Origin of the sequence: Burkholderia sp. Ax-1724, from assembly GCF_011752995.1 — a bacterium.
Lineage (GTDB): Bacteria > Pseudomonadota > Gammaproteobacteria > Burkholderiales > Burkholderiaceae > Paraburkholderia.
The window spans coordinates 288,358-328,794 of sequence record NZ_VWWL01000006.1; the positions used below are offsets into that span (position 1 = coordinate 288,358).

Genomic DNA, 40,437 nt, shown 5'->3' on the forward strand with positions numbered 1-40,437 from the left:
AGCGGACTTGCTCCGGCAAGACGACGAAGTTTCAATCATCTGGATGGAGGGTATCGACTGTGGCTACCGAGAATGGCGGTTCGCTGTATGTCCTGCAGGCACGTCCACCGGCGATCATCGCCCTGTGGCCCGACGGTTCGCACGAAGTGGTCGTCGCGAACCTGACGCGCACGCCCGACGGCATCAAGGTCGACGTCGAGAACCAGATCGTCTATTGGACCAACATGGGCAGCGGCATCCATCTGATCGACGGCGATCCGGTGCCCGGCGCGGTGCCGCCAAACGACGGCACGATCGAAAGCGCGAAGCTCGACGGCAGCGAACATCGCGTGCTGGTGCCCGCCGGCGTCGCGGGCACGCCGAAGGAACTCGTGCTCGACAAGGAAGGCGGCTTTCTGTACTGGTGCGATCGCGAAGGCATGCGCGTGATGCGCGCGCGCACGGACGGCAGCGAAGTCACCGAACTCGTGCGCACCGGCAACTTCCCCGCCGATACAGGCGACGCCACGCGCCATTGCGTGGGCATCGCCCTCGACAAGCCGAACGGCCATCTCTACTGGACGCAGAAGGGGCCGCCCGATGCGGGCGAAGGCCGCATCTTCCGCGCCGGCCTCGATCTGCCGGCCGGCGCGCAGCCCGATGCGCGCCCCGACCTCGAATGCCTGCTCGATCAGTTGCCCGAACCGATCGATCTCGACATCGACCATCGCGACAGCATGCTCTACTGGACCGATCGCGGCGACGACACGCACGACGGCAATACGCTGAATCGCGCGAAGATCACCGCGGCGGGGCTCGCCGATCGCGAGGTGCTCGCACGCGATCTGCAGGAAGGCATCGGCGTGTCGCTCGACCCGCGCGGGCGCCGTGCCTTCGTGACCGATCTCGGCGGCAACGTGCGGGAGCTGAACATCGACACGAAGCACGAATCGCATTTCACGACGATCGCGCACCTCGGCGCGCTGACCGGAATCGATTACGCGGATCTCTAAGCGCGACCGGCCGGGACGACCCACGGTATCCGGGCCGTCGTCCCGGCTTGCCGGGACACGCGGGCGCGGCACCACGCGCCCGCTATGTCGCGCCCGCCATGTGCAACGCATCCCTCTAAGCCCTAATCGCTGCCGTCGCGCCGCAGCCTCAGCACGGTCGTCATGTACTCCGTCGCGAAGTCGATAAACGCTTTCACGCGCAGCGGCATTCTGCGCTGCACGGGGTAAATGATCTGCGCGGGCAGCGACTTCGCGCGCCATTGCGGCAGCACCCGCACGAGGCGCCCCGAGACCAGGTCTTCCTCGACGAGCCATTCCGGCAGCACCGCGATGCCGAGTCCCATGCGCACCGCCTCGCGCATGCTCGTCACGCCCTCGGTGATGAACACGGGCTCGACCTGCAGAATCTGCGTCGAATTCCGCGAATACAGCGTGACCTCGCGCGCGCCGCCGAACTGATCGCTGGCGAGCGCGATCCACGGCAGCGCGTCGAGCCCTTCGGGCCGGGTGGGAATCGGGTGGTCTTTCAGAAACGGCGGAGACGCGACGAGGTAGCGCCGGATCTCGCCGAGCGAGCGCGCCACGACGCGCTCGTCGATCAGTGCGCCCGCGAGAATGCCGGCGTCACATCCCTCTTCGATCATGTGCAGCGGCCGGTTCGAATACCCCAGCTCCATGCGCACGGCCGGATGTGCCTGAATAAAGCTGCTGATAAGCCGGCTGATGACGGACTGGCCGAAATCGATCGTCGAAAACACCCGGATATTGCCGCTCAGCTCGGTCTGGTCGTTGCTGAGCCGCTGCGCCGACTCTTCGGCCAGAGACAGCAAGGCCCGCGCGTCGGCCAGCAACTGATGCCCGACTTCGGTGAGGCTCATGCGATGCGTATCGCGACGCAGCAGCACGGCGCCGCATTGATCTTCGAGCGAGCGCAACTGGCGGCTCAAGGTGGGCTGGCTCAGGCGCAGCTTGCGCGCCGCAGCGGAGATGCTGCCGCTGTCCACGATGGCGACGAAGGCGCGCAACAGGTTGAGGTCGTCGAATATGCTCATACGCTGGAAGCATAACCCATATACTGGTCATACGGCTACCGTGGGGGTCCGGACGGCGCGATGATTCACCCATCGCATCGATCACCGATCAATCACCCCGTCAGAAGGAGCCTCACCATGACCACCCAAGCCAAAGTCGCCATCGTTACCGGAGCATCGCGCGGCATCGGCGCCTCGATCGCGAAGCGCCTCGCTGCGGACGGCTTCGCCGTCGTCGTCAACTACGCGGGCCGCGCGGCCGACGCGCAGGACGTCGTGGCATCGATCGAAGCCGCGGGCGGCCGCGCCACCGCGATTCAGGCCGACGTCTCGGTGCCCGCGCAGGTCGCCGCGATGTTCGACCAGGCCGTCACGCTGTTCGGCGGCGTCGACGTCGTCGTGAACAACGCGGGCATCATGCAGCCGGGGCTCGTGCCGCTCGTCGATACCGACGACGCCCTGTTCGACCGCCTCATCGCGATCAACCTCAAGGGTACGTTCAACACGCTGCGCGTGGCCGCGAAAAAACTGCGCAGCGGCGGGCGCATCGTCAACTTCTCGAGCAGCGCGACGGCACTCGCGATGCCGGGCTATTCCGTCTACGCCGCCACGAAGTCGGCCGTCGAAACGATGACGAACATCTTCGCGAAGGAACTGCGCGGCCGCAACATCACCGTGAATGCGGTCGCTCCCGGACCGACCGCCACCGAGCTGTTCCTCAAGGACAAGACGCCCGAGCAGATCGAGCGCCTCGCGAAGATGCCGCCGCTCGAACGCCTCGGCCAGCCCGACGACATCTCGGCCGTGGTCGCGTTCCTCGCCAGCGACGCGGCCAGCTGGGTCGACGGTCAGACGCTGCGCGTGAACGGCGGCATTATCTAAGCCGTCCTTCGCGTCGCCTCGACTCATCACCCTGAACTCATTGCAAGCAAGGAGCCCGACATGAAAAACATCATCGTCGTGACCGGTGCATCGAGCGGCTTTGGGCGCCTGAGCGCCGAAGCGCTCGCGAAGGCCGGCCATATCGTCTACGCGTCGATGCGCGCCACCACGGGACGCAACGCGCCGACCGTCGCGCAGATGGCGGCATTCTCGCAACAGCATGGTGTCGATCTGCGCACCGTCGAACTCGACGTGCTCTCGCAGGAATCGGTCGACGCCGGCATTGCGCAGATCATCGCCGAACACGGCCGCATCGACGTCATCGTCCACAACGCGGGCCATATGGCCTTCGGTCCCGCCGAGGCGTTCACGCCGGAGCAATTCGCGCAGCTCTACGACGTCAACGTGCTCGGCACGCAGCGTGTGAATCGCGCGGTGCTGCCGCAGATGCGCAAGCAGAAGCGTGGTCTCGTCGCCTGGGTGTCGAGCAGCAGCTCGGCGGGCGGCACGCCGCCCTATCTCGCACCGTATTTCGCGGCGAAGGCGGCGATGGATTCGATCGCGGTTCAATATGCGCGCGAACTGTCGGGCTGGGGCATCGAGACGTCGATCATCGTGCCGGGCGCCTTTACTTCCGGCACCAACCACTTCGCGCATGCGGGCCGTCCCGCCGATGAAAGCGTGCTCGAAGCGTACGAAAGCGGACCGAACGCCGGGCTCGGCGAGCGCATCCAGCAGGCCTTCGCCGCGATCGTGCCGGCCGATGCCGATGTCGGACTCGTGGCGCAGGCGCTCGTCGACGTGGTCGATGCGCCGGCGGGACAGCGGCCGTTCCGCGTGCACGTGGACCCGGCGCAGGACGGCGCGGACGTCGGCTTTGCCGTGCTCGATCGCCTCAGGGCGGAGATGCTGCAGCGAGTCGGGATGGCGGAGTTGTTGAAGCCGCGGGTGTATTGAGCCTGTGTTTTAGACCGCTCGCAAAGAGGCAACGGCATGCGCCGTTGCCTCTTTGTTTTTTTGGGTGATCCGCACCGAAGCGGACGGCATTCCGGTCACGCAATCGACCGGCCCATCACGCGCCGCCGGTTCCAGCCGAGCCACACCGCCAGCAAAGCGATGAAGACGAAAACGCCGGACACGTTCGCGAAGAGGCTCGCAACCGGCAGGTTCATCGCCAGCAGCACGCCGCCAAGCACGGACCCGATGACCGACCCCAGCTTGCCGACGCCGATCGCCGAGCCGACCCCGGCCGAGCGCAGCAAGGTCGGATAAAGCATGCCCGCGACCGCATAGAGCGCGAACTGGCTGCCGATCACGCAGACACCACTCGCGAACGACGCGGCATACAGCCAGACAGCCGGCATCGGCATGCCCAGCGATACGCACACCGGCAAACCGAGCAGCGCGAGCAGCAGGATCACGGCAACGCCGTAGCGGTCCACGTAGCGGCTCAGCGCGAGCGCGCCAACCGTGCCGCCGACCGGAAACATCATCGCGGCCTTCGCCGCGTGAGCCGCCGGCAGCGCGCTCATGCTGAACAGGATCGGCAGCCAGTTCTGCAAAAACTGCAACGCTAGCGAATTCAGAATGAAAAGCGCCCACAGCAAAGGCGTCACGGAAACGAGGCCGTTGCCGAACAGCGCAAGCGGCGTCGCCCGGATACGCTGTTCGTCGTGGACGAGGTAGCGCGCGTACGGGCCAGGGTCGGCGGCGTCCGAACCGAGACGGCGCACGATGCGGGCGATCTCCCGTGGGGCGCGTCCGTTGAGAATCAGAAAGCGGATGGACTCCGGCAACACGGCGAACGACACGACGGCCACTGCGACGGCCGCCACTCCGCCAAGCTCGAAAAGAACCGGCCAGCCGAAGCGCGGCAACAGCCAAGACGCGATCGCGCCGCCACCGCCGGCGCCAATCGAGAAGCCTGAAAACATCAGCGTGATCCATGTCGCGCGGCGCGCCTTGGGCGCGTATTCGGAAACCAGCGCAACGGTATTCGGCACCACGCCGCCCATGCCGATGCCGGCCAGAAAGCGCAGTACGGTCAATTGATCGAGCGAGGTCGCGAAGCTGCACGCAAAGGTCAGGATGCCAAACCACAGCGCGCCGTAGATGATCGTCAAACGTCGTCCTATGCGATCGCCCATGAAGCCGAGCAGTAACGAGCCCACCAGCACGCCGGCGAGACCGTAGCCGAAGACATGGCCGAATTCCGCGGGCTTGACGTGCCACGCGTGAATCAGCGTCGGCGCCGCATACGCTGCGGCAACCTGATCGTAGCCGTCGATCAGCACGATCAGAAAACACCATGCGATCAGGCGCAGCGCAAAGCCGCGCAATCTTTGCTGCTCGATGAGGGCCGAAACGTCGATAGCGCGCCCGGTCTGCGGGACCGTTCGTGAGAGGCCGTTCATCGCGAATCGCCGAGTGCCGAACGCATCTCCTTGACGCGCGCGTCCTCTTGCTTGTGCTCGTCGCCGAATCGCGCGCGATACAGCACTGCGAGCACGGCCGAGAAAATCGCCGCGACGAGGAACAGCCCGGACGCGGCGTAGAACATCCGCGCAATCGGCAGATGCATCGACAGCAGAATTCCGCCGATTACGGGCCCCGATACCGAGCCGATCTTGCCGACCGAAATCGCACTGCCGACGCCCGCCGAGCGGAACGACGTCGGGTAGATCATGCCGGCCACCGCATACAGGCCATATTGCGCGCCGACCACGCAGAAGCCGGTCGCAAACACGGCGAACATCAGCCACGCCTCGGACATGCCATGACCGAGGAAGGCGACGACAGGACAGCCGATCGCCGGCAGGGAGATGATCGCGAGCACGCCGTGACGGTCGACGAAACGGCACAGGATCAAGCCGCCGAGCACGCCGCCCACCGAGAACATCGTCGTGATGAGACCGGCGCTCTGCGGATTGATGCCGACGCCTTCCATCAGGATCGGCAGCCAGTTCTGCAGAAAATACAGCGCCATCGAATTGACGATGAAGACGATCCACAGGAGCGGCGTGATCGCACGCAGGCCGTCGGAGAAAATCAGCTTGAGCACGAAGCGCTTCTTTTCCTGCACTTCGCCGGGCACGAACAGCGCGTCGGCCGGCAGCGCAAGCTCGGGACGCAGGCGCGCAACGAGCTGGCGCACCGTTTCGATGCTGCGCCGGCGCACCACCAGCAGCTTGGCCGACTCCGGCAACATCACCGCCAGCAGCAGCGCGACCGCGAGCGAGCCGATACCGCCCACCACGAACATCACGGGCCAGCCATAGCGATGAATCAGCGCGGACGAAACGATGCCGCCCGACCCCGCGCCGATCGAAAAACCGGAGAACATCAAGGTCACCCAGGTGGCGCGCAATCTTTTGGGCGCGTATTCGGCGACCAGCGCGACCGAATTCGGCACCACCCCGCCCATGCCGAGCCCGGCAATGAAACGCAGCAGCATCAGGTCCTGCAACGAAGTCGCCCAGACGGACAGGAGCGTCAGCGCGCCGAAGAACAGGCTGCCCGACACGATGGCGCGCTTGCGGCCGAAGCGGTCGCCGAAATAGCCGAAGATGAACGAGCCGATCAGCGTGCCGAACAGCCCCGCGCCGAAGACCGCCCCGAAGCCGCCGCGCGCGACATGCCACTCCTTGACGATGGCCGGCGCGGCGAACGAGACCGCGGTCTGATCGTAGCCGTCCATCAGCATGATGAGGAAGCACCAGAACAGCAAGCCGATGGCGAAACGTCCTGTCTTCTGCTCTTCGATGAGTGTCGAGATGTTAAATGTACGGTCTGCTTGCATGTGCGTTCCAAAATGCCGGTCAGACGGCGGCGCTGCCGCGCGCCGCCCCTCTGTTCTTACTTCCCGTCGACGCCATCGCCGGGAGCCTCAATATACGGCCCGCGAGCGGGCGGCAGAATCAAAAAATCCCGATGATCCCATCGAAATAGCTGAAGAACGTTGCACCGCGCGGCCTGCCCGCCAGATGGCCGGCGCGCGCGACGCGTCAAAACATCTGATTGATACCGATGCGCCCCACCGTCTGCGCACTCGAACTCGACGTCTGGTAACCGAACTGCTGCGCGTGGGCATTCGGGCCCGACGCGCGCTGCACGCCGACGCCCGCGTAAATCTGCGTGCGCTTGGACAGGTAGTGCGTGAGAAACAGGTTGTACTGGTTGTACGTGAGCCCGTCGAACATCGAGCGGTTATACGAAATGCCGAGGATGTAGAAGCGCTTGCCGCCGCTCAGGTCGATGTTGACGCCGGCCTGGTAGTTGCGCTCCGAGATCGAGCCCTGCGAGTTTTCGAGCTTCACGTCGGTGAAAGTAAGGTGCGGCACGAAGTAGCCCACCGCAACGGAGCCGCCGAGCGCAATCGTGCTGTAACGATCGGCGTTGAACAGCGTGCCCGGCTTGAGCGTCTGCCCGAGCACCGAGGTCACGCCGAAGATACCGTTCAGATCGGCGGTGCGGTCGTGCGACATCGAATACGCCGCGCCCAGTTTCACCGCGCCGTTTTCGTAATGCGCGCCGATGCTGTACTGGCGCCCGTCGCTGAAATTCGGCTGATTGCCGAAGCTGTTCATCACGCCGGCCTGGAAGCCGCGGTAATTGATCGTTTCGTAGCTGACGGAATTGTCGAGCGCCCGCGTGTTCGCGAGCCCGTCCAGATTGCCGACCGTATAGAACGACGAGATGCCCGGCACTGAGTTGTTCAGCGCGCCCACGTACTGGTACACGTAGTCGGGAATGTGCCCGAGGCTCAGCGAGCCGAAGCGGTCGTTGCTGATGCCGACGTACGCGTCGCGGTTGAAGAAGCTCGTCGGATTGATCTGCGCGCCGGTGTTGGTCAGAAAACCCGATTCGAGCCGCGCAAACACCGTGTTGCCGCCGCCGATGTCTTCCTTGATCAGGAACCCGAAGCGGTCCGGCGTGCGCTTGCCCGCCGACTGCTGATACAGATGCGACCCGTGCGAATTCGAAACGAAATCGACACCCACATCGACGCTGCCGTACAGCGTCACCGATGATTGCGCGAACGCCGGACACCCCAGCACGAACGCACAGCTACCCAACAACAAGCTCGTCGTTTTCAAAAAATGTCTCCAATGTCTTTCTTGTCGCCGACCGCCTGTTTGCGGACCGATCCCCACCTGGCCTGCGCGCGGGCCCGTTCGCCGCGCGCCTGGCTGTCTTTAAGCTGCCTTGAGTTACCTTTACGCCAGAGGTTGCCGAGAGTGTAGCCAATGGATTCTGGCTTTTGAATCGTGAATTCTTTATCAATCCATCGAACAAAACGAATAAAGTCTTTAACGATCGGTAAAAACACCAGGAGAGCGCGATTAATCAATGCGCGCGCTTCTATTAGATGAAACCCGGTGCTAACATCCGCCGCGTCGAGATTATGGATTGGCGTTCGGGAGACTCCTATGAATGGCAAAGGCATGCCGCCGCGGCGCATGGTGGTCGGAATCAGCGGCGCCTCGGGCGTCATCTACGGCGTGCGGCTGCTGCAGCTTCTGCGCAAGCTCGAGATCGAAACCCACCTCGTGATGAGCCGCTCGGCGCAAGTCACGCTGGCCCACGAATCGGACTACAACGTCGCCGACATCCGCGCGATGGCAAGCGTTTGCCACTCGAACACCGACATCGGCGCGTCGATTTCGAGCGGCTCGTTTCCGGTGTTGGGCATGATCGTCGCGCCCTGCTCCATCAAGACCCTCGCGGAAATCAGCACCGGCATGACGAGCGGCCTGCTCGCGCGCGCCGCCGACGTCACGCTGAAGGAGCGCCGCCGTCTCGTGCTGATGGTGCGCGAAACGCCACTGCATCTGGGCCATCTGCGCAGCATGACGGCCGTCACGGAAGCGGGCGCGATCGTCTATCCCCCCGTGCCCGCGTTCTACGCGAACCCCGAGTCGCTGACCGACATGGTCGACCACACGCTCGGCCGCGTGCTCGACCTGTTCGGGCTCGACAGCGCGACGGTGCATCGCTGGGGCATGTAAGCGCGCGGCCGGCTTATCGCCGGCTGTGCGCGAATTATCAAAATTCAGTGATGATTCATTCGGATTAATTTGCTTCTTTCGCGCGATTCGCTGGATTAAAGTAATTCCCGATTTCAGCGGATTTACCACTGACAAATATTATCGATTGCCTGATAGGCAATTTCGATAAGAATCGCCCATTACGAAAAGGTCGAATCGTCGAATGAAGATAGTTATTGCAGGCGCCGGTATCGGCGGATTGACGGCCGCCGCCGCGTTATTGAAAAAGGGTTTCGACGTCACGGTGTTCGAGCAGGCCCAGGAACTCAAGGAGATCGGCGCCGGCGTGCAGCTGAGTCCGAATGCCACGCGCGTGCTGTATCAGCTCGGCGTGGGCGATGCGCTCGACGGGCTCGCGTGCGAACCGCTCGGCAAGCGCGTGCGTCTGTGGAACACCGGCCAGAGCTGGCGTCTGTTCGATCTCGGTACGCAATCGCGGGCACTCTACGGCTATCCGTACTTCACGCTGCATCGCGCCGACCTGCACCAGAAGCTCGCCGATGCGGTCCGCGCGCTCAAGCCCGACGCGATCCGCCTCAATCACAAGGTGGAAAGCTTCTCGCAACAGGACGGCAAGGTGCGCGTGCAGGCCGTCGGCGGCGAAACCTGCGAAGGCGATCTGCTGGTCGGCGCGGACGGCGTGCATTCGCGCGTGCGGCGCGCGCTGTTCGGTCCCGACGAACCGGTCTTCTCCGGCGTGATGGCATGGCGCGGCGTGATCGACGCGAGCAAGCTGCCCGAGCATCTGCGCGAGCCGTACGGCGCGAACTGGGTCGGCCCGGGCGCGCACGTCATCCACTATCCGCTGCGCGGCAACAACCTGATCAATTTCGTCGGCGCCGTCGAGAAGTCGGGCTGGCAGGTCGAATCGTGGTCGGAGCGCGGCACGCTCGAAGAATGTCTCGGCGACTTCGCGGGCTGGCACGACGACGTGCGCACGCTGATCTCCGCGATCGACATTCCGTACAAGTGGGCACTGATGGTGCGCGAGCCGATGCCGCGCTGGAGCCTCGGCCACGCGACGCTGCTCGGCGATGCCTGCCACCCTACGCTGCCGTTTCTCGCGCAGGGCGCCTGCATGGCGATCGAGGACGGTTATCTGCTCGCGCGCTGCCTCGAACGCCATGCGCGCGACGTGCCCGCGGCGCTGCAACGCTACGAGGCGCTGCGGCTCGAACGCACCGCGAAAGTCGTGCGCGGGTCGGCGGCCAATGCGACGCGCTTTCACAATCCGCAGCTCGCGCACGCGGAAGGCGCGGCCGCGTATGTGGACCGCGAATGGAGCGAGGAGCGCGTGAAGGAGCGCTACAACTGGCTGTTCGAATACAACGTCGACACGCTCGAAGTTTGATCCGCACGGGCGCCGCCTCCGACGCGGCCCCGTACGACCCCGCCCAACAAGGAGACACCGTGTCCATCGCCCCTACTCGCCCGGCGCCCGTGCTCGGCCTGCATCACTTCGCCTGGCGCTGCCGCGACGCCGAGGAAACGCGTCACTTCTACGAAGACCTCCTCGGCCTGCCGCTCGTCCATGTGATCCGGCTCGACCACGTGCCGAGCACGGGCGAATACTGCCCTTACGTGCACCTGTTCTTCGAAATGGCCGACGGCTCGAACATCGCCTTCTTCGATCTCGGCGACGCCACGGCCGCGCTGCCGTCGCCGAACACGCCCGCGTGGGTCAATCACATCGCCCTGCGGCTCGGCGCGCCCGAACAGCTCGAAGCGATGAAGGCGCGCCTGCTCGAGCACGGCATCGACGTGCTCGGCGTGACCGACCATCACTTCGTTCGCTCGATCTACTTTTTCGATCCGAACGGCTTGCGTGTCGAACTGACGGTGCCCGTCGCGCCCGCCGAGGAACTGGCAGGCTATAGAATGCGGGCCCGGCCGGCGCTCGACGCCTGGACCGCTGAAAAGAACCAGGCCGTTCCGGAGACACGCGGCGCATGAGCACGCTCAATTTCACGCATGATCCGGCGCGGCGCAGCTGGATCGAATCGGCGAATGCCGCCGACACCGATTTCCCGATCCAGAATCTGCCGTTCGGCACGTTCGAGCGCGACGGCGAACAGCGCACCGGCGTCGCGATCGGCGATCGTGTCGTCGATCTGCGCGCACTGCAGCGTATGGCGCTGCTCGACGGCGACGCGGCGCTTGCCTGCGCATCCGCCAGCGAGGCGACGCTCAACGCATTGATGGCGCTCGACGCCCGCCATGCGAGCGCCCTGCGCGGCGCATTGTCGAACCTGCTGAAACACGACGCACTCGCGCGTGCGCGGCTCGAAGCGTCGCTCGATGCGGTGCTGCCGCGCATGAGCGAGGTGACGCCGGCGCTGCCTTGCACGATCGGCGACTACACGGACTTTCTGACCTCGTTGCATCACACCGAGCGCCACGGCCGCTACAAGGGCCTCGCCGTGCCGCTGCCGCCCGCCTTCAAGTCGCTGCCGATCGCCTATCACGGCCGCGCGTCGTCGCTGCGCGCGAGCGGCGGCGAGGTACGGCGGCCGCACGGCCAGTATCGCGACGCGCACGGCAACGTGTGCTTCGGGCCCGCGCCGATGCTCGACTTCGAACTCGAACTGGCCGCCGTGATCGGACGCGGCAACGCACTGACGCAACCCATTCCGGTCGACGAGGCACGCGCGCATATTTTCGGCTACTGCCTGCTCAACGACTGGTCGGCCAAGAGCATTCAATGGTTCGAGCAGGTGCTCGGACCGTTCCTCGGCAAGAGTTTTCATTCGAGCGTGTCGCCGTGGATCGTCACCGAGGAAGCGCTCGCGCCGTTTCGCAAGGCCCCGCCTCGGCGCGCGGCCGACGACCCCGCGATCCTGCCGCATCTTCACGGCGCACAGGACCAGCAGCACGGCGGCCTGCATCTCGAACTGTTCGCGCATCTGTCGACGGCGGCCATGCGCCGCGAGCGCATCACGGCGGCGCGCATCACGCAGACTCACCTCGACAATCTGTACTGGACGTTCGCGCAGATGGTCGCGCATCACACGAGCAACGGCTGCAATCTGCGCACGGGCGACCTGCTCGGCAGCGGCACGATTTCAGGCGCGAGCGATGCCGCGCGCGCCTGCCTGACCGAACTGAGCGAAGCGGGCAAGCAGCCCATCGCGCTGCCGGGCGGCGAATCGCGCATCGAACTCGAAGACGGCGACGAGATCGTGCTGAGCGCGCGCGCGAGCGCACCGGGCGCCGTATCGATCGGCTTCGGCGAATGCCGCGGACGCATCGCGCCGGCCTTGCCCTACCCTCAACCGGCAGACGCCGCCGCGCACGGAGCGCACTGAATCATGACGACGCTCAACGGTTTCACGCAATTCGGCGACGGTCCGCATAAAGTCATCGTGCTGAACGGCTGGTTCGGCAGCTCGGTCGACTGGCACGCGCTCACGCCGGCACTCGATCCCGAGCGCTTCGGCTACGCGTTCTTCGACTATCGCGGCTACGGGCTGTCGCGCGAGATCGACGGTGCCTTTAGCTTCGACGAAGTCGCCGGCGACGTGCTCGCGCTCGCCGATCATCTCGGCTGGCCGCGCTTCAGCCTGATCGGCCATTCGATGGGCGGCATGGCGATGCAGCGCGTCCTGCTCGCCGCGCCGGAACGCATCGTGAAGATGGCCGGCGTATCGGCGGTACCCGCGTGCGGCTCGCGCATGGACGACACGCGTCTCGCGATGTTTTCCGCCGCCGTTGACGACGTCGCGAAGCGCGCGGGCATCATCCACTTTTCGACGGGCAGCCGGCACGCGGCGCGCTGGAGCGCCAATCTCGCCCAGCAATCGCAACGCGAGTCGCGGCGCGAAGCGTTCGCCGCCTATCTGCCGCACTGGGCCACCGGCGACTTCGCCGCGCAGATCGAGGGCAACCCGACGCCCGTGAAGCTGTTCGTCGGCGAACACGATCCGGCCATCACCGTGGACCTGATGACGCGCACGTGGCTGAAGTGGTATCCCAACGCCACGTTGGAAAGCTTGCCCAATGCGGGACACTATGCGATGTACGAAGTGCCGGTGGCACTCGCCACCGCACTGGAGAACTGGCTCGCCGAGCCCTAACGAACGAACCAACGAACCAACGGACCGCCCATGCGGCAGTCAGGCATGCCCGTACGGACGCAGCGACGAACTGACGGACCAACGAACGACGGGCATGCCGCAGGAGACACTATGTACGACACCACCTATCTGCGCGCGACCTCGCTGGCCGAGGCGGTCGGCTGGCTGCGCGAGCATGACGAAGCGCGGCCGCTATCGGGCGGCATGACCCTGATTCCCACGCTCAAGCAGCGCCTCGCGGCACCGTCGCATCTGATCGATCTCACGCGGATCGACGCGCTGCGCGGCATCGAGGTGCGCGGCGACGTCCTGCGCATCGGCGCGCTGACGAAGCACGCCGAAGTGGCGGGTTCGAACGTCGTGCGCGAGGCGATTCCAGCGCTCGCTCATCTGGCGAGCCTGATCGCCGATCCGCAGGTGCGCAACCGCGGCACGATGGGCGGCTCGGTCGCCAACAACGATCCCGCCGCTGACTACCCCGCCGCCGTACTCGGACTGAACGCACACGTCGTCACCTCGTCGCAGCGGCGCATTCCCGCCGACGCGTTTTTCATCGACACGTTCGAGACCGCGCTCGCCGCCGACGAACTGATCGTCGCGATCGAGCTGGCGATTCCACGCCGGGCCGCCTATGCGAAGTACCGGCATCCGGCGTCCGGCTACGCGGTGGCCGGCGTGTTCATCGCGCAGTACGACGACGCGATGCGCGTCGCCGTGACCGGCGCGGGCGCCTCGGTGTTCCGCTGGTTCGACGCCGAGACCGCGTTGCAGCAGAACCTGGCGCCCGCGGCACTCGAACCACTGTCCGTCGAGCGCGACACGCTGCCCGACGACGACAACGCGTCCGCGCCGTATCGCGCGCATCTGATCGAAACTTATACCCGCCGCGCATTGCAGGCGCTGCTCGCGTCGTAACGGCGCGCGCTCATCGAGGAGACAAGGATGGAATTCACCGGATCGCAAACCATCGCGGCATCGCGCGAACAGGTATGGCAAGGACTCAACGACGCAGCCGTGTTGCAGGAATGCGTGCCTGGATGCGAGTCGTTCGAGGCCGATAGCGAAGACCAGTACAAGGCGGTCGTGGTGGCATCGGTCGGGCCCGTGAAGGCGCGCTTCAAGGGCACACTCGAACTGTCGGAACGCGACGCGCCGAACGGCTACCGGATCGTCGGCCAGGGCGAAGGCGGCATCGCGGGCTTCGGCAAGATGACCGCCACCGTGACGCTCGCCGATGCCGAGGACGGCACGCTTCTGACCTACGTGGCCGAAGCGCAGGTCGGCGGCAAGCTGGCCCAGATCGGCTCGCGCCTCGTCACCTCGGTGGCGAACAAGCTCGCCGCCGAATTCTTCAAGCGTTTCAACGCGACGATGAGCGCGGCCAGCCAGAACGCCGGCCAATGAGCGCTCCTCAAGCACAGGAAACACAGGTGAACCATGGTTGAAGTCCAATTGCAGGTCAACGGCGCGGACGTCCGGCACGAGGTGCCCGACAACACGCTGCTGGTCGAATTCCTGCGCGAGCACTTGCGCCTGACCGGCACGCACGTCGGTTGCGATACGAGCCAGTGCGGCGCGTGCACGGTCCATCTCGACGGTCATGCGGTCAAGTCCTGCACCGTGCTCGCCGCACAGGCGAGCGGCGGGCAGGTCGTTACGGTGGAAGGTCTCAACGCGCAGTGCGGCGGCAAGCTGCACCCGGTGCAGAACGCCTTCGTTCAATGCCACGGCCTGCAATGCGGCTTCTGCACGCCGGGCATGATCATGGCGAGCGCGTTCTATCTGCGCGAGGAACCGGCTCTCGACCAGGCGAGCATCAGCCACGCGCTGGAAGGCAATATCTGCCGTTGCACCGGTTACGTGAACATCATCGAGGCGGTTCGTCACGCGGCGCGCGAGATGTACCCCGATGCGCCGTTCGCGCGTACGGAGGCACACCCGTCATGATCGGCAAACCGATACCTCGCGTCGAAGACCAGCGCTTCGTCACCGGCAACGGCCAGTACACCGACGATATCCACGTCGACGGACAGCTGCACGCGGCGTTTCTGCGCTCGCCGCACGCGCACGCGGTGCTGCGTTCGATCGACACCAGCGCGGCGAGCGAAGCGCCCGGCGTGATCGCGGTGCTGGTCGGCCAGCAGTATCTCGACGACGGCTTCCAGGGCATCGACCATGTACCGAATCCCGTCGATGCGGTCGACGCGACGAAGAAGGCCTTCCTCACCTCGCTGACGGGCTCCATCTTCAACCAGCTTCATCTGCCGCTGCCAGTCGATCGCGTGCGCTACGTCGGCGAGGCGATCGCCATGGTGATCGCGCAAACGCCGCAGCAGGCGCGCAACGCATCGGAGCTGATCGAGGTCGATTACGACCCGCTCGACGCCGTCATCAACGGCCACGACGCGCTGCGGCCCGAGGCGCCGCAACTGTGGGACGGGGCCCCCGGCAACCTCTGCTTCCAGACGCAGATCGGCGAGCGCAACGCGGCCCGCGAGATCATCGCGCGGGCCGATCACGTGGTACAGCGCGAGTTCCATCACAGCCGGCTCGTCAATTGCCAGATGGAGCCGCGCAGCGCAATCGGCGCTTACGACGCGGCCACGGATGCCTACACGCTGATCTCCGGCAGCCAGGGCGCCGTGCGCCAGCAACTGTGCCTCGCCGCCGCGCTGAAGGTGCCCACCGCGCGCCTGCGCGTGGTGTGTCCGGATACGGGCGGCGGCTTCGGGCCGCGTTCGTTCGTCTACGTCGAGCAGTTGGCCGTGCTATGGGCCGCGCGCCGCATCGGGCGGCCGGTCAAATGGACCAGCGATCGCAGCGAAGCCTTCCTCGCCGATTACCAGGGACGCGATGCGATCATTCGCTCGACGATCGGCTTTTCGAAAGACGGCCGCATACTCGCCATCGACAACGAATGGATCGGCAACGTCGGCGCGCACACGGTCTCCTATGTGCCGATGTCGAACGGCACGCGCATCATGACGACCGTCTACGATGTGCCGGTCGCCGCCGTGCACGTGAGCGCGGTGCTGAGCAACACGGTGCCGACGGCGCCGTATCGCGGCGCGGGCCGTCCCGAGGCGACGCATGTGATCGAGCGCATGCTCGATCTCGCCGCGGCCGAACTGCGCATCGACCGCGCGGAAATCCGCCGCCGCAATCTCGTGCCGCACGACAAGCTGCCCTATCGCAGTCCGATGGGCCTCACGTACGACAGCGGCGACTTCGCGCGCAACATGGCGCGCGCATTGACGCTCGCGCAATGGGACAGCTTCGAGGCACGCCGCGCGCAGTCGCGCGCGAACGGACGGCTGCGCGGCATCGGGCTTGCCAACTACATCGAGTCGCCGGTCGGCGCGCCGCGCGAGCGCATCGAGCTGACCGTGCGCACGGACGGCAGCGTCGATATCGTGTCGGGCACGCAATCGACGGGCCAGGGCCACGAGACCACCTTTGCGCAGGTGATCGCGCATCATCTCGGCGTACCGATGGAAGCCGTCAAGCTGCGCACCGGCGACACCGCGTTCGTGAGCGTCGGCGGCGGCAGCCACTCCGACCGCACGATGCGGCTGGGCGGCATGCTGCTCGTCGATACCGCGCAGCAGATCATCGCCATCGGCAAGCAGGTGGCCGCAACGCTGCTCGACGCGGACGCCGCCGGCATTGCCTTCGCCGACGCCCACTTCACGGCGCCGGCCGGCGGCAAACGGGCGAGTCTCGCCGACATCGCCCGGCACGTCGCGCAGCACGGACTGCCCGGCGACCCGTCGCTCAGAAAGCTGTACGCCTGCGCGGAGGTCAACACGCGCGTGCCCGCGCATCCGACCGGCGCGGCCGTCTGCGAACTCGAGGTGGACCCCGACACCGGCATCGTGCAACTCGTCAACTACACCTCGGTCGACGACGTCGGCCAGCCGATCAACCCGCTGATCGTCGAGGGCCAGGTGCACGGCGGTCTCGCGCAGGGAATCGGCCAGGCGCTGTCCGAAGGCTTCTACGTGGACCGCGAGACGGGACAGGTGCTGACCGGCTCGTATATGGACTACGGCATGCCGCGCGCCGGCGTGATCCCGCCGCTCAACGTCGAGCTGACGGAAGACCCGACCCACGGCAATCCGCTGCGCGTCAAAGGCGGCGGAGAAAGCGGCATCACGCCGGCCACGGCGACGATCTTCAACGCGCTGGCCGACGCGCTCCAGGAACACGGCAGCGACGAACTCGCGATGCCGGCCACGCCGAAGGTCATCTGGGAATACATTCATCGCGCACAAGGAGGCGCTCATGTCGACTGAATCCATCGCTATTCGCCGTGAAGGGGCGCTGCTCGAAGTGGTGCTCGACAGGCCCGGGAACGGCAACCTGATCGACCAGGCGATGAGCGAGGCGATCATCGCCGCCGTCACCACGCTCGACGACGAGACCAGGCTCGTGCGCATCGTCAGCAGCGGCAAGGACTTCTGCAAGGGACGCCAGTCGCCGATGCCGCCCGCCGGCGCGAAGCCGTCGGCGGAAACCTTGCGCCGCGTGGTCGCGGCTCCGCCGCTCGCGCTCTACGACGCGCTGAAGGCCGTGCGCGTGCCGGTCGTGGCCGTCGTGCGCGGCGAGGCGATCGGCGTGGGCTGCGCGCTCGCGGGGGTCTGCGACGTCGCGCTCGCCGCCGACGACGCGGTCTTCCAGATTCCCGAAATGGAACGCGACATTCCGCCGACGCTCGTGATGTCGGCGCTGATCGGCCGCGTGCCCGTCAAGACGGTGGCGCATATGGTGTTGAGCCGCGCGCGGCTCTCCGCGCAGGAAGCGCTGACGGCGGGGCTCGTGAGCCGCGTCGTCGCGGCCGCCGCGCTCGACGCCGAAGCCACCGCGCTGACCGAAACGCTGCTCGGCTGCAGCGCGGTCACGCTGCGCGCCGTCAAGCAGTTCCTGCAGCTCGCGCCGGACATGTCCGACGCGGGTTCGAGCGGCTTTGCCGCCCACCTGGCGGCCACCGCGCTGTCGGCACGCTTCTGAGCGCTGCCGATCTCCACGCGCCCTCTCGCGCACAAGGACACGACATTGAGACCCAAGACCCTCATCGCTTCAACCGCGCAAGGCGCGGAGCTGCCCGACCTCGAACGCTTCCGGCTGCGGCGTTTTCTCGAATCGCTCGACGCGACGGAACTCGAACGCCATGACGAACCGGTCGATCTCGCCGACGTCGCCGGCATCATGGAAGGCAATCCGCGCGCGGTCTGGTTCGCGCAACCGTCGGGCGGCGCTGTCTCGCTGGCGGGCAGCGTGGCCGCGAGCCGCTCGCGCCTCGCCCAGGCATTCGACACGACGCCCGGAGGGCTGCTCGAAACCGTGCGCGACCGTCTGCGCACCAAAGGCAAGCTCGTCGAGGTGAGCCGCGCACAGGCGCCCGTGCAGCAGGTCGTGCTGACCGGCGACGACTGCGATTTCACGGCGCTGCCCGTGCATCTGCAACACGATCTGGACGGCGCGCCGTATATTTCGGCGTCGATCGATTTCGCCGTCGATCCCGACACGGGCTGGACCAATGTCGGCATTCGCCGGCTGATGCTGCGCGGGCGCCGTACCGCGGGCATCGACCTCGTGGCGCCGTCCGATCTGCGCGCGATCTCGATGGCCCATTCGAAGCGCGGCGAGCGTCTGCCGATCGCCTTCGCGGTCGGCACACACCCGATCGACCACGTCGGCGCGACCATGCGCATTCCCGCCGACGAACTGGAACTCGTCGCGGCATTGCGCGGCGCGCCGCTCGGCGTCGTCAAATGCGTGACCAACGATCTGCTCGTGCCGGCCGACGCGGAATTCATTCTCGAAGGCTATCTCGACGAGCGCGGCCACGCGGAACCCGAAGGACCGTATGGCGAGTTTCTCGGCTACTACGGCGGCATCAAGACGAACCCGGTCTTTCATCTGACGGCCATCACGCATCGCCAGGACGCCGTGTTCCAGACCTGCACGATCGGCGGGCGCACGATGGCGCGTACCGATACGGCGCAACTGGCCGCGCTGCGCACCGAAGTGACGGTATGGCGCGCGCTCGAAACGGCCGTGCGCGAAATCCGGGCGGTGTATGCGAGCCCGGCCACGGGCGGCATGTTCAACGTGCGCGTCGCGATGCAGCAGCGCGTGCCCGGCGAAGCGCACAACGCGATCGCCGCCGTGTTCGCGTCGCTCGCCAACGTCAAGCACGTCTTCGTGGTCGATCCCGACATCGATATCTTTTCCGACGAACAGATGGATTGGGCGCTCGCCACGCGCTTCCAGGCCGATCGCGATCTCGTGATGCACAGCGGCATGCGCGCGATGCCGCTCGATCCGTCGCTGGCCGGTGCCGCTGTGACGGCCAAAGTCGGCTTCGATCTGACGCTGCCGCTGCTGCGCCCGGGCGAACAGCGCAATCTCGAACATCGCGTGCCGACGCCGCCCGCGCTCACGGGCACGCGCTTCGATTCGCTCGAAGCCGCGCTGGAACACGGCCCCAAGCGCTTCACCGAACTGATGTCGGCAACGGGAACCCGCGACGGCCGCGAAGTCGTGCGCTGGCTCGAAGATACCGGCGCGAGGCGCGCGATCGTCCGCGACGAGGAAGGGCGGTATGCGTTTGCGTGAGCGGGGGTGAGTCTGCGGGAGCCGGGTCATGTCCCTCGGGTCATGACTCCCGGCTCATGACCCGGCTCGCCCGGCACCGCGACGCGGCGGCGGTTGCGCCACGCCCGAGCGCCGCGTCGCGGCACACGCCTGCCGCGAGTCGGGTGTTGTCCCGGTCGCGGATAACCCTGCGCGGCGATAAAATCCAGGCAGCCCTATCGTGCCCTGCTTCAAGGATCGCCGCAGATGAATCTCTCCCTCAAACAACTCAAGGTCTTTCTCGGCGTGGCGAACGCATCGAGCTTCACGAAGACCGCGCAAAGCATGCACCTGAGTCAGGCAGCGCTGAGCGCGATCATCCGCGAGCTCGAAACGCAGCTCAATTGCCGGTTGTTCGAGCGCACCACGCGCACTGTCGCATTGACGGAAGCGGGCCGGCTGTTCTATCCGACGGCGATGAAAATCGTCGAGACGCTCGAGAAGTCCGTGGTCGAACTCAACGAGCTGGGCCGGCAAAAGAAGGCATCGCTGCTGCTCGGCTGCACGCCGATGATCGGCGCGAGCCTGATGCCGCAAGTGCTGGCGCGTTTCGCCGAGATCGAGCCGCACGCGCAGATCGAACTCGTCGACCGGCCACCCAGCGAGTTGCTGAAGATGGTCGAGGAAGGCGATCTCGACGCGGCGTTCGGGATCTTCTTCTCGCAACTGTCCGGCATCGATCGCGTGCCGATTTTTCCGACCCGGCTCGTCGTCGTGTCGTCGGCGCTTCATGGTGCGAACGGCATCGGCAACGTGCCGCGCGATGGCGTGCCGTGGCGCGCGCTCGAAGGGTTGCCGCTCATCACGCTGCCGAAGGACAACCCGCTGCAACGGCTGATCGAAGCATCGCTGTCGAAAGAGGACGTGACGACAGGACGGCGCACGGTCGTCGGCCATTTGCAGACCGCTATCGCCATGGCGCACGAAGGACTCGGCGTGGCGATCATGCCTTCGTTCTGCGAACATATCTGCCGTCACTATCAGGTGCGTATCGACGCGATCCGGCCGGAAGTGGAATTTTCGTTCTATCGGATCACGCGCAGCGGCCGCGATACGCTCCCCGCTCTCGATCAATTCACGCAGATGTTCGCGGCGGCGGCCCAGTTGAGTCCGCTAGCCCAGTTCACCGATCCGGTTCATTGACGCGGAGCGCCGACCCGGTTCTTCGACCCGATTCTCCGGCTCGGTGTTCCGGCTCGGCGCTCCGGACAATGCGGCTCACGCCCGGCGAGCCGCGCATGACTCAGACGCTTCGCGTCCCTATGCGAAACACGCGGGCCCCGTTTCGGCAGGCGATGCCATGCCTCGCGCCGCTTTCGCCACCGCGACCTGCGACGAGGGCGACATGGCGACGCCGTTCTTCACCGCCGTCACTTCCGCCAGAATCGATACGGCGATCTCGGGTGGTGTCCTGCTGCCGATATAAATCCCAACCGGCCCGCGCAGCCGCGCCAGTTCCGTCGCGTCGAGATCGAACTCCCCGAGCCTTTCGCGCCGTGCCGCGTTGTTGCGTCGCGAGCCCAATGCGCCGACGTAGAAAGCACGCGTTTTCAACGCTTCCATCAGCGCGAGATCGTCGAGCTTCGGATCATGCGTGAGCGCGATCACCGCACAACGTTCGTCGAGCTTCATGTCGAGCACGGCATCGTCGGGCATCGAACGGATCAGCGTGGTGCCGGGCAGATTCCATGCTTCCGTGTACTCTTCACGCGGATCGCACACCGTCACCTGATAATCGAGTCCGACCGCGATGTTGCACAGGTAGCGCGACAGTTGCCCCGCGCCGATCACGAGCATCCGGTAGCGCGGTCCGTGTATCGTCACGAGACGCTGGTCGTTGCAGTCCACGCCGTCGGTCATCCGCGCGGGGCCGAGACGCGCGGCGCCCGTTGCCATGTCGAGCGTGCGCGCCACGAGACGCCCCGACTCGACGGCATAGCACAGCTCGGCGATACCGCTCGCCTCCGTCAGCGGTTCGAGCACCAGTTGAATCGTCCCGCCGCACGGCAGGCCGAAACGATGCGCTTCGTCGGCCGTGATGCCATATTTGACGACCTCGGGCTTCGTCTGCTCGATGCCGCGCCGGCGCACGCGATCGATCAGATCGTCCTCGATGCAGCCGCCGGACACGGAGCCCACCACGGTGCCGTCGTCGCGCACCACGAGCATCGCCCCCTCGGGCCGCGGTGACGACCCCCACGTCCTGACCACCGTCACGAGCAACGCGCGATGCCCCTGTTCGAGCCATCGCGCGCTCGATTTCAATACTTCGAGATTGACACTGTCCACTAGCGATACCTGAATCGTCGTGAATCGACGACAGGTAGTTTAATGGTCGGTTTCAGCAAGGAGAAACGGGGAATATCGATCAGGCGATCGAAAATGCTGAAGAGTGGCGCCGGCTATTTGCCGATCGCGGCCAGGCAAGCCGGCACTCACCCCAGACGCAGCCGCCCTGCCCTTGACACCGGGCAGCATCGGCTGCGAATGGGGCACACTGCCTGCACCTGCACGCGCCGATCAGTTGTCCGGATGATTCGCCGTGAAGCTCGTAAATGCACTGTAGGCCGGATTCAGCGGAGAACCGTTGAGCATGATGCCGTACGTCTCGTCGCCGCTATCGAGCACGTAGTACATCACGGCCTGGATATTGTGCGTCTTGCGGTTCTGATAGAACTCGCCGAGCTGCGTCGTGATGTAGTTCGCACGATAAGTCTCGGTTTGCTCCGGCCCCGTGTTCCATTCGCTGATGATGAACGGCACGCCATAGCGGGCCTTGCAGTAGATCGGCAGATCGAAGCCCGGACCCGCGCCGTCCGTGCCGATGGAAAACGCATCGCCATACACCTCGTAGTTGTGCCACGTGGTGATGTCCCAGCGCACGGTCGGATAGCCGCCGCTGCCATCGGGCTGCATGCCGTCCCACAACGCATCCGCGGCGCCGACATCGGCCACGCAAAAGTTGATGGCGCATTGCGCGGACGGCTGCACCGACTTCACGCCGTCGATCATGCCGCGCATCACGCCGCGCATCACCGGCCAGTTCGCGTTGTTGAAGTCGGATGCTTTCGTCCCGGCATAGGTGAAGCTGACCACGGTCGCGTTCTGTCTCGTCAGCTCGTTGCCGCATTCGTAGAGGGTCACGCCATACGGCTTCAGTGCGCTGGCGATCGTCCGGGCCACCGTGTAGCCCTGGCTATAAGCCGCCGACTCGCCATTCAGCAGATTGTTGTTGGCGTCGTACACCCCCTGATTGATCATCACGAGCAACGTGATGCCGGCCGACTGAAAAGCCTGCGCGAGATTGACCACCGCATTCAACTGGGTCGGATCGCTGCTGCAGCCGACGCGATAGCTGGTGCAGCCCATGCCCTTCAGAATCGACACCAGTTGTTGCGGCGTGTAGGCGTAGTCGGGGTGACCGTTCATGCCATAGAACATGCCGGGGGACTGCGTGACCGCGAGGCGCGGATCGCTGCAAGCCAGCCATTGGGCGGCGACGTCCGCATTGACGTAGTACTGGCCGCCGGTTCCGCAATGCCAAACCTTGCCGCCGTACCACAGGACGAGCGACACGTTGTACGTGTTGCCGACCGGCGAGCCGTTCCGGTAGATAGAGCCGTTGACGAGCGTCCAGATCGCGCCCGCCTTGTCGATGATGTACGGCGACGCGGGCAGCGTGGTGCCGTCGGCCGAGGTGCCGCCAAGGCGCGGATCGTTGCAGGCCACCCAGTTCGAGCCAGTCCATTGGTAGAACTGACCACCGGTTCCCTCGTGATAGATACTGCTGCCATACCACAGGACGAGCGTGACGTTATAGGTGTCCTGAGCTTTCTCGCCGTTGCGATAGACCGATCCCTGCGACAGCGTCCAGACGGCGCCGGTGTTGTCCGTGATCGACGTGGCGGGCGGAATGGATATGCTGCTCGCGGCGTCCGCGTTCGCGCGTGTCGCCGGATTAGCCGCGGTGCCGGGAGAGTTGGCAGAACCCGATGAGCCAGGAGAAGCCGAGGCATCCGAAGTCTTGCCGCTACCGTCTCCGGATGCGCCGCCACCGCCACATGCGCTCAAAAGATAGCTTGCACTGAGTGCCGTCAGGCCGCCGATAAATTGACGTCGTTTTACCATGTGGAGTAATGTCCAAGGTCGGGAAAAATCCCGATAAAAAGGCTGAAATGTATTTGCTGAGATTCGGACCGACAGTGCAAAAAGGCTTGAGGAAATAACTCGTCAACCCTTGAAAGCGCGCTGTCCTGAAGTGCTGGGAACGCACATCTCTGATGTCCGATTGGACCGGGGCTCGCGAAAACCGCTTTTCGCGATGGTCCAGATTGACAGGTGCTGGTGCGCAAGTGCTCGCGACTACAAACTCGCGAAAACTTTACCGATTACAAAGTAAAAGTGTCATTTTACGGAAAAATATTCCCATAAACGCTGCAACCGGCGTAAATCGTACCCCGAACATGCCGAGCAGCCTAGAAAAAACGACAGTTGCATCCCAAAAAGGTTATATCTTGCTCAGAATGAAAGAGCTCGCAAAGATTCGTACTATCAACAGAGGATCAGAAGTCTGATACGCGCGAAACTTTCGGACTTCGACCCTGTATAGTCGGCGGCGGACAGCGTGGATTCGAATTGAGGATCGGTCTGTTATGGCCTATTCAATGTATTTGTGTGGCGGATGGGTAGGTGCAGTAGCGAAATTCGTAATCGAATTGAATTGAAATGAGTGAAAGAAATTCGCTGCCGGTGGAAGAGGTCATTCATAGAATAGCTCTCGCATGGCCTGCGATGTTCTCTCGGCTTCCTGTCAGGTGCTCGCACTGGTTCGGGCCGCCGTCCGCCTCGATGACACCCTGAAAATTGCACCTATGACACATCGGCGAAGCACCGGGACAAGCCATAAGTCGTCCGCGAAATGACGCGCCCTTATACCGTCTATCACCACGCCATCGTGGCCGGTCTTGTCATGCTTTAAAACGAACTTTCGCAACAACGGTCGCAGGCGCCTGAGCGCTCTCGCAAGCGAGCCGAATTTCGTCCGGCCACACGAGCTCCCAGCTAGTCAGTTGTGCAATGTCGTGAAATGCCGTCATAAGGACGATCGGGAAAGCAGTAAAGAATGGCGACATTGCCATGACGGAATTCGGTTAATGTGGTCGGCGCGTCTCGGCAACGCGCTGACGGAAATTCCAGCACTCAATGCCAGATATGCGCGGCACATACTCCGCCATTTAACAATCCCTATTGTCCAGCACGATTCAGTGCCTCAATTCTTCGATAAAATCCCACTGCGGAAATCAGGTGCGAGATGAAGAATTCAAGCGAATAGAACGTGATGGACGCAGTGAATATCGCGAACTATTCCACTCGCACCGGCCAATAAAATCATGCAGCATCGAAAATTTGCCTTTCTCACCCCATGTCTGCGCTCGCGTCTGATTCAGATCGCGATGTTGTATGCGATACCCGCCATTACCCATGCCGATTGCATAGACGATGCGGCATCGTTTCAACACGTCAACGTGGGTCTCATGCGTGCCATTGCCCAGGTCGAATCGGGTACGCAAACCCACGTCATTAACCGCAACAGCGATGGAACGTTCGATATCGGACTCATGCAGATCAACAGCTCGTGGCTGCCGCGGCTCGCTCGCGAGGGCATTTCGGAGCAGAGCCTGTTCGATCCGTGTACGAATGCGTATGTGGGCGCATGGATACTCGCGGAGAATATCCGGCAGTACGGCCCGACGTGGAGCGCGATTGGCGCCTATAACGCATCGTCGCCCGAGAAGCGGCTCGCCTATGCCCGCAAGGTGTACGCCACCGCGCAATCCATCGCCAGCTCGCCGGACTCGCCCATGCCCATTCTTCCGCCGTCCTATGTTCCGCCCGAAACCTATAACCCTTTCGCGCCCCTGGAGGTCAACCAGGTCAAGATGAGCGCGCCGCGAGGTGTGCAAGCCGCACCGGCTCCGGCAACGGCGGCGTCTGCCGTTGCGCCGGCTACGCCCGGCTCCTATAACTTCGGCTGGACCATAACCGGAGCGGATGCGGCGAAACCCGTGCAGGTTTTCGACGACGGAACCAAGGTCTACGTCCAGTTCGGCGACCTGAAACACGTGCCGGCCATCTTCGCGGATACGCCACGCGGACGTGTCGTGCTGCGCTGGGAAGCGCAACCGCCCTACGCGATCATTTCGTCGCCGGAGCGCAAGCTGATCTTCCAGATCGGCTCAGCCGAAGCTATTGCACAACGGACAGCCGTTGGCGCAGCAACTGGAACGGCGACTGCGCAGGCGCAGGCCATGGCGGCATCGGCAGCCGGCGTGGTTGCTGCTTCGAAGACCGCTGCGGCGCGCGGGGCAGCCGGGGCGTCGACGGATGCACTCTGGTACATCACCACGTCGTCAACGGCCAAGACAGCCCCAATACCTGCCGCGACTTTGCCTGCGCCGCAGGCCACCATGGGGACGCCCCAGGCTTTGCCGATGAGCGCACAGCAAACGGCGCCGCAAGCAGCACAAAGGACGGACGCCAGCCATATGCCGGCATCTAAGCCACAAGTAACCGCTCCCGGGACCAGCGCCCTGTGGTATGTCACAAAGTGACCTTCCGCAGCGCGGAAACGCGGATGTGCTGCGGTGCCATCGGCCTAACGGCGTTCGCGTGACCCGGGTTACAGGAGCAACTCCACTGGCGCACATCAAGCAGCACCAGCAGCACGTCGAGCAGCAAACTGGCGTGCGCCTGAATCTGAGCCAAGCTGCGGCTGATCTGCTGCGCCGCAGGCGGGAGATGGCAAACGTCGCTGAATGGTTCCATGCGCGATTGGCGTTAGCCGAGCGGTAACGTAATGGGGAAAATCACGTCGATTCGGTTTATATCCCGTGTTGCGTTTCGCGCTGGCCTGGATGCCGGAAGTATCAGGGTACTATGAACAGAAGCGAGATATTATCAATGCTCGCGTAAACCCAACGCATTCAATGGACGAACTGGACCAATTGTGGGGGCGAATCGAGCGCGGCGAGGCACCGGCCACGCTGATAACGCCTATCACTAAAGTCATCCGTAGTCGATTGAACGAACATCAAGACGCACTTGGCATTGGGGAAAAATTTACCTCGGCGAAGCAATCGCAAATCTAGCGCAAAGTCGGCTCTCTGACCGCACCGACTATTGGCTGCGATTCTCATTACGAAATATCTGAAAAGCAGACGTTCCGGCAGCTGAACGTGATGAAAGCTGTACGGCCCACAACGAAGCGATCGATGGCTTTACTTACGAAATCCTCGTTGCGAAATTGGATCGCGTCGCCTAACAAAAGGGGAGAGGCGCGAAGTGGATCGCGTGACGCGAGGCGGGTTAGCCCGCTATCGCGAGATAGGTGTAGAGCGCGACGTCCTCAGACGCCGCGCACTGCTTGGGCCACTTGTTAGCGGATAGGCGAGGAACGCCAGTGCTGGCAAACAAACTCGACCCGGCCGAACCGGATACGAGTATATGCCGTCACGAAGACGTCCTTCAGGATGTTGGACGGAATCATTCCGATCCTCCCTAAAAGGAAGTCAGGACAATTGTCGTCACAGCACGCCATCTATTGATACAATAGCGTCTCGCATAGCCGTGCGGCATCCGGTGTGTCCTTATCACCCTTGCCGAAAACCTGTGCGCCAACACAGGTGCTGCTTTCAGAAAGCCCAAGTTCGCCTCGCCAAAGGTGAACTTGGGCTTTTTGTTTTGTGCTTTCGCACACCCAATTCCTAACAGTTCACGTACTGTACCCGACCCCACTGCCACCCGTCAATCAGTCGGTCATAGAATTAGTCATGAACAAGTGACTGAATTTGTGATTTCGATTCATGACATGCTCATGTATAATTCAGTGAACCCTATGGAGGAGCCTGTGAACGAGCCTATTGAACTCAAGAAAAACAAAGAGCGAAGCCCTAACTTCCCGTTCATCCCCGTGGAGGTTGCCCTCCAGAGAGCGCAAATGTTCTATTCGCATGAGCGACGTGGTGCTGCCCCCCCGGTGTCAGCGGCGCGGCACTGGGGATACTCGGAGACTAGTAGTGCGTTCAAGCAAACTCTCGGGGCACTCAAAAGCTATGGATTACTTGTAGACGACGGGGGGCGAATGCGCCTGACAGAGTCAGCCTTGAGAATTTTGCTCGATTCAAGGCCCGACTCAATCGAGCGAGATAGCCTTATCCGACAAGCGGCGCTGAACCCGCCGATAGCAAGCGAAATTTTTCAGCGGTGGCCAACTGGGCTCCCGTCGGAACATACACTCGCTCACTTCTTGATGTTTGACCGCGGATTTCAAGAAGACGCTGCGACGCGCGTCGTAAAAATTTTGCGGTTGAATGATCATTTTGCGAAAATTTCGCGGAATGAATTCGACGATGATATGCCAGCAGCAACCGCGGCTGTTGGTACGGTTGTCCCAAGCATGTCAGAGCAAGCCAGTGCAATGATGGAGCGAATGGAGGCTTACCAGGCACTCACGAATCCAAACCAGTCACTCGTGAACCCACACCAGCATCACCACGTATTGGTTGACCCCCATCGCGGTGTAAACACTACGCTAGCGTTGACGACGCACGATTTCCCTGCGCAACCGGCCGTCTCTGCTTCGCAACAAACGTCCTCGACGCGAAGCGAAAAGATCATTGATCCTGACGGCATGGACGTGACCTTATCCTTCGGCGGAGAGCCTACTCAAGAGACGTATGAGTTTCTAGCAGACTACGTCCAACTCCGGATAAAGCAGTTCCAGCGCAAGACCTTGCGAACTAATTCATCGACGTCCCCGGCTACCGAGAGCGATACGTAGTAGAGAGGCCGACTGCTTGATCGATTTCTTGCCAATGCGGCCACAGACTCCATCAGAAAGACTGGTGGAGTTTTTTTGATTCAAAGTGGGGGAAATGTGGGTAAAGCAGAGGTGGTAATGAAAAAGCCCCTGAAATCAGGGGCTTAAATTCATTCCTGGCGGAGAGAGGGGGATTCGAACCCCCGATAGGCTATTAACCTATACACGCTTTCCAGGCGTGCGACTTAAACCACTCATCCATCTCTCCGGCGGGGAGCCGAATTATAGCAAACTTCGCGCCTTCCGCTACACCCCCGCCCCACGTCCTCGCAAACCGCCTAAGGATGGCGAATATAGTCCACTAGCGCGATCGTATAAGCATCCGCTTTGCGATCGATCAGACTCACCCCGATCGCCACCAGAAACCCCGCCGGCACGCCGAACACACCCGAGCTGATCGGCTCGATGCCGAACCAGCGCGCACCCGTGAAGCCCGTCATCTGCGTGAAGAACGGGTAGGTCGAGACGATGTAGTAGATGCACACGACGAGCCCCGCCACCATGCCCGCCACCGCGCCGAGCCGCGTCGTGCGTTTCCAGAACACGCCGAGCACGAGCACCGGGAACAGGCTCGACGCCGCCAGCGAAAACGCCGCGCCGACGAGGAACAGGATGTTCCCCGTATTCAACGACGCCACGTACGACGCAAACAGCGCCACCCCGAGCAGCAGAATCTTCGAGATCGTCACGCGCCGCTGGCTCGACGCATTCGGATCGACCATGTGGTAGTACACGTCGTGCGACAGCGCGTTCGCGATCGTCAGCAGCAAACCGTCGGCGGTCGACAGCGCCGCCGCCAGCGCCCCCGCCGCGATCAAGCCCGACATCACATACGGCAACCCCGCGATCTCGGGCGCCGCCAGCACGACCATGTCCGGCTGCATCTGGATCTCGCTCCAGCGCACGATGCCGTCGCCGTTCGTATCGGCGAGGCTGATCAGGCTCGGCTCGACCTTGCGCCATTGCGTAAGCCATTGCGGCAGATCGGCGAAGTGATGGCCGATGAGACTGGTCAGAATCTCGTACTTGATCAGCACGGCCAGCACCGGCACGGTCAGATAGAACAGCGCCACAAAAAAGAGCGTCCAGCCGACCGAGCGGCGCGCCGACGCAACCGATGTCGTCGTGTTGTAGCGCGTGAGAATATGCGGCAGACTCGCCGTGCCGAGCGACAGACACAGCAGCAGCGACAGAAAATTACGCACATGCGTGCCGCGGTCTTCGTCGCCGACAGCGGGAAACGGTTCGTGCATCGGCACCGGCGCGGCCGCGCGCATCAGCATGTCGTCGCGTTGCTGGGTCCAGACGATCTGCGCGGCCGCGGCATCGCGCGGAAACTGTTCGAGCGCACGCTCGCGCTCCTTGATCTCGCGCAGCGGACCATTGTGGCGGCGGAGATCCGCGACTTCCTGCGTGAGCCGCTGCTTCCCGTCGACGAACGATTGCGGCAGCATATCGAGCCGCAGTTGCATCAACGCGGCGCGGCGTCGATAGTCGTCGCGCACGCGCTGTTCGAGCGGCGCGTCGCGCACCTGTTTCTCGAGCCCTTCCATGCGCTCCATCAAGCGTCCGTAGCTGACTTGCGGCACCCAGCCGAGGCCGTCCTTGTGCGCGATCATCGATACCGGGATCAGGATCGCCGCGATCAGGATGATGTACTGCGCGACCTGGGTCCACGTGACCGCGCGCATGCCGCCGAGAAACGAGCACACGAGAATGCCCGCGAGTCCGCAGAAAATGCCGACCGCGAAATCGACGCCGATAAAGCGCGTCGCGATCAAACCCACGCCCTGAATCTGCGCGACCAGATAAACGAACGAGCACAGGATCGCGGCGAGCGCCGCGAGGCCGCGCACCGCGTTGCTCGAAAAGCGCGTGCCGAGAAAATCGGGAATCGTGTAGCGCGCGAGCTTGCGCACATACGGCGCGAGCAGGAACGCGACGAGGCAGTAGCCGCCGGTCCAGCCCATCAGATACGCGAGGCCGTCGTAGCCGGTCGCGTAGATCGAGCCGGCGAGGCCGATGAACGACGCGGCCGAGAGCCAGTCGGCCGCGGTCGCCATGCCGTTGAACGCCGACGGCACGCGCCGCCCCGCCACGTAGTATTCGACCAGATCGGACGTGCGCGACAGCACGCCGATCACCGCATACACCGCGATCGGCACGAACAGGAACACATAGCCGATCCACACGCCGGGCCCCGTGCGGCGCTCGATGCGCCACATCACGTAGACGAACAGCAGGAAGCCGAGCGTATAGAACGCGTACGAGCGGATCAGTCGATGCGTGAGATTCATTGGCTCAGCGTCCGCGCGCGGCCGGCGCGCTCGCGCCCGCCGTGGTGTTTGCGGCGGAATCTGCGGCGGCCCGCTGCGTCGCGTCCGCTTCGAACGCGCGCTGCAACTGGCGATCGGCGCGCTGCATCAGCACGATATACACGACGATCAGCGCAAGGTAGATCAGGATCGCGCCCTGCGCGCCGAAATAGAACGGCAGCCTGAAGCCCTCGACGCGCACCTGTTCGAGCGCGGGCGCGAGCAGCGGCACGACGAACGACACGATGAAGCCGAGCGTCATCAGCGCGGCGATCAGCGCGAGATTGAAACGCCAGTACTTGCGATGCGCGAGCGCCATCGCCGCCGAGACCGGTGGCGGTTCGGGCGCGGGGTTCAGCGTGGCGTGAGAGGGACGGTGCGGCGCGGCCATGCGCCTATGTATCAAAAAGGTATCGGCGAGGCAATCGGGATTGTCCGCGCGAGGATGCCGGTCAAGCGGGTTGGTTCGATCCGGGTTGGTTCGATCCCGCTCGCTTGACCCCGGTTATCCGAATCAGCAGCGAACGGGGCCGCGCATCGCATGCGCAAGCGGATCGACCGGCAAACCGACAATCCGCCCGCCGCTCGCTTGCGCGGCCCCGCTCATGACATCCTCATCGCCGTTTCAAAGCGACTCGCCGAGCTGATCGAGAATCGCCGGATTCTCGAGCGTCGACACGTCCTGCGTGATCGCCTCACCCTTCGCGAGCGAGCGCAGCAGACGGCGCATGATCTTGCCCGAGCGCGTCTTCGGCAGGTTCTCGCCGAAGCGGATGTCCTTCGGTTTCGCGATCGGACCGATCTCCTTGCCGACCCAGTTGCGCAGTTCGTTGGCGAGCTTCGTGGCCTCTTCGCCTTGCGGACGCGCGCCCTTCAGCACGACGAACGCGCACACCGCCTCGCCGGTCGTCGCATCGGGCCGGCCTACCACGGCGGCCTCGGCGACGAGCGGGTTCGACACGAGCGCCGACTCGATCTCCATCGTTCCGAGCCGGTGGCCCGACACGTTCAGCACGTCGTCGATGCGGCCCATGATCGTGAAGTAGCCGGTTTCCTTGTCGCGCACCGCGCCGTCGCCGGCGAGGTAGAGCTTGCCGCCGAGTTCCTCGGGGAAATAGCTCTTCTTGTAGCGGTCCGGGTCGCCCCACACGTTGCGCAGCATCGAGGGCCACGGACGCTTCACGACCAGAATGCCGCCCTGCCCGTTCGGCACGTCCTGGCCGGTTTCGTCGACGACCGCCGCCATGATGCCCGGCAGCGGCAGCGTGCACGAACCCGGCACCAGCGGCGTCGCGCCCGGCAGCGGCGTAATCATGTGGCCGCCGGTCTCGGTCTGCCACCACGTATCGACGATCGGGCAGCGGCCACCGCCGACGTTCTCGTAGTACCACACCCACGCTTCCGGGTTGATCGGCTCGCCGACCGTGCCGATGATGCGCAAGGTCGACAGGTCGTGGCTCTTCGGATGCACTTTCGCATCGGCCTCGGAGAACTTGATGAGCGAACGGATCGCGGTCGGCGCCGTATAGAACAGCGTGACCTTGTGCTTCGCGATCATCTGCCAGAAACGACCGGCGTCCGGATACGTCGGCACGCCTTCGAACACGACCTGGGTGCCGCCGAGCGTGAGCGGTCCGTACGTGATGTAGCTATGGCCCGTGATCCAGCCGATGTCGGCGGTACACCAGAACACGTCGGACGGCTTCCAGTCGAAGGTCCACTTCAGCGTTTGCGCGGCCCACAGCAAATAGCCGCCGGTGCTGTGCTGCACGCCCTTCGGCTTGCCGGTCGAGCCCGACGTATAGAGGATGAAAAGCGGATGCTCGGCGTCGACCCACTCGGGCGCGCACTGATCCGACTCGGCCTGCGCAAGTTCGTGCATCCACAGGTCGCGCCCTTCGTTCCATGCGACCTTGCCGCCGGTGCGCCTGTACACGATCACGCTCGTGACCTTCTCGCAGCCGCCGAGCGCGAGCGCTTCGTCGGCGATGTTCTTGAGCGGCAAGGCCTTGCCGCCGCGCATCTGTTCGTCGGACGTGATGAGCGCGACGGCGCCGACATCGACGAGCCGTTCGTTGAGCGACTTCGACGAGAAGCCGCCGAACACCACCGAGTGCGTCGCGCCAATGCGCGCGCAGGCCTGCATCGCGACGATGCCCTCGATCGACATCGGCATATAGATGACGACCGGATCGCCTTTCTTCACGCCGCGTTTTTTCAGCGCATTCGCAAAGCGCGATACGCGTTGCAGCAGGTCCCGATAGGTGACGTTGGTGACGGTGCCGTCGTCGGCCTCGAACACGATCGCGACGCGCTCGCCATGGCCGGCCTCGACGTGACGGTCGAGGCTGTTGTACGACGCGTTCAGCTGGCCGTCTTCGAACCACGCGTAGAACGGTGCCTTCGATTCGTCGAGCACCTTCGTGAACGGCTTGTGCCAGCTCAGCGTCTCCTTCGCGAGACGCCCCCAGAAGCCTTCGTAATCGCGCTCCGCTTCGGCGGCGAGCGCCCGGTACGCATCCATGCCGGAGATCGTGGCGCCCTTCGCCGTTTCGGCTGAGGGCGGAAAAACGCGGCTTTCCTGAAGAACCGATTCAATCGCAGACATCGACAGCCCCTTGGTGAAAATAAACGTAAAACCCTGACCGGCGCGCGGATGCGCCCTATCCTGTTGAAGCCGCAACGAACGACCGTGTGCCGCATTGCCATGCCGCATTGCCATGCTGCGATGCCATGCCGCGATGCCGTCACGCGTACCCGTGCGGCAACGCAGCATTCATGCGCGCCATGCAGGCCGGCCGTTGCGCCTGAACGCTGATGTTCAAACATAAGCGCTGCAACTTACCGGCCACTTACGCGCGCGGCTTCGGCACACAGGCGAAAACCCTTAGACGCCGGACGCGGCATGCTGCGTTAGCGCATCGAGTGCGGTATGCGACGAGCACGCCGCATACCGCGGCCCCGCAGGCATGCAACGCTTTGGCCGGGCACCCGCCACGCCGCCGCAGCGCCCCGCCGCAGTTGCTCGTGGTTGCCCGTCCTTCCCTTTACGCTCGCTCGCACGGTCTCTTACAATGCTAACTGAACTAGCCGCCCGGATTCCAGCTTGAATCGCTACGCCCTGCTTCTCATTACCTCGATGCTGCTCGTCGGCAGCAATGTCGGTATCGGCAAATCGATCGTCGCCTTCGTCCCTGTTCCCCTGTTCGCGCTGCTGCGTTTCGTCATCGCAATGGCCGTGCTGGGGCCGCTGCTGCGCGTCGCCAAACTGCGCCGCGTCAAGCGCGATGAATGGATCAACCTGTTTTTGCAGGCACTGTTCGGCACCTTCGGGTTTACGCTGTTGATGCTCAACGGCGTCGCGCGCACGAGCGCGGTCGCGGCCGGGGTCATCACGAGCACGATTCCGGCGGTCGTCGCGCTGCTGTCGTGGCTGATTCTCAAGGAGCGGCCCAATGGCCGCGCGCTCGCGTCGATCGCGCTGGCGATCGCCGGCGTCGTCGTGATCAATCTCGCGCACGCCGACAAGGGCGCGGGCAGCCCGGGTTCGTTCGCGGGCAACCTGATGGTGCTCGGCGCGGTGTGCTGCGAATCGGTCTATATCATCCTGTCGCGCCGTCTCACGCAAACGCTCGCGCCGCTCGACATCTGCGCCTACACCCACCTGTTCGGCCTGCTGCTGATGCTGCCGCTCGGCATCGGCACGTTCGCGCATTTCGACTATCGCGCGGTGCCGGCGAGCATCTGGATGCTGGTGCTGTGGTACGGGCTGTCGGCCAGCATCTTCTCGTTCTGGCTCTGGATGAAAGGCATCCGCCACGTGCCCGGCAGTCTCGCGGGCGTCTTCAGCGCGGTGCTGCCGGTGGCGGCGGCGCTCTACGGCATCGTGTTTCTCGGCGAGCGGCCCACGCTCGCGCACGGCATCGCGCTCGCCTGCGTGATCACCGGCATCGGGCTCGCGAGCCTCAAGGCGAAGCGCGTGCCGCCGGTCGCCTCGTAGCGCCGCCCGCCCGGCGGCCCCGGCGCCGCTCATCTGCCCGCCATGCGGCGGCCGATCCGACCGACGCTGTACAATAGCGCGCCCGATGCGAGTTTGCGGCCCTTCATGGCCGCGCACCGCGTCGTCGGCGCCTGGCCTGCGTGCCGGGTAGGCGCTCGGGCCCGCTGCCCGAGACGCTGCCCGCCGCGCGCGCCGGGCTCACGTGCGCCGGCCGGCATGCCGCCGGCGCATTGGCCCGTGTTCCGTCAAAGCGCTTCGTCCGACTCCTGCCTATGTCCGCTTCGCGACCCGACTCCGCCCGTCAGCGCCGCCCGATGCGTCCGCTGCCCGTCCTCATTTTCATGAGCCGCTGGCTGCAGGTGCCGCTCTATCTCGGCCTGATCGTCGCGCAAGCGGTCTACGTCGTGCTGTTCCTCAAGGAAGTCTGGCATCTGGTCACGGATTCGATGAAGCTCGACGAGACCAGCATCATGCTCGTCGTGCTGGGCCTGATCGACGTGGTGATGATCTCGAACCTGCTGATCATGGTCATCATCGGCGGGTATGAAACGTTCGTCTCGCGCCTCGGTCTCGATGGCCATCCGGATGAACCGGAGTGGCTCGATCACGTCAACGCCGGCGTGCTGAAAGTGAAGCTCTCGATGGCGCTCATCAGCATCTCGTCGATCCATCTGCTGAAGACCTTCATCAGCCCCGACCAGAACACGACGCACACGATCATGTGGCAGGTCATCATCCATGTCGCGTTCCTCGTGTCGGCGCTCGTGATGGCGCTCGTCGACCGCCTCACCACGCACACGCACCCCAAGCATTTCGAAGAGCCCGCGGCCTTGCACGCCGTGGGCGGCATCAAGGTTTCCACTCCCCTGAAGGCGCAAGACTGACCGCACCGCGCTGCGATCCGATAACAAGCGCCCCTCCCCACTGAGCTAGCCATGACCGTCATCAAACAGGAAGACCTGATCCAGAGCATCGCTGATTCGCTGCAGTACATCAGCTATTACCATCCGCTCGACTACATCGAAGCGCTCGGCCGCGCCTACGAGCTCGAACAGAGCCCGGCGGCGAAGGACGCGATCGCGCAGATCCTGACCAACAGCCGCATGTGCGCCGAAGGCAAGCGCCCGATCTGCCAGGACACCGGCATCGTCACGGTGTTCGTGAAGGTCGGCATGGACGTGCGTTGGGACGGCGCGACGATGAGCGTCACCGACATGATCAACGAAGGCGTGCGCCGCGGCTACATGAACCCCGACAACGTGCTGCGCGCCTCGATCGTGAGCCCGCCCGAAGGCGCGCGCAAGAACACGAAGGACAACACGCCGGCCGTGATCCACTATGAGATCGTGCCGGGCGACAAGATCGACGTGCAGGTCGCGGCCAAGGGCGGCGGCTCGGAAAACAAGTCGAAGTTCGCGATGCTGAACCCGTCCGATTCGATCGTCGACTGGGTGCTCAAGACCGTGCCGACGATGGGTGCCGGCTGGTGCCCGCCGGGCATGCTCGGCATCGGCATCGGCGGCACCGCCGAGAAAGCGATGCTGATGGCGAAGGAATCGCTGATGGACCCGATCGACATTCAGGACGTGATCGCGCGCGGCCCGCAGGACTGGATCGAAGAACTGCGCGTCGAACTGCACGAGAAGGTCAACGCACTCGGCATCGGCGCGCAGGGTCTCGGCGGTCTCGCCACCGTGCTCGACGTGAAGATCATGGCCGCGCCGACGCACGCCGCGTCCAAGCCGATCGCGATCATCCCGAACTGCGCTGCCACGCGTCACGCGCACTTCACGCTCGACGGCTCGGGCGTGGCGAAGCTCGAAGCGCCGTCGCTCGACGCATGGCCGAAGGTGCACTGGGAGCCGAACACGGAAACCAGCCAGCGCGTCGACCTCGACACGCTGACGCCGGCCGAAGTCGCAAGCTGGAAGCCGGGCCAGACGCTGCTGCTGTCGGGCAAGATGCTGACGGGCCGCGACGCCGCGCACAAGCGCATCGCCGACATGCTCGCGAAGGGCGAGAAGCTGCCGGTCGACTTCACGAACCGCGTGATCTACTACGTCGGCCCGGTCGATCCGGTGCGCGACGAAGCGGTCGGCCCGGCGGGCCCGACCACGTCCACGCGCATGGACAAGTTCACAGAAACGATGCTCGGACAAACGGGCCTCATTTCGATGATCGGCAAGGCCGAGCGCGGCCCGGTCGCGATCGAGTCGATCAAGAAGCATAAGGCGGCCTATCTGATGGCCGTCGGCGGCGCCGCGTATCTGGTCTCGAAGGCGATCCGCAGCGCGAAGGTGCTCGCGTTCGAAGACCTCGGCATGGAAGCGATCTACGAGTTCGACGTGCAGGACATGCCGGTCACGGTCGCCGTCGATTCGAACGGCACCTCGGTGCACCAGACCGGCCCGAAGGAATGGCAGGCGAAGATCGGCAAGATTCCGGTTGCCACGGCTTAATGATTCGCAATGAGTGCCCGTCGCGCGGGTCGGATGCCGGGGCTTCGGCCCCGGCTTTTTTTTGCTGTGCGCAAGACGTGCGCAAAGCGGCGCGCAATACCTGAAACAATGCCAAAAGTTGTGTCCGTAAGCTTGGCTTTTTCAGGTATGGCGTTTATTGTTGTTGGAAATTCAAGGTCCCCACATAAGGAATTAACATGCAAGGCGACAAGAAGGTCATCGAATACCTGAACGCGCAGCTCAAGAACGAACTGACTGCCATCAACCAGTACTTCCTGCATGCGCGGATGTACAAGCACTGGGGTCTCGACAAGCTCGGCAAGCATGAATACGACGAGTCGATCGGCGAAATGAAACATGCCGACTGGCTCATCGAACGTATTTTCATGCTCGACGGCCTGCCGAATCTGCAGGACCTGCACAAGCTGCTGATCGGTGAGGAAACCAAAGAAATCCTCGAATGCGATCTGAAGCTCGAACAGATTTCGCAGAGCACCTGCAAGGAAGCCATCGTCTACTGTGAATCGGTTCGCGACTTCATCTCGCGCGAAATCTTCACGAAGATTCTCGACGACACCGAAGAACATATCGACTGGCTCGAAACGCAGCTCGATCTGATCGACAAGGTCGGCATCCAGAATTACCAGCAAAGCGCGATGGGTTCGGTCGAGTCCTGAGCGAAGCCGGCTGCAATATCCCGCGCGGTGGCGCAAGGGTTCGTTTATCCGCGAGCGAACCTGCGTGCGAGACGGACCGCGCCGCGCGGACGATATACTTCAGCACTTTGCGCGCCGCGCCGTTTCCTGTTTTCGCTGTTTGCCGTTTCCTGTTTGCCGTTTGCGCCGTTCGTCGTTTCCGTCTGTGCCGGCTTCGGCCGTTTCCGCCTTTTCGCCAAGCGTAGCGTCACGCACGTTTTCCTCGCCTATGTCTGCTCAATCGCCGTCCCCGACCGTCCGGACTTTCACCGCTGGCGCCGCGTTGCAGGCACCGGTCGGCATTTTCGATTCGGGCCTGGGCGGTCTGTCGGTGCTGCGGGCGGTGCGGGCGCAACTACCTGACGAGACGCTGCTCTATGTCGCCGATTCGCTGTACGCGCCGTATGGCGAGCGCGACGACGACTTCATCGCCGACCGTACGCTCGCGATCGGCGAATGGCTGATGGGGCAAGGCGCGAAGGCACTCGTGGTCGCCTGCAACACGGCGACCGCGCAATCGATCGCGCTAGTGCGCGAAAAGTTGCCGATTCCGCTGATCGGCGTCGAACCCGGCATCAAGCCCGCCGCGTTGCAGTCGAAAAGCCGCGTCGCGGGCGTGCTCGCGACACAGGCGACCCTGCGCAGCGCCCGCTTCCAGGGGCTGCTCGAACGCTACGCCGCCGACTGCCGCTTTCTGTGCCAGCCGGGACATGGGCTCGTGCAGGCGGTCGAGCGCTGCGACGTGAGCTCGGCCGAATTGCGCGCGCTGCTGCGCAGCTATCTCGAACCGATGCTCGACGCGGGCGCCGACACGCTCGTGCTCGGCTGCACCCACTACCCGTTTCTCGATGCGGCGATCCGCGACATCGTCGGCGACCGGCTCGCGCTGATCGACACGAGCGTGGCGATCGCGCGTCAACTGGAACGCGTACTGGACCAGTACGGCCTGCGCGCCACCGCGCCCGCCGCCGGCACGCCGCTGCCGCGCTTCTATTCCACCGACGACGGTCTCCACCAGCAACAGCTCACCGCGACGCTGCTGGGAATCGAAGCGAGCGTCGAGCGAGTATTGATTGCCTCGCGGCGGACGGCCGGACCGGATTCGCGAGCGGCATAAAGCGCGACGCGCCCAGGCGCTGCCGCCTAAGCGGTTTCCGGCAGAGTTTCCGGCAAGATTACGCAGCCTGCATATTTCCGTACCCCGCCAGCCAGGCGTCGCCCGGACGCCGCCTGCGCCATTGCAGCGCACTTTCGTCCCGCCCCCGATTGGGTCGCACCCAACCACCGAGCCACACGACGCCCCACCACATCCGCGCCTTCCCGCCATTTTTCCCCTCTAGCGTCCTCGTTCCGGCCCCCCCTTCCCGCCCCAAAATCCCTCCTATGAGTCTGGTTTTGTTACAAAAAATCATTCAGGGCGCTTGCCAAACGGCCCAAACAAAATGATAATAATTCGCATTAACGTTAGCTATGACGCCTGCCATGATTGTGTGTGTCTGCAAATCCGTTTCCGACCGAACCATCCGCTCCTCGATCGCGGACGGCATCGACTCGTTCGACGAACTCCAGTTCGAGCTCGGCGTCGCCTCCTGCTGCGGCAAGTGCGAGGAGTCGGTGCGCGACGTCATGCTGCAAAGCGGCGTCTGCGCGAGCCGGTGCGGCGTGGTCGTCGAACATCGTGCGCAGGTGGTCGAAATGGCTACGGTCTCGTTCTACGAACGCAAGGCAGCCTGAGTCCAGCTTTCGGGGTGCGGCGCGAGCCGTACCCATCCGGTTCAATGCCCCGGCGCTTTGCGCACATTTAATGTAGCGCTTAATGCGACATCAGGATGTCGCATGATTTGCGGTACAGTCGCTGTTATCCCACTGCCGTCAGCAAGCCAGTATTCATGCCAGCCAGCTAAACCCACTCAACTTGAGCAAGGAGTTCGAGATGGAATTGCTGATTGGTTTCGTGACCACCCTGTTCATTTCGCTGCTGATTTTCCGAACATGACGATGTCCTGTCCGACACGCCGCCCAGGCGGCGTGCTGCCGCACTAACATGCAGGCCCCGTACCCCGTTCCCGCCGGCGCTTCGCTGGCGTCGCCTCCCCGTAGGAATTCCCGCGCGCTGACCGCCACCGTCGTGGTCGCGGCGATTCACGTCGCGCTGCTCGCCGTCATCATGACGCTGCGCCACGAGCCGGCGCAGGTCGCGATCGAAGCGCACGTGATGACCGCCGAGCTGCTGCCGCCCACGCCGACCGCCGCGCCCGTCGCGCTGCAATCGATCGCGCCGCCGCCCACGCCGACCCCGCCGGTGCATACGAAGCCGAAGGTGCAGCCGAAGCCCGCGCCGGCGCCCAAACCGGCGCCGACGCCGTTGCCGCAAGCGGACGCGCCTTCGCCGACCGCCATCGCGACGCCCGAGCCGGCGCCGCCCG

Annotated in this window: 35 protein-coding genes, 1 tRNA gene and 1 pseudogene; 25 read left to right on the forward strand and 12 right to left on the reverse strand. The window is 64.1% G+C overall.

Annotation, left to right across the window (positions count from 1 at the left end; all coding sequences use genetic code 11):
* Positions 1-59: 59 nt before the first annotated feature.
* Entirely contained in the window at positions 60-992 is a 933-nt protein-coding gene (locus F3J19_RS10295) for a hypothetical protein (protein WP_167040371.1), read from the forward strand.
* 122 nt (positions 993-1,114) lie between these two features.
* On the opposite strand, the gene F3J19_RS10300 is transcribed toward F3J19_RS10295, so the two are convergent.
* Entirely contained in the window at positions 1,115-2,044 is a 930-nt protein-coding gene (locus F3J19_RS10300) for a LysR family transcriptional regulator (protein ID WP_167040373.1), read from the reverse strand.
* 117 nt (positions 2,045-2,161) lie between these two features.
* On the opposite strand from F3J19_RS10300, the gene F3J19_RS10305 reads away from it, so the two are divergent.
* Positions 2,162-2,905, forward strand: a complete 744-nt coding sequence (locus F3J19_RS10305; RefSeq protein ID WP_205192724.1) for an SDR family oxidoreductase — start codon at positions 2,162-2,164, stop codon at positions 2,903-2,905.
* Positions 2,906-2,965: 60 nt separating this feature from the next.
* Positions 2,966-3,862 carry an SDR family oxidoreductase gene (locus tag F3J19_RS10310; protein ID WP_167040377.1) on the forward strand — a complete coding sequence of 299 codons (897 nt, stop codon included), beginning with the start codon at positions 2,966-2,968 and terminating at the stop codon, positions 3,860-3,862.
* A gap of 95 nt (positions 3,863-3,957) precedes the next feature.
* On the opposite strand, the gene F3J19_RS10315 is transcribed toward F3J19_RS10310, so the two are convergent.
* The 4 genes from F3J19_RS10315 to F3J19_RS10330 form a co-directional block, all read right to left on the reverse strand.
* Complete coding sequence (locus tag F3J19_RS10315) at positions 3,958-5,319, reverse strand: MFS transporter (protein WP_167040379.1); 1,362 nt, start codon at positions 5,317-5,319, stop codon at positions 3,958-3,960.
* The gene (locus tag F3J19_RS10320; RefSeq protein WP_167040381.1) at positions 5,316-6,704 is read right to left on the reverse strand and encodes an MFS transporter; all 1,389 of its coding nucleotides are present in this window, start codon (positions 6,702-6,704) and stop codon (positions 5,316-5,318) included. Before F3J19_RS10320 ends, F3J19_RS10315 begins: the two co-directional genes overlap by 4 nt.
* A 205-nt stretch (positions 6,705-6,909) precedes the next feature.
* A complete protein-coding gene (locus F3J19_RS10325) occupies positions 6,910-8,001 on the reverse strand; it encodes a porin (RefSeq protein ID WP_167040383.1) in 1,092 nt (363 codons plus the stop codon).
* A complete protein-coding gene (locus F3J19_RS10330) occupies positions 7,998-8,255 on the reverse strand; it encodes a hypothetical protein (RefSeq protein ID WP_167040385.1) in 258 nt (85 codons plus the stop codon). The genes F3J19_RS10325 and F3J19_RS10330 overlap by 4 nt, the downstream gene beginning before the upstream one ends.
* Before the next feature lie 79 nt (positions 8,256-8,334).
* On the opposite strand from F3J19_RS10330, the gene F3J19_RS10335 reads away from it, so the two are divergent.
* The 12 genes from F3J19_RS10335 to F3J19_RS10390 all read left to right on the forward strand — a co-directional run bounded on the left by F3J19_RS10335 (position 8,335) and on the right by F3J19_RS10390 (position 20,807).
* A complete protein-coding gene (locus tag F3J19_RS10335; protein ID WP_167040387.1) occupies positions 8,335-8,913 on the forward strand; it encodes a UbiX family flavin prenyltransferase in 579 nt (192 codons plus the stop codon).
* Positions 8,914-9,115: 202 nt separating this feature from the next.
* Positions 9,116-10,303, forward strand: a complete 1,188-nt coding sequence (locus F3J19_RS10340) for an FAD-dependent monooxygenase (RefSeq protein WP_167040389.1) — start codon at positions 9,116-9,118, stop codon at positions 10,301-10,303.
* Positions 10,304-10,368: 65 nt separating this feature from the next.
* Positions 10,369-10,905 carry a VOC family protein gene (locus F3J19_RS10345; protein WP_167040482.1) on the forward strand — a complete coding sequence of 179 codons (537 nt, stop codon included), beginning with the start codon at positions 10,369-10,371 and terminating at the stop codon, positions 10,903-10,905.
* Positions 10,902-12,257 (forward strand): fumarylacetoacetase, encoded by a 1,356-nt coding sequence (gene fahA, locus F3J19_RS10350; RefSeq protein WP_167040391.1) that lies wholly within the window; start codon positions 10,902-10,904, stop codon positions 12,255-12,257. Before F3J19_RS10345 ends, fahA begins: the two co-directional genes overlap by 4 nt.
* A gap of 3 nt (positions 12,258-12,260) precedes the next feature.
* Positions 12,261-13,025, forward strand: coding sequence for an alpha/beta hydrolase (locus tag F3J19_RS10355; protein WP_167040393.1), 765 nt, complete (start codon positions 12,261-12,263; stop codon positions 13,023-13,025).
* Positions 13,026-13,136: 111 nt separating this feature from the next.
* A complete protein-coding gene (locus F3J19_RS10360; protein ID WP_167040395.1) occupies positions 13,137-13,940 on the forward strand; it encodes a xanthine dehydrogenase family protein subunit M in 804 nt (267 codons plus the stop codon).
* Positions 13,941-13,967: 27 nt separating this feature from the next.
* Positions 13,968-14,429, forward strand: coding sequence for a carbon monoxide dehydrogenase subunit G (locus tag F3J19_RS10365; protein WP_167040397.1), 462 nt, complete (start codon positions 13,968-13,970; stop codon positions 14,427-14,429).
* A 33-nt stretch (positions 14,430-14,462) separates the two neighbouring features.
* Positions 14,463-14,972, forward strand: a complete 510-nt coding sequence (locus F3J19_RS10370) for a (2Fe-2S)-binding protein (protein WP_167040399.1) — start codon at positions 14,463-14,465, stop codon at positions 14,970-14,972.
* Positions 14,969-17,320, forward strand: a complete 2,352-nt coding sequence (locus tag F3J19_RS10375; RefSeq protein ID WP_167040400.1) for a xanthine dehydrogenase family protein molybdopterin-binding subunit — start codon at positions 14,969-14,971, stop codon at positions 17,318-17,320. The genes F3J19_RS10370 and F3J19_RS10375 overlap by 4 nt, the downstream gene beginning before the upstream one ends.
* Entirely contained in the window at positions 17,310-18,035 is a 726-nt protein-coding gene (locus F3J19_RS10380) for an enoyl-CoA hydratase/isomerase family protein (RefSeq protein WP_167040402.1), read from the forward strand. The genes F3J19_RS10375 and F3J19_RS10380 overlap by 11 nt, the downstream gene beginning before the upstream one ends.
* Positions 18,036-18,080: 45 nt before the next feature.
* The gene (locus F3J19_RS10385; protein ID WP_167040404.1) at positions 18,081-19,646 is read left to right on the forward strand and encodes a UbiD family decarboxylase; all 1,566 of its coding nucleotides are present in this window, start codon (positions 18,081-18,083) and stop codon (positions 19,644-19,646) included.
* Positions 19,647-19,871: 225 nt separating this feature from the next.
* A complete protein-coding gene (locus tag F3J19_RS10390) occupies positions 19,872-20,807 on the forward strand; it encodes a LysR family transcriptional regulator (RefSeq protein ID WP_167040405.1) in 936 nt (311 codons plus the stop codon).
* A 117-nt stretch (positions 20,808-20,924) separates the two neighbouring features.
* On the opposite strand, the gene F3J19_RS10395 is transcribed toward F3J19_RS10390, so the two are convergent.
* Both F3J19_RS10395 and F3J19_RS10400 read right to left on the reverse strand, forming a co-directional pair.
* Positions 20,925-21,953 carry an XdhC family protein gene (locus F3J19_RS10395; RefSeq protein WP_167040407.1) on the reverse strand — a complete coding sequence of 343 codons (1,029 nt, stop codon included), beginning with the start codon at positions 21,951-21,953 and terminating at the stop codon, positions 20,925-20,927.
* 231 nt (positions 21,954-22,184) lie between these two features.
* On the reverse strand, positions 22,185-23,792 hold the full coding sequence (locus F3J19_RS10400; protein WP_167040409.1) for a hypothetical protein: 1,608 nt from the start codon (positions 23,790-23,792) through the stop codon (positions 22,185-22,187).
* Between the two features lie 1,262 nt (positions 23,793-25,054).
* On the opposite strand from F3J19_RS10400, the gene F3J19_RS10405 reads away from it, so the two are divergent.
* Positions 25,055-26,275 carry a transglycosylase SLT domain-containing protein gene (locus F3J19_RS10405; protein WP_167040411.1) on the forward strand — a complete coding sequence of 407 codons (1,221 nt, stop codon included), beginning with the start codon at positions 25,055-25,057 and terminating at the stop codon, positions 26,273-26,275.
* Here the strand turns inward: F3J19_RS10405 and F3J19_RS10410 are convergent.
* Positions 26,265-26,489 (reverse strand): hypothetical protein, encoded by a 225-nt coding sequence (locus F3J19_RS10410; protein WP_167040413.1) that lies wholly within the window; start codon positions 26,487-26,489, stop codon positions 26,265-26,267. The genes F3J19_RS10405 and F3J19_RS10410 overlap by 11 nt on opposite strands.
* Before the next feature lie 65 nt (positions 26,490-26,554).
* Between F3J19_RS10410 and F3J19_RS10415 the strand changes: the two genes are divergently transcribed.
* Together F3J19_RS10415 and F3J19_RS10420 are read left to right on the forward strand one after the other, a co-directional pair.
* Complete coding sequence (locus tag F3J19_RS10415) at positions 26,555-26,812, forward strand: hypothetical protein (protein ID WP_167040415.1); 258 nt, start codon at positions 26,555-26,557, stop codon at positions 26,810-26,812.
* Between the two features lie 758 nt (positions 26,813-27,570).
* Entirely contained in the window at positions 27,571-28,503 is a 933-nt protein-coding gene (locus F3J19_RS10420; protein WP_167040417.1) for a hypothetical protein, read from the forward strand.
* 156 nt (positions 28,504-28,659) lie between these two features.
* Here F3J19_RS10420 and F3J19_RS10425 read toward each other — a convergent pair.
* The 4 genes from F3J19_RS10425 to acs form a co-directional block, all read right to left on the reverse strand.
* Positions 28,660-28,750 (reverse strand) — tRNA-Ser (locus F3J19_RS10425).
* A 70-nt stretch (positions 28,751-28,820) separates the two neighbouring features.
* Positions 28,821-30,839: a sodium:solute symporter family protein gene (locus F3J19_RS10430; protein ID WP_167040419.1), complete on the reverse strand. Its 2,019-nt coding sequence runs from the start codon at positions 30,837-30,839 to the stop codon at positions 28,821-28,823.
* 4 nt (positions 30,840-30,843) lie between these two features.
* Positions 30,844-31,248, reverse strand: coding sequence for a DUF4212 domain-containing protein (locus F3J19_RS10435; RefSeq protein ID WP_205192726.1), 405 nt, complete (start codon positions 31,246-31,248; stop codon positions 30,844-30,846).
* Between the two features lie 234 nt (positions 31,249-31,482).
* Positions 31,483-33,465, reverse strand: a complete 1,983-nt coding sequence (gene acs / locus F3J19_RS10440; protein ID WP_167040421.1) for an acetate--CoA ligase — start codon at positions 33,463-33,465, stop codon at positions 31,483-31,485.
* A gap of 498 nt (positions 33,466-33,963) precedes the next feature.
* Here acs and F3J19_RS10445 point away from each other — a divergent pair, with 498 nt between their 5' ends.
* From F3J19_RS10445 to F3J19_RS10475, 7 genes and pseudogenes are all read left to right on the forward strand, one after another.
* Positions 33,964-34,857 (forward strand): DMT family transporter, encoded by an 894-nt coding sequence (locus F3J19_RS10445; protein ID WP_167040423.1) that lies wholly within the window; start codon positions 33,964-33,966, stop codon positions 34,855-34,857.
* Between the two features lie 314 nt (positions 34,858-35,171).
* A complete protein-coding gene (locus tag F3J19_RS10450) occupies positions 35,172-35,741 on the forward strand; it encodes a TIGR00645 family protein (RefSeq protein ID WP_240158885.1) in 570 nt (189 codons plus the stop codon).
* Between the two features lie 51 nt (positions 35,742-35,792).
* On the forward strand, positions 35,793-37,316 hold the full coding sequence (locus F3J19_RS10455; protein ID WP_167040427.1) for a fumarate hydratase: 1,524 nt from the start codon (positions 35,793-35,795) through the stop codon (positions 37,314-37,316).
* 197 nt (positions 37,317-37,513) lie between these two features.
* Positions 37,514-37,993, forward strand: a complete 480-nt coding sequence (gene bfr, locus F3J19_RS10460; RefSeq protein ID WP_167040429.1) for a bacterioferritin — start codon at positions 37,514-37,516, stop codon at positions 37,991-37,993.
* A 247-nt stretch (positions 37,994-38,240) separates the two neighbouring features.
* Complete coding sequence (gene murI, locus F3J19_RS10465) at positions 38,241-39,128, forward strand: glutamate racemase (protein WP_167040431.1); 888 nt, start codon at positions 38,241-38,243, stop codon at positions 39,126-39,128.
* Between the two features lie 365 nt (positions 39,129-39,493).
* A complete protein-coding gene (locus F3J19_RS10470; RefSeq protein ID WP_167040433.1) occupies positions 39,494-39,745 on the forward strand; it encodes a (2Fe-2S)-binding protein in 252 nt (83 codons plus the stop codon).
* A gap of 310 nt (positions 39,746-40,055) precedes the next feature.
* Positions 40,056-40,437: pseudogene (locus tag F3J19_RS10475) on the forward strand (energy transducer TonB); the annotation flags it as partial.

Bases quoted from the DNA above. Each gene is read 5' to 3' on its own strand.
- F3J19_RS10300 (WP_167040373.1), bottom strand. From the start codon at position 2,044: ATGAGCATATTCGACGACCTCAACCTGTTGCGCGCCTTCGTCGCCATC.
- F3J19_RS10305 (WP_205192724.1), top strand. From the start codon at position 2,162: ATGACCACCCAAGCCAAAGTCGCCATCGTTACCGGAGCATCGCGCGGC.
- F3J19_RS10310 (WP_167040377.1), top strand. From the start codon at position 2,966: ATGAAAAACATCATCGTCGTGACCGGTGCATCGAGCGGCTTTGGGCGC.
- F3J19_RS10315 (WP_167040379.1), bottom strand. From the start codon at position 5,319: ATGAACGGCCTCTCACGAACGGTCCCGCAGACCGGGCGCGCTATCGAC.
- F3J19_RS10320 (WP_167040381.1), bottom strand. From the start codon at position 6,704: ATGCAAGCAGACCGTACATTTAACATCTCGACACTCATCGAAGAGCAG.
- F3J19_RS10335 (WP_167040387.1), top strand. From the start codon at position 8,335: ATGAATGGCAAAGGCATGCCGCCGCGGCGCATGGTGGTCGGAATCAGC.
- F3J19_RS10340 (WP_167040389.1), top strand. From the start codon at position 9,116: ATGAAGATAGTTATTGCAGGCGCCGGTATCGGCGGATTGACGGCCGCC.
- fahA (WP_167040391.1), top strand. From the start codon at position 10,902: ATGAGCACGCTCAATTTCACGCATGATCCGGCGCGGCGCAGCTGGATC.
- F3J19_RS10355 (WP_167040393.1), top strand. From the start codon at position 12,261: ATGACGACGCTCAACGGTTTCACGCAATTCGGCGACGGTCCGCATAAA.
- F3J19_RS10360 (WP_167040395.1), top strand. From the start codon at position 13,137: ATGTACGACACCACCTATCTGCGCGCGACCTCGCTGGCCGAGGCGGTC.
- F3J19_RS10365 (WP_167040397.1), top strand. From the start codon at position 13,968: ATGGAATTCACCGGATCGCAAACCATCGCGGCATCGCGCGAACAGGTA.
- F3J19_RS10370 (WP_167040399.1), top strand. From the start codon at position 14,463: ATGGTTGAAGTCCAATTGCAGGTCAACGGCGCGGACGTCCGGCACGAG.
- F3J19_RS10375 (WP_167040400.1), top strand. From the start codon at position 14,969: ATGATCGGCAAACCGATACCTCGCGTCGAAGACCAGCGCTTCGTCACC.
- F3J19_RS10380 (WP_167040402.1), top strand. From the start codon at position 17,310: ATGTCGACTGAATCCATCGCTATTCGCCGTGAAGGGGCGCTGCTCGAA.
- F3J19_RS10390 (WP_167040405.1), top strand. From the start codon at position 19,872: ATGAATCTCTCCCTCAAACAACTCAAGGTCTTTCTCGGCGTGGCGAAC.
- F3J19_RS10400 (WP_167040409.1), bottom strand. From the start codon at position 23,792: ATGGTAAAACGACGTCAATTTATCGGCGGCCTGACGGCACTCAGTGCA.
- F3J19_RS10405 (WP_167040411.1), top strand. From the start codon at position 25,055: ATGCAGCATCGAAAATTTGCCTTTCTCACCCCATGTCTGCGCTCGCGT.
- F3J19_RS10410 (WP_167040413.1), bottom strand. From the start codon at position 26,489: ATGGAACCATTCAGCGACGTTTGCCATCTCCCGCCTGCGGCGCAGCAG.
- F3J19_RS10430 (WP_167040419.1), bottom strand. From the start codon at position 30,839: ATGAATCTCACGCATCGACTGATCCGCTCGTACGCGTTCTATACGCTC.
- F3J19_RS10435 (WP_205192726.1), bottom strand. From the start codon at position 31,248: ATGGCCGCGCCGCACCGTCCCTCTCACGCCACGCTGAACCCCGCGCCC.
- acs (WP_167040421.1), bottom strand. From the start codon at position 33,465: ATGTCTGCGATTGAATCGGTTCTTCAGGAAAGCCGCGTTTTTCCGCCC.
- F3J19_RS10450 (WP_240158885.1), top strand. From the start codon at position 35,172: ATGCGTCCGCTGCCCGTCCTCATTTTCATGAGCCGCTGGCTGCAGGTG.
- F3J19_RS10455 (WP_167040427.1), top strand. From the start codon at position 35,793: ATGACCGTCATCAAACAGGAAGACCTGATCCAGAGCATCGCTGATTCG.
- bfr (WP_167040429.1), top strand. From the start codon at position 37,514: ATGCAAGGCGACAAGAAGGTCATCGAATACCTGAACGCGCAGCTCAAG.
- murI (WP_167040431.1), top strand. From the start codon at position 38,241: ATGTCTGCTCAATCGCCGTCCCCGACCGTCCGGACTTTCACCGCTGGC.
- F3J19_RS10470 (WP_167040433.1), top strand. From the start codon at position 39,494: ATGATTGTGTGTGTCTGCAAATCCGTTTCCGACCGAACCATCCGCTCC.